Annotated in this window: 58 protein-coding genes and 1 other RNA gene (2 of these 59 only partly in view); 28 read left to right on the top strand and 31 right to left on the bottom strand. The window is 28.2% G+C overall.

Annotated features, from left to right (window positions below; genetic code table 11):
* Together Q0617_RS04765 and Q0617_RS04770 are read right to left on the bottom strand one after the other, a co-directional pair.
* Window positions 1-120: the 5' portion of a (2Fe-2S)-binding protein gene (locus Q0617_RS04765; RefSeq protein WP_298751052.1), read on the bottom strand. 111 nt of this gene lie to the left of the window's left edge; the window shows 120 of its 231 coding nt (coding positions 1-120); it begins with the start codon at window positions 118-120; its stop codon lies off the left edge, out of view.
* Entirely contained in the window at window positions 121-876 is a 756-nt protein-coding gene (locus tag Q0617_RS04770; protein WP_298751054.1) for a DnaJ domain-containing protein, read from the bottom strand.
* An 82-nt stretch (window positions 877-958) separates the two neighbouring features.
* Between Q0617_RS04770 and tatB the strand changes: the two genes are divergently transcribed.
* Genes tatB through Q0617_RS04800 form a run of 6 tightly spaced genes read left to right on the top strand, consistent with a single transcriptional unit; the run spans window position 959 to window position 5,932 of the window.
* Complete coding sequence (gene tatB, locus Q0617_RS04775; RefSeq protein ID WP_298751057.1) at window positions 959-1,408, top strand: Sec-independent protein translocase protein TatB; 450 nt, start codon at window positions 959-961, stop codon at window positions 1,406-1,408.
* Window positions 1,408-2,139: a twin-arginine translocase subunit TatC gene (gene tatC, locus Q0617_RS04780; protein ID WP_298751059.1), complete on the top strand. Its 732-nt coding sequence runs from the start codon at window positions 1,408-1,410 to the stop codon at window positions 2,137-2,139. Before tatB ends, tatC begins: the two co-directional genes overlap by 1 nt.
* On the top strand, window positions 2,126-3,160 hold the full coding sequence (queA, locus tag Q0617_RS04785; RefSeq protein ID WP_298751062.1) for a tRNA preQ1(34) S-adenosylmethionine ribosyltransferase-isomerase QueA: 1,035 nt from the start codon (window positions 2,126-2,128) through the stop codon (window positions 3,158-3,160). The genes tatC and queA overlap by 14 nt, the downstream gene beginning before the upstream one ends.
* Before the next feature lie 46 nt (window positions 3,161-3,206).
* Entirely contained in the window at window positions 3,207-3,959 is a 753-nt protein-coding gene (locus tag Q0617_RS04790) for a 3'-5' exonuclease (protein ID WP_298751064.1), read from the top strand.
* Complete coding sequence (locus tag Q0617_RS04795) at window positions 3,949-4,623, top strand: response regulator (RefSeq protein WP_298751066.1); 675 nt, start codon at window positions 3,949-3,951, stop codon at window positions 4,621-4,623. The genes Q0617_RS04790 and Q0617_RS04795 overlap by 11 nt, the downstream gene beginning before the upstream one ends.
* A complete protein-coding gene (locus Q0617_RS04800) occupies window positions 4,616-5,932 on the top strand; it encodes an ATP-binding protein (RefSeq protein WP_298751068.1) in 1,317 nt (438 codons plus the stop codon). The genes Q0617_RS04795 and Q0617_RS04800 overlap by 8 nt, the downstream gene beginning before the upstream one ends.
* A gap of 1 nt (window position 5,933) precedes the next feature.
* On the opposite strand, the gene ccoG is transcribed toward Q0617_RS04800, so the two are convergent.
* From ccoG to Q0617_RS04840, 8 genes are all read right to left on the bottom strand, one after another.
* Window positions 5,934-7,241 (bottom strand): cytochrome c oxidase accessory protein CcoG, encoded by a 1,308-nt coding sequence (gene ccoG / locus Q0617_RS04805; RefSeq protein WP_298751070.1) that lies wholly within the window; start codon window positions 7,239-7,241, stop codon window positions 5,934-5,936.
* 83 nt (window positions 7,242-7,324) lie between these two features.
* A complete protein-coding gene (locus Q0617_RS04810; RefSeq protein WP_298751072.1) occupies window positions 7,325-8,383 on the bottom strand; it encodes a response regulator in 1,059 nt (352 codons plus the stop codon).
* A 395-nt stretch (window positions 8,384-8,778) separates the two neighbouring features.
* Window positions 8,779-9,744, bottom strand: a complete 966-nt coding sequence (locus Q0617_RS04815; protein ID WP_298751074.1) for a hypothetical protein — start codon at window positions 9,742-9,744, stop codon at window positions 8,779-8,781.
* A 115-nt stretch (window positions 9,745-9,859) separates the two neighbouring features.
* Window positions 9,860-11,095: a ComEC/Rec2 family competence protein gene (locus Q0617_RS04820; protein WP_298751076.1), complete on the bottom strand. Its 1,236-nt coding sequence runs from the start codon at window positions 11,093-11,095 to the stop codon at window positions 9,860-9,862.
* A 48-nt stretch (window positions 11,096-11,143) separates the two neighbouring features.
* Window positions 11,144-13,237 (bottom strand): 5-histidylcysteine sulfoxide synthase, encoded by a 2,094-nt coding sequence (gene ovoA / locus Q0617_RS04825; protein WP_298751077.1) that lies wholly within the window; start codon window positions 13,235-13,237, stop codon window positions 11,144-11,146.
* An 86-nt stretch (window positions 13,238-13,323) separates the two neighbouring features.
* The gene (locus tag Q0617_RS04830; RefSeq protein WP_298751080.1) at window positions 13,324-14,394 is read right to left on the bottom strand and encodes an ADP-ribosylglycohydrolase family protein; all 1,071 of its coding nucleotides are present in this window, start codon (window positions 14,392-14,394) and stop codon (window positions 13,324-13,326) included.
* 71 nt (window positions 14,395-14,465) lie between these two features.
* Complete coding sequence (rraA, locus tag Q0617_RS04835; protein WP_298751082.1) at window positions 14,466-14,945, bottom strand: ribonuclease E activity regulator RraA; 480 nt, start codon at window positions 14,943-14,945, stop codon at window positions 14,466-14,468.
* A gap of 71 nt (window positions 14,946-15,016) precedes the next feature.
* Window positions 15,017-15,709, bottom strand: coding sequence for an alpha/beta hydrolase (locus tag Q0617_RS04840; protein WP_298751084.1), 693 nt, complete (start codon window positions 15,707-15,709; stop codon window positions 15,017-15,019).
* Between the two features lie 99 nt (window positions 15,710-15,808).
* On the opposite strand from Q0617_RS04840, the gene glmS reads away from it, so the two are divergent.
* The 7 genes from glmS to Q0617_RS04875 all read left to right on the top strand — a co-directional run bounded on the left by glmS (window position 15,809) and on the right by Q0617_RS04875 (window position 23,534).
* Window positions 15,809-16,219, top strand: a complete 411-nt coding sequence (gene glmS / locus Q0617_RS04845) for a methylaspartate mutase subunit S (protein WP_298751085.1) — start codon at window positions 15,809-15,811, stop codon at window positions 16,217-16,219.
* Window positions 16,216-17,580, top strand: a complete 1,365-nt coding sequence (locus Q0617_RS04850) for a methylaspartate mutase (protein WP_298751087.1) — start codon at window positions 16,216-16,218, stop codon at window positions 17,578-17,580. Before glmS ends, Q0617_RS04850 begins: the two co-directional genes overlap by 4 nt.
* The gene (locus tag Q0617_RS04855) at window positions 17,577-18,767 is read left to right on the top strand and encodes a glutamate mutase L (protein WP_298751089.1); all 1,191 of its coding nucleotides are present in this window, start codon (window positions 17,577-17,579) and stop codon (window positions 18,765-18,767) included. Before Q0617_RS04850 ends, Q0617_RS04855 begins: the two co-directional genes overlap by 4 nt.
* A 10-nt stretch (window positions 18,768-18,777) precedes the next feature.
* Window positions 18,778-20,352: an AMP-binding protein gene (locus tag Q0617_RS04860; RefSeq protein ID WP_298751092.1), complete on the top strand. Its 1,575-nt coding sequence runs from the start codon at window positions 18,778-18,780 to the stop codon at window positions 20,350-20,352.
* 102 nt (window positions 20,353-20,454) lie between these two features.
* Window positions 20,455-20,730, top strand: a complete 276-nt coding sequence (locus Q0617_RS04865; protein WP_298751094.1) for a c-type cytochrome — start codon at window positions 20,455-20,457, stop codon at window positions 20,728-20,730.
* 147 nt (window positions 20,731-20,877) lie between these two features.
* Window positions 20,878-21,153, top strand: coding sequence for a c-type cytochrome (locus Q0617_RS04870; protein WP_298751097.1), 276 nt, complete (start codon window positions 20,878-20,880; stop codon window positions 21,151-21,153).
* Window positions 21,154-21,239: 86 nt separating this feature from the next.
* Complete coding sequence (locus tag Q0617_RS04875) at window positions 21,240-23,534, top strand: EAL domain-containing protein (RefSeq protein ID WP_298751098.1); 2,295 nt, start codon at window positions 21,240-21,242, stop codon at window positions 23,532-23,534.
* Here the strand turns inward: Q0617_RS04875 and Q0617_RS04880 are convergent.
* Window positions 23,520-24,362 (bottom strand): GGDEF domain-containing protein, encoded by an 843-nt coding sequence (locus tag Q0617_RS04880; RefSeq protein ID WP_298751100.1) that lies wholly within the window; start codon window positions 24,360-24,362, stop codon window positions 23,520-23,522. The two genes, Q0617_RS04875 and Q0617_RS04880, sit on opposite strands and share 15 nt — an antisense overlap.
* Window positions 24,363-24,483: 121 nt before the next feature.
* Here Q0617_RS04880 and Q0617_RS04885 point away from each other — a divergent pair, with 121 nt between their 5' ends.
* The gene (locus tag Q0617_RS04885; RefSeq protein WP_298751102.1) at window positions 24,484-25,791 is read left to right on the top strand and encodes an SH3 domain-containing C40 family peptidase; all 1,308 of its coding nucleotides are present in this window, start codon (window positions 24,484-24,486) and stop codon (window positions 25,789-25,791) included.
* Window positions 25,792-25,795: 4 nt separating this feature from the next.
* On the opposite strand, the gene Q0617_RS04890 is transcribed toward Q0617_RS04885, so the two are convergent.
* The 3 genes from Q0617_RS04890 to rsmH are packed head-to-tail and all read right to left on the bottom strand — an operon-like array spanning window position 25,796 to window position 30,025.
* A complete protein-coding gene (locus Q0617_RS04890) occupies window positions 25,796-28,882 on the bottom strand; it encodes an efflux RND transporter permease subunit (protein ID WP_298751104.1) in 3,087 nt (1,028 codons plus the stop codon).
* On the bottom strand, window positions 28,879-29,130 hold the full coding sequence (locus Q0617_RS04895) for a hypothetical protein (RefSeq protein WP_298751106.1): 252 nt from the start codon (window positions 29,128-29,130) through the stop codon (window positions 28,879-28,881). Before Q0617_RS04895 ends, Q0617_RS04890 begins: the two co-directional genes overlap by 4 nt.
* Window positions 29,123-30,025 carry a 16S rRNA (cytosine(1402)-N(4))-methyltransferase RsmH gene (gene rsmH, locus Q0617_RS04900; RefSeq protein WP_298751108.1) on the bottom strand — a complete coding sequence of 301 codons (903 nt, stop codon included), beginning with the start codon at window positions 30,023-30,025 and terminating at the stop codon, window positions 29,123-29,125. The genes Q0617_RS04895 and rsmH overlap by 8 nt, the downstream gene beginning before the upstream one ends.
* A 60-nt stretch (window positions 30,026-30,085) precedes the next feature.
* On the opposite strand from rsmH, the gene Q0617_RS04905 reads away from it, so the two are divergent.
* Window positions 30,086-30,667, top strand: coding sequence for a class II aldolase and adducin N-terminal domain-containing protein (locus Q0617_RS04905; protein WP_298751110.1), 582 nt, complete (start codon window positions 30,086-30,088; stop codon window positions 30,665-30,667).
* Window positions 30,668-30,788: 121 nt separating this feature from the next.
* Window positions 30,789-31,067: an HU family DNA-binding protein gene (locus tag Q0617_RS04910; protein WP_298751113.1), complete on the top strand. Its 279-nt coding sequence runs from the start codon at window positions 30,789-30,791 to the stop codon at window positions 31,065-31,067.
* Window positions 31,068-31,127: 60 nt separating this feature from the next.
* Here the strand turns inward: Q0617_RS04910 and Q0617_RS04915 are convergent, their stop codons facing one another.
* The 6 genes from Q0617_RS04915 to Q0617_RS04940 all read right to left on the bottom strand — a co-directional run bounded on the left by Q0617_RS04915 (window position 31,128) and on the right by Q0617_RS04940 (window position 34,484).
* The gene (locus Q0617_RS04915; RefSeq protein ID WP_298751114.1) at window positions 31,128-31,691 is read right to left on the bottom strand and encodes a glycine zipper 2TM domain-containing protein; all 564 of its coding nucleotides are present in this window, start codon (window positions 31,689-31,691) and stop codon (window positions 31,128-31,130) included.
* Between the two features lie 40 nt (window positions 31,692-31,731).
* Window positions 31,732-32,037: a c-type cytochrome gene (locus Q0617_RS04920; RefSeq protein ID WP_298751116.1), complete on the bottom strand. Its 306-nt coding sequence runs from the start codon at window positions 32,035-32,037 to the stop codon at window positions 31,732-31,734.
* 72 nt (window positions 32,038-32,109) lie between these two features.
* A complete protein-coding gene (locus Q0617_RS04925) occupies window positions 32,110-32,442 on the bottom strand; it encodes a hypothetical protein (protein ID WP_298751118.1) in 333 nt (110 codons plus the stop codon).
* A complete protein-coding gene (locus Q0617_RS04930) occupies window positions 32,436-33,620 on the bottom strand; it encodes a HAMP domain-containing sensor histidine kinase (protein ID WP_298751120.1) in 1,185 nt (394 codons plus the stop codon). Before Q0617_RS04930 ends, Q0617_RS04925 begins: the two co-directional genes overlap by 7 nt.
* Complete coding sequence (locus Q0617_RS04935; RefSeq protein WP_298751121.1) at window positions 33,583-34,254, bottom strand: response regulator transcription factor; 672 nt, start codon at window positions 34,252-34,254, stop codon at window positions 33,583-33,585. The genes Q0617_RS04930 and Q0617_RS04935 overlap by 38 nt, the downstream gene beginning before the upstream one ends.
* A 2-nt stretch (window positions 34,255-34,256) precedes the next feature.
* Window positions 34,257-34,484, bottom strand: a complete 228-nt coding sequence (locus Q0617_RS04940; protein ID WP_298751123.1) for a DUF1104 domain-containing protein — start codon at window positions 34,482-34,484, stop codon at window positions 34,257-34,259.
* 197 nt (window positions 34,485-34,681) lie between these two features.
* Between Q0617_RS04940 and Q0617_RS04945 the strand changes: the two genes are divergently transcribed.
* Both Q0617_RS04945 and Q0617_RS04950 read left to right on the top strand, forming a co-directional pair.
* The gene (locus Q0617_RS04945) at window positions 34,682-35,455 is read left to right on the top strand and encodes a hypothetical protein (protein WP_298751125.1); all 774 of its coding nucleotides are present in this window, start codon (window positions 34,682-34,684) and stop codon (window positions 35,453-35,455) included.
* 37 nt (window positions 35,456-35,492) lie between these two features.
* Window positions 35,493-35,783, top strand: a complete 291-nt coding sequence (locus Q0617_RS04950) for a hypothetical protein (protein WP_298751128.1) — start codon at window positions 35,493-35,495, stop codon at window positions 35,781-35,783.
* Between the two features lie 74 nt (window positions 35,784-35,857).
* On the opposite strand, the gene rnpB is transcribed toward Q0617_RS04950, so the two are convergent.
* Together rnpB and lolA are read right to left on the bottom strand one after the other, a co-directional pair.
* An RNA gene (gene rnpB, locus Q0617_RS04955) (RNase P RNA component class A) lies at window positions 35,858-36,179 on the bottom strand.
* 28 nt (window positions 36,180-36,207) lie between these two features.
* Window positions 36,208-36,735 (bottom strand): LolA-like outer membrane lipoprotein chaperone, encoded by a 528-nt coding sequence (gene lolA / locus Q0617_RS04960; protein WP_298751130.1) that lies wholly within the window; start codon window positions 36,733-36,735, stop codon window positions 36,208-36,210.
* 57 nt (window positions 36,736-36,792) lie between these two features.
* Between lolA and secA the strand changes: the two genes are divergently transcribed.
* Entirely contained in the window at window positions 36,793-39,405 is a 2,613-nt protein-coding gene (gene secA, locus Q0617_RS04965; protein ID WP_298751132.1) for a preprotein translocase subunit SecA, read from the top strand.
* Window position 39,406: 1 nt separating this feature from the next.
* Window positions 39,407-40,615, top strand: coding sequence for an ABC transporter permease (locus Q0617_RS04970; protein ID WP_298751135.1), 1,209 nt, complete (start codon window positions 39,407-39,409; stop codon window positions 40,613-40,615).
* Window positions 40,616-40,619: 4 nt separating this feature from the next.
* On the opposite strand, the gene Q0617_RS04975 is transcribed toward Q0617_RS04970, so the two are convergent.
* A complete protein-coding gene (locus Q0617_RS04975; protein ID WP_298751137.1) occupies window positions 40,620-43,412 on the bottom strand; it encodes an AsmA-like C-terminal domain-containing protein in 2,793 nt (930 codons plus the stop codon).
* Window positions 43,413-43,416: 4 nt separating this feature from the next.
* On the opposite strand from Q0617_RS04975, the gene mltG reads away from it, so the two are divergent.
* From mltG to Q0617_RS05005, 6 genes are all read left to right on the top strand, one after another.
* A complete protein-coding gene (mltG, locus tag Q0617_RS04980) occupies window positions 43,417-44,502 on the top strand; it encodes an endolytic transglycosylase MltG (protein WP_366517899.1) in 1,086 nt (361 codons plus the stop codon).
* Window positions 44,503-44,622: 120 nt separating this feature from the next.
* Window positions 44,623-46,815 (top strand): NADP-dependent isocitrate dehydrogenase, encoded by a 2,193-nt coding sequence (locus tag Q0617_RS04985; RefSeq protein WP_298751141.1) that lies wholly within the window; start codon window positions 44,623-44,625, stop codon window positions 46,813-46,815.
* A 74-nt stretch (window positions 46,816-46,889) separates the two neighbouring features.
* Complete coding sequence (gene mdh, locus Q0617_RS04990; protein WP_298751143.1) at window positions 46,890-47,837, top strand: malate dehydrogenase; 948 nt, start codon at window positions 46,890-46,892, stop codon at window positions 47,835-47,837.
* Between the two features lie 10 nt (window positions 47,838-47,847).
* Window positions 47,848-48,144, top strand: a complete 297-nt coding sequence (locus Q0617_RS04995) for a heavy-metal-associated domain-containing protein (protein ID WP_298751145.1) — start codon at window positions 47,848-47,850, stop codon at window positions 48,142-48,144.
* 180 nt (window positions 48,145-48,324) lie between these two features.
* A complete protein-coding gene (locus Q0617_RS05000) occupies window positions 48,325-49,149 on the top strand; it encodes a DUF4393 domain-containing protein (RefSeq protein ID WP_298751146.1) in 825 nt (274 codons plus the stop codon).
* An 82-nt stretch (window positions 49,150-49,231) separates the two neighbouring features.
* On the top strand, window positions 49,232-49,612 hold the full coding sequence (locus tag Q0617_RS05005) for an STAS/SEC14 domain-containing protein (RefSeq protein WP_298751148.1): 381 nt from the start codon (window positions 49,232-49,234) through the stop codon (window positions 49,610-49,612).
* Window positions 49,613-49,640: 28 nt separating this feature from the next.
* Here Q0617_RS05005 and Q0617_RS05010 read toward each other — a convergent pair whose 3' ends face one another.
* From Q0617_RS05010 to Q0617_RS05030, 5 genes are all read right to left on the bottom strand, one after another.
* Window positions 49,641-50,702, bottom strand: coding sequence for an ADP-ribosylglycohydrolase family protein (locus tag Q0617_RS05010; protein ID WP_298751150.1), 1,062 nt, complete (start codon window positions 50,700-50,702; stop codon window positions 49,641-49,643).
* Between the two features lie 83 nt (window positions 50,703-50,785).
* The gene (locus tag Q0617_RS05015) at window positions 50,786-51,361 is read right to left on the bottom strand and encodes a Fe-Mn family superoxide dismutase (RefSeq protein WP_298751152.1); all 576 of its coding nucleotides are present in this window, start codon (window positions 51,359-51,361) and stop codon (window positions 50,786-50,788) included.
* Window positions 51,362-51,507: 146 nt separating this feature from the next.
* The gene (locus tag Q0617_RS05020) at window positions 51,508-52,098 is read right to left on the bottom strand and encodes a hypothetical protein (protein ID WP_298751154.1); all 591 of its coding nucleotides are present in this window, start codon (window positions 52,096-52,098) and stop codon (window positions 51,508-51,510) included.
* A gap of 68 nt (window positions 52,099-52,166) precedes the next feature.
* Window positions 52,167-53,333, bottom strand: coding sequence for an FAD-dependent oxidoreductase (locus Q0617_RS05025; protein WP_298751156.1), 1,167 nt, complete (start codon window positions 53,331-53,333; stop codon window positions 52,167-52,169).
* Window positions 53,330-53,659: a hypothetical protein gene (locus tag Q0617_RS05030; protein ID WP_298751158.1), complete on the bottom strand. Its 330-nt coding sequence runs from the start codon at window positions 53,657-53,659 to the stop codon at window positions 53,330-53,332. Before Q0617_RS05030 ends, Q0617_RS05025 begins: the two co-directional genes overlap by 4 nt.
* Window positions 53,660-53,792: 133 nt before the next feature.
* Between Q0617_RS05030 and Q0617_RS05035 the strand changes: the two genes are divergently transcribed.
* Both Q0617_RS05035 and Q0617_RS05040 read left to right on the top strand, forming a co-directional pair.
* Window positions 53,793-54,671, top strand: a complete 879-nt coding sequence (locus Q0617_RS05035; RefSeq protein WP_298751159.1) for a DnaJ C-terminal domain-containing protein — start codon at window positions 53,793-53,795, stop codon at window positions 54,669-54,671.
* A gap of 11 nt (window positions 54,672-54,682) precedes the next feature.
* The gene (locus tag Q0617_RS05040) at window positions 54,683-55,063 is read left to right on the top strand and encodes a helix-turn-helix transcriptional regulator (RefSeq protein WP_298751161.1); all 381 of its coding nucleotides are present in this window, start codon (window positions 54,683-54,685) and stop codon (window positions 55,061-55,063) included.
* Between the two features lie 15 nt (window positions 55,064-55,078).
* On the opposite strand, the gene ftsZ is transcribed toward Q0617_RS05040, so the two are convergent.
* The 3 genes in view from ftsZ to Q0617_RS05055 are tightly spaced (at most 3 nt apart) and all read right to left on the bottom strand, a layout consistent with a single transcriptional unit that may run on beyond the window.
* Window positions 55,079-56,212 carry a cell division protein FtsZ gene (gene ftsZ / locus Q0617_RS05045; RefSeq protein ID WP_298751163.1) on the bottom strand — a complete coding sequence of 378 codons (1,134 nt, stop codon included), beginning with the start codon at window positions 56,210-56,212 and terminating at the stop codon, window positions 55,079-55,081.
* Window positions 56,212-57,600: a cell division protein FtsA gene (gene ftsA / locus Q0617_RS05050; protein WP_298751166.1), complete on the bottom strand. Its 1,389-nt coding sequence runs from the start codon at window positions 57,598-57,600 to the stop codon at window positions 56,212-56,214. Before ftsA ends, ftsZ begins: the two co-directional genes overlap by 1 nt.
* A gap of 3 nt (window positions 57,601-57,603) precedes the next feature.
* Window positions 57,604-57,671: the final stretch of a peptidylprolyl isomerase gene (locus Q0617_RS05055; protein WP_298751168.1), read on the bottom strand. The gene runs 1,396 nt beyond the window's last position; only the last 68 of its 1,464 coding nucleotides appear in the window; its start codon lies off the right edge, out of view — the gene reads right to left on this strand; the stop codon is at window positions 57,604-57,606.

Genomic DNA, 57,671 nt, shown 5'->3' on the forward strand with positions numbered 1-57,671 from the left:
TTTATCTTGTAAATCTCCTAGACTTTTTACACCATAATTTAATACAGCATTTTCTATATCATTTACTGTAATTTTTAAACAATTACAAACTTCATAATCTTTATCAAAACTTTCTAACAATTATATTTTCCTACTCTTTTTTATCAATTCATATGCTTCGTTTATCTCTTGTAGTTTTTTTGTTGCTTCATCAATGATATTTTGTGTAGCACCCTGCCCTGAGATAATATCTGGATGATGTTTTTTAACTAGTTTTCTATAATTATTTTTAATAGTTTTATCATCATCATCTTTATTTGATTCTAAAATCTCATATGCTTGTTCAAGTGTTGTCTCATGATTTTGAGCTTGAGAAGCATAAAAGTTTTTAAAAGCATTAACCATTTGATTAAAGTCATTAGTCTTTATCTCTAAGGCATTTGCTATATCTTCACAAATCATTTGCTCAGCTTCACTAAAACTTTTGTCAATAAATGCTAAATTTAGAAGATATTCTAATATTTTTACTCTTTTGTGGTACTCTCTTTTTGTAAGTTTAAGAAGCTTTTGTGAAAGCTCTAAGGTATTATCAAAACTTTTTTTCTCGTTTGTATATATACTTTTTAACTTCTCTCTTATCTCTTCACTATTTTCAAAGTGACTTGATATATCATTAAAGGTATGTTTTAGCATCTCTGCTTCTAATTCACAAACTGCCCCATCAGCTTTTGCAACTTTTGCCATAAGTGCAACCAAAAGCCCTGCTTCATGATGAAGTAAATCGCCTTGGAAATTCTCTTTTATATTAAGTTTAATATTTTCAAATTTTTCTGTTTTATAACCTCTTGCTATAAAATATAAAACTACACCAATAAAAAGTAAAACTAATAATTTCATTTAACACCTTTTTAAATAATTAGATAGATTTTATCAAAAATAAGGTAAAATCTTTCCTTTAATAAACAAATGGAGACATTATATGTTTGGAATGGGATTTATGGAAATCATGCTTATTGCGATAATCGCAATTATTGCGCTAGGACCTGAAAAGTTACCTGATGCAATGGTATCAGTTGCACGATTTTTTAAAAAATTTAAAAGTGGTCTTGAAGATGCAAAATCTACTTTAGACAATGAACTAAATATCTCTGATATGAAAGCAGAAGCAAATAAATTTAAAAATCAAATAGAAGATGCAAAATCATCAGTTACTGGATTTGATGAATTTAACCTAGGTGTTAATGATATTTTAAATGATGATAAAAAAGATGATAAAAAGAAAGCAGAAAAAGTGTCATTCAAAACAAAAAAAGAACCAAAAGAAAAAACAGAAGAAGTTAAAGAAGTTAAAGAAGAAGTAGCCCAGGCAACTTCTAATGCTAGCGATAAGTTTAAAGTTAAAAAAGAGTCTAAAGAGGATAATGCCTAATGTTAGAAGATTTAAAACCTCATATTGCAGACCTTAGAAAAAGGCTTATGGTTTCAATAGCTGCTTTAGTAGTAGCATTTTTTGCTTGTTTTTTCTTTTATGAACCTATTTTAGAATGGATGATGTTACCAGCAAAAGCTATTCTTCCTGCTGGTTCATCAATGGTTGCAATTGAAATTCAAGAGACATTTTTCACAGCTTTAAAAGTTGCATTTTTTTCTGGATTTATAGTCTCCTTACCTGTTATATTTTGGCAACTATGGTTATTCTTAGCTCCTGGACTATATGAACATGAGAAAAAACTTGTTTTTCCATTTGTATTTTTTGCTACATTAATGTTCCTTATTGGTTCAAGTTTTGCTTACTATATAGTTGTTCCTTACGGATTTGATTTTTTGATTAATTTTGGTTCGACTGTAGTTACTGTATTTCCAAGTATTGGTAAATATGTTGGATTTTTTACAAAACTATTATTTGGTTTTGGTGTGGCATTTGAGTTACCTGTTATCACTTTTTTCCTAGCAAAAATTGGATTAGTTGATGATAGAATGTTAAAAGACTTTTTTAAATATGCAATTGTATTAATTTTTATACTTGCATCACTTTTAACGCCACCTGATGTTTTAACACAATTTTTAATGGCTGGTCCACTTATATTTCTTTATATTGTTTCTATTTATATTGCAAAAGTATTTAACCCTGCGGATACATCATTAGATGATGAAGAATAATTTGGACCCCCTCAAAACATCTAGCTATGATTACTTTTTACCTAAAGAACTCATAGCTAGTAAACCTTTGTACCCTGCTGATAGTGCCCGTCTTTTAGTCTATGATAGAAATAGCAATACCATAACTCATACTACATATAAACATCTTCTTGATTTTTTGCCAGAAGATTTAAATATATTTTTAAATGATACAAAAGTAATTAAAGCAAGAATCTACGGACAAAAAGATAGTGGTGGGAAAACAGAACTACTATTTAATAAACCACTCTTTATGAATAGATATCAAGTCATGATAAAAGGCAAAGTTCAAAAGGGGAGTAAACTCTTCTTTGATGATAATTTAATAGCTGAAGTTTTAGAGTTAAATGAAGATGGTACGAGAGTTGTAAAATTCTTTCAAGATGAAAAACAACTAGAGTTTGAAGCATTAATTGAGATATTAAATAAAATTGGGCATTTACCACTTCCTCACTATATGAACAGAGAAGATGAAAAAGAGGATGAAAAAGATTATCAAACTCTCTTTGCTAAAAATTATGGTGCGGTTGCAGCACCAACAGCATCACTGCACTTTACAGATGAACTTTTAGAAGAGCTAGATAATAGTTACAATATTAACTACTTAACACTTCATGTGGGAGCTGGTACTTTTAAACCAGTAGATGCAGAAGATATTTTAGAACATCCAATGCATAGTGAATACTTTGAAATTTCAAGGGAAAGCTTAGAAGATTTAAAACAAGATAAAAAAATACTAGCAGTTGGAACAACAGTTACTAGAACAATAGAGTACTTTGCTAGAACAAATAAGATTCAAGGTGAATGTGATTTGTTTTTAAATCCAGCAAATAAGCCAATAAAAGTAGACCATCTACTTACAAACTTTCACTTACCAAAATCAACTCTTATCATGCTTATAGCATCTTTTGTTGGTTTAGAGAAGACTTTAGAGATATATGAAACTGCTGTAAAAGAGAAATATAGATTTTTCTCTTATGGTGATGGAATGCTAATAATATAAAAGAAAAAGGTCCCTTAAAATTGGGACAAATTTAAAGGAGATAAAAATGCCAAAATACGTACTATTTGACACAGAAACAACAGGAAACCAAGAAGAAGATAGAATCATACAAGTAGGAGCTATGATTGTAGATGCTAAAGCTCCAATTGAAGTTTATGATGAGTTATGTTTTTCTGATGTTGAGATAAAACTTGAAGCAATGGAAGTTCATAATATAACACCTGATATGATTATAGGTAAGCCAGAAGCAACACAAACAAAGTTTTACCAAAAATTACAAGAGTATAATAATTCATCAAACTATTTAATAGCACATAATATAAACTTTGATTTAAGTATGATAAAAAAAGAGGGTTTTGAATCACAATATCAGTTATTAGATACCTTAAGATGTTCACAACACTTATTTCCTGAACTTCCATACCATAGACTACAATACCTAAGATATGCACTTGATATCTATATGGATGAAGAGGAAGAAGCAGCAAAACACAATATAACTATCAAAGCCCATGATGCCATTGGAGATGTTTTGGTTATGAAACTATTTTTATCACAACTAGTTGCAAAATGTAGAACTGTTTATCCTGATTATAATCCTATGGAAAAGTTAGTTGAGCTTACAAAAACTCCTGTTTTCATACAAACATTTAAATTTGGGAAATATAAAGGAAGAGATACGACTGATGTTGTAAAAGAAGATCCTAGTTATATTATGTGGATGATGAAAAACATGGACATGGATGAAAATCTAAAATATACACTAGAAAAATTAACATCAAAAGTAAATGACTACTAACAAACATATCAAAATCCTCTATGTAGAGGATGATGAGATAACTAGGGAAAATGGAATTGAGTATCTAGAAAACTATTTTGAACATATTTATGAATCAAAAGATGGTCTAGATGCTCTAAAGAAGTTTGAACAAATCAATCCTGATATTATTATTACAGATATACAAATGCCAAAAATTGATGGCCTAGAGTTTATAAAAAGAGTTCGTCAAAAAAATAAAGAAGTGCAAATTATTGTTTTAACAGCATACTCCCATAAAGAGTATTTATTAAAAGCTATCGAACTTCAACTAATAAAATATCTAATGAAACCAATCAAAGAGTATGAACTAAAAGCTGCCCTTGAACTTTGCATAAATAATTTAGAATATAATAAAACAAATGTAATACAGCTAAATGAGAACTCTTTTTTTGATAAATACAATCACACTCTTTTTGTAAATAATGAACTTATAAAATTAAGAACAAAAGAGACTGACTTATTGACTCTACTTTTGAACAACAAAGATAGATTTGTGACATATGAAGAGATAGAAAACTATGTTTGGAAAGATTTCCCTATGACAAAAGATGCTTTAAAAACTTTAATTAAATATTTAAAACAAAAAATCTCAAAAGATATTATCTCAAATCAAAATGGTGTTGGATATAAAATAAATGTATGATTTAACTGCTGCATTATCATATGGAATAACATTTGGAATTTTAATTATGACAGTAGTATATACTTTTATACGATATATTTATTCAAAAGAGCTTTTTTATCTAAGCTATTTTTTTATGCAATTTTTTTCATTGCTATATATAGTTTTATATAGTGAACTTTTTTATAAAACAGTTTTTTTACAAGATTTATCACTCTTTCTTGCCACAATATTTGCTATTGTTTTTGCTATAAGATTTTATGAGGGCAAATTTCTTCCTGAAATTACAAATAATACAGAACTAATTATAAATACCTTACTACTTATTTTTATAATACTAACAGCCTTTTATCACTATATTTTATTTGAATATCTACCTTATACCATCATATATGCAATACTTTTTATATCAATCATATTTAATTTAAAACAAGGGTTTAAAGCCTCTTCTATCTATGTTATTGGGTGGTCTTTGATTTGTCTTATTTTATATATTCTAGACTTTAAAACTTATTTTAAAACACATACAAATCTAGACTTAGTTTTAATTGCTTTTGCAATAGAAGCTATTTTGTTTACTATTTCTGTAGCATATAAATATAATCTTTTAAAAAAAGAGAATGTAGAGATAGAATCAATGCTTCTACAGCAATCAAAACTTGCCCAAAGTGGAGAGATGATTGCAAATATAACCCACCAGTTTAGACAACCTTTAAATAATCTATCTTATATATTAATCAATATAAAAAAGAAATATGAAAATAATCTTTTAGAAAAAGAATACTTTGATAAAAAGACTTCCCAAGCAAATGAGCAAATAGAGTTTTTATCAAATACTATTGAAAACTTTAGGAATTTTTACACAAATAACAAAGATAAAGAGGATTTTGAGATAAAAGAAGTAATTGAAAATTCACTTACTATCTTGCATGCAGATATAAAAAAAACAGAAGTAGATTTAAAATCAACTTTTAACACAAATGAACAAGTTAGAGTTCATGGCATAAAAAATGAATTAGCTCAAGTCATAGTAGCAATTATTTCAAATGCACTTGATGCAATAAAAGATATTGAAAATCCTAAAATAATTATTGAAATTGACTCCAATAATGCAGATGTAACCTTATCAATAAAAGATAATGCAAATGGAATAAAACCTAAAATCTTAAATAAAATTTTTGAACCATACTTTTCAACAAAAGCTGATGGAACAGGACTTGGGTTATATCTATCTAAAATGATTATTGAGAAGAGTTTCCAAGGGAGTATTGACGTAGAAAGTAGCCAAGAAGGAACTACTTTTTACATCAAAATTGAAAAAACAATCTAAACTATTTTTTGGGATAAAAGAAACGTATTTCTCTTTTTACTTGTATGTTTTTATTCTCTTTAGCATAAAATAAAAGAGTAACTTTTGGATTTACTAGTTTGTTCTTTGTTGCCAAAATCATTACAGTTTTTCTTTTTTCTTTTGGATTTAAACTAAATGGTTTAAATCTTTTAATTGTTATATCTTTATTTAAAACTTCCATATCAAAGGTATATTTTTTATCAGCACTATTATGAATAGTCAATAAATAGTTATTTACAACCCTTCCTTCATCATCTATTTTATATAATTCTGTATTTTTATTTATATTTACTAAAAAGGGCTCTTTTTCTGACATGAAATAAGCTGTAAAAAGTACACAAATAACAAGTGAAACTATATATACAAGATTTTTAGGATTTAAAAACTTTTCTATTTTTTCTAATAAAACACTGTTTGTACTTCCCCAATAAATCAAAGACTTTTTGCCAAGTTTTCCCATAACAGAACTACAAGCATCTGAACACTCTAGGCAGTTTATACATTCAACTTGTAAACCTTTTCTTATATCTATATGCGTAGGACAAACTTTCACACAAGCTTCACAAGTAGTACACTCTTCATTTCCAGACCACTGTTTTACATTAAAAATACTTTTTTCATTGTTTGGGTAAATCATTCCACCTCTATTGTGATTATAAACAACTTGTTTTGTATTGTTATCATATAGAACTGATTGGATTCTTGAGTATGGACATACATATGTACAAAAATGCTCTTTCATAAACACAATGTCATATACTAAAAAGGTCACAATACTAAATATAAACATTACTAATATAAGGTGTTCTTGTGGTCTTTTCATGTATTCAAAAAAGTCTTCAGGAGGTACAAAATAAAACATAAAATTAATAGCTATTATAAAAGATAAAATTATCCATAAAATCAAGCCAATATATTTTTTAATTTTATTAGATGTTTTACTATAATCAATATCTTTTTGCTTATTTTTGATTCTTCGCAATTTTAATAAAAAAGTTTCTATTAAGTCTCTGTAAACTACTCTAAATATAGTCTGAGGACATGCCCAACCACACCAAACTCTTCCAAACATTGAAGTCATTGCAAATATACCAATAAATAAAAACATCAATAAAAATGGCATGATAAATAGTTCGTTCATATTGTATACATTTCCAAGAAAATGAAAGTCATAACTTACAAATGATAACAGTAGCATATGATTACCATCTATTTTAATGAAAGGCGTTACCATTATAAAAATAGTAAGTATAAGATAGGTAAGATATCTTTTTTTAGAATAACTCATAATTGTTCCTTTTAATTTTTAAAAGTATAAAAATTAAAAGTGTCAATTTGGTGGTAAATTAAATAATCATCGATTAAAAATATTTACCCGCATAAAACCGATGCTTGGAACTCATCAAATCTTTGTTCTTGAATTTTTAGTTTTTCAAGTAATTTATTATTTCTCTTTTTAGCTTCATATAACTCAAAAACAATCCCTTGTGCACTATTTACACTATCATCAACTTGTTTTTGTAGCTTGGCTGAAAGTGAAGCATAATGTTCTTTCTCTTTTCTTAACTCAGAGTTTGTCTTAAAGTTTTCACTTTTTAATGACATAATATGTTTTTTAAGTGATAGTATCTCTTTTTCATATCTTGTTGTTAAAGTAGAAAACTCAATATATTTTTTAACTTTACCGTTATTGTGGAAAATAGGAAGTATTGTAGAATAGGTGTTGTAAAACTCTCCATCTTTTGTCATCTTTTTACAAAGACCAACCCAAGTTTTACCTTTAGTAAGTAGTTCTTTTATTTCAAAATCGGAAATATCGCTATGATGAAAGATTACTTTATCATTGAAATCTTTTCCAATTATTTCATCTAATCCAAAACCAGAATTTATCAAAAACAGATCATTTGCTGATTCTATTTTAAAGTTTAAATCTAACTCACAAATAATATTATTTGAATCCAATATAGACATAAACTGTCTTAGCTCATTGTTTTTGATTGCAAGCTCTTTTTCATCTTCAATTTTTTTGATTGTATCTGACATTATTTTTAATGTAGTATTCAATTGCATAGGCTTTGCAATATAATTTGTAAGATTAAATTTTATCGCTTTTAATAAAAGATTTATCTCACTAAAGCTTGTAGTAATTAAAATGGGAAGGTTCCAATCTAATTCTCTTATTTTAGATAAGATTTTAATACCACCTAAATCTGGCATATCTACATCTAATAAAACAATATCAATTTCTACTTGATTATTTGCAAATACTTTTTGAGCTTCATCAATATTTTGACAAACCAACACTTTTTTAAAAAAACCTGCAAATATTGAAGAAGCGTTTTCTCTAATATTGTCATCTGCTTCTATATATAAAATAGTTGCTTTTGATAAATAATTTTTATCAAATGTACATTCTAAAGGCTGAGACATAACTAAATCCTTTATTTTAAAAATAATAATTTTATTATAGCATTTTTTATACTTAAAATAAAACTTAAACTATATATAGATAAATATTAAAGATTATTAATAGTAAATTTAAAAAAAAGATAGTAGTAAAAGATGATTTCCATCTATCTTTACAAATGGTGTTACCATTATAAAAATGGTAAGAAGAAGATAAGTAAGATATCTTTTTTAGAATAGTTCATAAGTTTCCCTTTTAATTTTTAAAAGTATAAAAATTTAAAAGTGGCAATTTGGTAGTATTTAATAAAATAGGTTTTATATAAATTTATAGAACTATTTAGCTACTATACTATGCACTTTTTATATCCTTTTTCAATGAATTAGATTTATTATTTAAAGTATCACTATCTAAAAATTTATTCTTTTCTGCTACTTTTTTCATATTCTCTTTGAATAATATCCTGTATATTATATTTTTGCTCACTTATAAAAAATGTTTCTTTATCTAACTTATTACCATAATATTCTCTTAACAAATCCCTTATTTTTGAAGCAGAATCATTAGAAACACTCACATCTCTTTCCACTTTTTCATCAACTGTTTTTGATTTGTACTCTGTTTTTTCAACTTTTTCATCAACAGATTTTGATTTATAGTCTGTATTTTCGTCACTTTTTATATTATTTAAGGGATTAGCTTTATTGTTTGAAGTATAGCTATTTAAAATGCCATCTCTTTCTGATACTCTTTTTTCATATTCTCTTTGGATACTATCTTGTATAACAAATCTTTTTTCCATAACAAGAAATCTTTCTTTATCTAAAGACTCTTCAAAATATTCTCTTTTATCATTAAAATATTCCCTTCCTGTATTATAAGTAGAAAAAAGATATTCAGCTGTTATTTTTTTTTCATAAGCCCAAGGTTTAGGTTCAGATTCACCTAAAAGTTCTCCTGTTTCAGGATCAACCAGCCGAATATCTTTTATATTATCCCACGACTTTACAGTAAAATCAAAAAAACTACTCACATGCCATTCTGCTTTTTCATCAATAGATTTTGAATTATAATCTATCTGTTCATCATTATGTTTTAACTCAAAATCAAATAAAACTTGATTTAGTATTTCATCTTCAGAAGTATTTGCTTTAGTAAATAAGGACAATGCTTTAGCATTTTCATTTGGCATATCTTCTTTAGGATAGAGTCTATTAATATCTTCAGCTGTTAAGTTTTTATATTCATCATAACTTATATCTTTAGGTGATACATCTTTTGCTAATAGACTACTAAATAAAGACTCACTACTATTTTCAACATTACTATTACTAGTTTGAGTTTTATTTGTAGAGTTAACATTATTACTTGCTTCTACTTGCATAATCTCTCCTTTTTATTATATATTTAATATTTTATAATAATTTTTATGTTATTTAATAATAATTTTATGGAAGTTTAATGCATATTATTGTGTTTTTATCTATTTTAAAGAATTGTTATACAAAAAGATAGTAATTAAAACTAAGAAGTAGAACATTTAAAACTATAAATGCCTCTTTTCGTACAATTGCAAGTAAAGAAACTACAATATAACTTACAAAAAACCAAAGTGGTGTTATAACTTCAAAAATTTCAAATTTTAGACCAATAGCATAATTTAAAAAACTATCTAACATACCTCCATATCCAATTAGATGTAAAAACAGTTCAATAGGATAAAAGATAGTAAAAAATATTGTGATAAGTGGAGAAAACAATTGTACAAAAGATGTTGTTCCAAAAAAATAATGCACTATTGGGTTAAAGCTAGCAAAAATCCAGATATTGAAAAATAGAAATAAAAATATCTTATTAAGATTTTGAAAGTATTTTATAAATAAGAATATATAAAATACTCCAATTATTGAGAACCCAAAAGAGATAGAAAATATATACGATGGAAAAAGTACAATTATAAATACAAAAGTAAATAATAGAGTCTCAAAAGAGACAAGCTTTATATTAGCTCTAAGTATAAATACTCCTAAAAACATCATAACAAAGGCTCTTAAAAGAGAGGGAACTAAGTTTGTAAAGATTAAATATAAAAACAAGATACTTAAAGTAATAATCAAAATATCAAATTTTTTGTTTCTATAGGGAAAATATCTATTATGAAAATAGTTATATGGGAAATATAGTATTGAATAAATTATAAAGGACAAAACACCAAGATGGAAGCCTGAAATAGCTATTAAGTGAGATATGGAATAAGTAGCAAAAACATCTCTTAATCTATCATTTGTAGGGATTGCTAAAAATATCGCTTCATATATTTCACTAATATCTTTATCTATATGTTGAGACTTAATTTTATAACTTAAATCTTTTTTGATACTACTTTTATATACTTTAAAAATATTAAAACTTTTAGTGTAAAAACCTTTTAGATACTCTATAAAAGAGACTTTTGATGTAAGTATTGAGATATCTACAAAATCTAGTTTCTCTAAATTTAAGGCTTTAGAAGTGGATGAAAAGAAAGTAAAATTCTCACCTTGGAATTTATAGATATCAAAATCTTCTTTTTCGTATTTATTAAAAACTTGGGCTTGAAGTTTATATATGGAATTTGCAGTAAAAATTTTATAGTTGTTATATTGAAAAAGTAGTGAAATAAAAAGAATGAGTATTAAAATAATACTAAAGAAAAGTAACTCTTTTTTGTCATTTATAAAATTTAATTTTTGCATTATTTATTCTACTAAATAATGTTTTAAATTATTTAGTAGAATATGTTTCTATTTAATTTTTTTCCAAATACTCATTTGAGATATTGTATGTTGATGTTTTCTTGCTGTCTCTTTTATCACAAAAGGAACATCAATAGTATCAAGAAGTTCGAATCTATCACTAAGGTTTTCTTTTAATGTATCTAAAGTTTTTACCTCTTTATTATCTCTAACATATCCACCTAACCAGTTTTGTTTTGGAGTATAGGCTTCAAGCCAAGTATATGGACTTAATAGTACTAAAAGACCATCTTTATTTACTCTATTTGGTATATCATCTAAGAATTTTTGAGGATAATATAACCTATCAATCAAGTTTGAACAAAAAATCAAATCATATGCTGTATAGATATCTTTTAAATTACAAGCATCACCTTGCATAAAGGTAACTCTCTCTTTGATTTCTTCCAAATCAAAATCTTTTAGGGCTACTGTTTTCTCTTCATATAACTCACCTTCTGTTGCTACTTTGAAAGTTAGACTATCATATTTTTTAAGTTTTATTCCTACACTAATAAAGTTAGCACTAAAGTCTATTCCTAATACCTCATCAAATATTTTTCCAAGCTCAAAAGAACTTCTTCCCACACTACAACCTAAATCAAGTGCTTTATCTTTTTTGATATTTTCTAAATAAGGTTTTAACACTTCAACAGAAGTTTTTGGGAAGTTCTTAACACAAAAACTCTCTTCTCCATAATGAAACTCACAATACTGAGAAATCTGTTCATCTGTTTCATATACATTATCGTTTAACCTAGTTCTGTACTCATTTTCACTTTTAACATATCTAAATCCAGCATGTTGGAAAAAATGCTTTCTAAAGGCATATCTTGCACTTCTTAATGTCTCATTTCCTAAACTAATAAATGATCCACCTTTCATTAAAGCATGTCTATCATCAAAAGTAGGAGTTGTAAAGTCATCATATACAGGATGTGTTTCAAATCCATCAAGCGGATACATAGGAGTTATACTCCACTGCCATACATTTCCAATAACATCATAAAACTCACCCATAGGATATTTATCCACTGGTGTTTGATTAAAATACTTTAATCCTATGTTTGCCTCACACTCTTGTGCTTTTACATAATCATTTAATCTATAAAACTCATCTTCACTTGGAAGTCTAACTTCATAACCTAATTCTTCACTCTTATACTTACAAAAAGCTTCTGCTTCATATACGTTTATATCAACAGGATAATTTAAAGGTAACTCTACTACTCTATTTATCTCTCTTAAATAGTATTTATCTTCTTTTTTTATCCAAAATACTGGCATCTTACTTTGTGTAAAGTCTAACCACTTCAATCCATCTTTACTAAAGTAATGTAGTTTGTTATAACCACCCTCTTTTACAAACTCTAAGAACTCACCATTTGATACTAAATACTTACTAGCTTTAAACTCTTTAATATCTGCCTTATGGAAAGCAAACTCATTATCCCATCCATAATACTCTGGTTTATTGTGTTCTTTTTCAAGTAATACTTCTCCACTCTCTACTGCTACTAATTCATTTTGAGGATATGTTTGACTTCCTTCATTATTATAAGTAAATAGTTCATCATCTTTAAAGTATTTTATATCTAGTTCTCTAAGTAGTACAGATGAAGTCTCTATATGTATATTCTCATGTTCTATTCCCATAAGTATAACCCACATAGGAGAATTCCAATTAATAGGAATAGCAAACTCAATAGTATCAATAAGCTCTAATACTAGTGCTTTCACCTCATCCCTATATGCTTTTGTCTCTTCATATGTTGGCCATTGATAATTCTCATCATTTAAATCATCCCAACTCATCTCATCAACACCTATTGCAAATAAGGCTTCATAAGTTTTATTAACTCTTTTACTTGTAATATTTGATACATTTAGTTTATTCATAAAAAAAGTAGCTGTATGTCCAAAATAAAATATTAGGGGATGTCTTAACCTATTTGGTTGCTCTAATATATGCTTTTTATCTTCTAATAAATCAAAGAGCTTTTCATCTAATTCATATGTTTGTAAAAAATATTGTTTTATCTCTTCTCTTTTTTCTTCTACTGTTCCGTTATTTAAATCTATAGTCTTCCAGTTATAATTCATAATTACCTCTATATTTATATCTTGTTATTCTATTTGTATTTAATATATGTTTGTATATATTAAAAGTCATTTCATCTTTTAAAAAATTACGCTTCTATAATATCTGAAAGTTTTTTAGCTAATTCTAAAATCTCATCTTTTTCATTCAATCCATCTATAAATCTTTGTGGAATATTTTTTAATCCAACCTGTGCTCCAACTAGTGCACCTGTCAATATTGATCTAGCTTGATTTTGTCCACCACCATTTAAAGAGTGTAATATTGCACTCTCAAAATCATCATTAAATCTTGCTGCTAAATAATAACTTGCTGGCAATATATGATATATAGCACATGGCATTCCATATACTAATGATACTTTCCAGGCAGGTTCTATTTTTATATCTTTATCATTTGCTGCTTTTGCCATAAATGAAGGAGATAAAAGAGCATCAGGGGAAGCAAATAATCCTATAGTTGAAGGGTCTTTTACTCCATTTTTTGGTGGTTTAAAATCATCTGTAGTAACTGCATAAAAAGGTAATTCACCTTTTTTAACTAATTTCATTAATTTAGTAGATATATTCTCATCTAACTTTTCCCCTTGAATCAACTGTGATAAAACGGCACCATAGGCAACACTCATAGACCCAACTATATCATCAACTTGAGTAATAAATGTATTATGGGAAATACTTTTTGATAGTTTTTTTTGATTGAGGGCATATCTAACTGCAAGGGCAAGTGTTCTCTCTATTGCTTCAGTTGTATCTGCATGACTTCCAACTTTATCCCATGGAAGTTTTTCCTCTACTCTTTGGGTATATACTTTCCTAATAGATTGAGAAGTATAACCCCCTGGTCCATTGTGTGCTGTTCCATCCATTTTTGTAAATAAATCTTCATCAAGTTTTTTACAAAAATCTTCTTGATTGTATTCCCCATTTTCAACAAGAGATTTAATCATAAGCTTTAATATATATCCAGCTTGAGATTGATTCCCTTTTTTTTCATGTTCGTGGTATCTTCCCTTTTTAGGGTCTGTATATGTTGTAATCCACTCACCATAATCTTTATGTTGTTCATCTAAATCATAATACCAATGTGGGCCTAACGCAATTGCGTCACCTATAAATGCCCCTACTATTGCACCTTGTGCTCTATCTTGAATATTCATAATTTCCACCTTTTTAATACTAACTAGTAGCTTATTAACTGATTATACTACTAACTAATATTGATGTCAACCTAAAATAAACTCTCTTTTGATAATATTATTCCATCCCTATCTGCATATACAATATCACCCTCACAAAAATTTACTCCACCAAAAGATATATCGATACCTCTTTCTCCTTGAGTTTCAGGAATATACTTTCTACTGCAAGTTCCTCTTGCATATAGGGCAACTGGTATATCTTTTATCTGAAAGGTATCTCTTACATACCCATTAACTATAATTCCCTCATAATTGTTATTAGCAGCAAACTTCATAAGATTTTCACCGACAACTGCAAAATATTCATCTGATACATCAACTACAACAATTTTACCTTTTCCAGACTCATCCCTGAGTAGTTTAATAAGTTCACTATTATTTCTATCAAGCTTAACAGTAACAACTTCACCATAAACTTTTTCTTTTCCACCATAGTTTTTAAATTCATTATCTAGTAAATAAGTTTTGTCAGGGTGTTGGTCACATAAGTCTGCTGTAAAAAAATCCATTTAGTTTTCCTTTTTTTATTAAGTTTAATATTATCTCAAAACAGTATTAAATTATACTTATCCATATACAATTAAAACCAATCTTTAATCTTAATTGATAACTCTTTTTGTCTTTCAAGTGGTAGCATATGTGTTTTTGCCTCAATTTGCGTAAAGTCAATATTCTTTGCTTTTTTAGAAAACTCTTCCATAAACTCTCTACTTACCATCCTATCTTCCCAAGCATAAAAAAATGATAGTTTTAAATTACTATTTATTAGTTTATCACATAAGTCTTCTCTTATTATTGTTGCCATAAATTGAGAATAAAAAGCCTCTTCACCTATATCAACATACATCTGTAAGAGTAAATCAATCAACTCATCATCATTTTGATTATGTGGTTCAACTAAACTTATGGCTTTTTTTCTACTAAGTCCCTTGAAGCCAAATTTTTTTGTAAACTCAATAGCTTCTCTTCTTTTTTGGGACTCTTTTGCACTTAAGTTTGCTGGAGTACAAGCAACAGCAAGTATTTTATTGACTCTATTTGGATACTTCAATCCAAAATAACAAGCAATATAACCACCTAAGGAAAAACCCAATAGATTAATCACTTGGTCATCGATTCTTTTATCTATAACTTCAACAATCTTATCAAAACTATCTTCTAAAGGAATTTCAAGATGAATAAACTCATAACTATCATCAAAAAGAGGTATTAACCTACTCCACAATTTTTCATTATTCATAAAACCTGGTATTAAATATATTTTTGTTTTCATTAAATCACTTCATCTTTTTACCCTATTCTATCTAATAAAAGTTTTACATACTTTTAGATATCCTTATGCCCTTTATAAAATGAACAAATAGGCAATTAAATGAAAGTAGTAACAGGCGTTGTAGGAAACGATATACACGTTGTAGCAAATAGACTAATTGATCTTTCATTACAAGCAAGAGGATTTGAAGTGTTTAACCTTGGGGTTAATACTTATCTTGAAGAGTTCTTTGATGCTGTAGTAGAAACCAATGCAGATGTACTATTAATCTCTTCTCTAAATGGCGAAGCAGAAGGCTGGTGTAGAGAAGTAAAGATACTTAAATCAAAATATAAAAACTTAGATAATGTAGTTTTTATGATTGGTGGAAACTTAGTAGTTGGAACTGGTGATGCTTCAACTATTGTGCCAAAATTTAAAAACTATGGTTTTGATTTGGTATTTCATCAAGTGGATTTAAATACTGGTTTAGATGAATTAGAAAAATATTTAAAAACGAGAGAATCATGAGTTTATTACAAGAAGAACGAGAGATAATTTTAAGTAATGAATATGTAGAGCATTTTGACTTTGCTGAGGTTGAAGAGTTTGTTAAAAATGCCTCAAAAGACCTATTTATTTCACATAACTTTAGAACAAAAAACAAAATGCTAGTACAACCACGTGGTGGTTTTCCAACATATAACAAAATGTATGCACTGTATGAGTTTTTTGTAGATGCAAATGTTGATGTATTACCTTGTACTATTGATTCAAATACAAGATTAAATGACTATGCAACAGCTAAGAAGATGCTAAGACTCTCTGAAGAGAGTGAAGTTGATATGCTAAATGGTTATCCACTAGTTAACCATGGATATAGAACTACTAGAAAGATGATTACTCATTTTAACAAACCAGTATCACTTAGACATGGAACTCCTGATGCTAGACTATTAATTGAAACAGCAATTGCTTCAGGTATTTTTGAGATAGAAGGTGGTCCTATTACTTATCTTTTACCCTACTCTAAAAACTTTCCATTAGATAAAGCTTTTTTATATTGGAAATATGTTGAAAGAGTTTGTGCTAAATACTCAACATTAAATGAACCAATAAATAGAGAATCATTTGGACCACTAACTGCAACACTAGTTCCTCCATGTATTACTATTGTAATTCAACTTCTTGAGATGCTTTTATCACTTGAAGAAGGGGTTAAATCATTCTCTGTGTCTTTTTCACAAAGTGGAAGTATGAATCAAGATATCGTAACTGGTGCAGTTATAAGAAAACTTGCTAAATATTATGCAAAAGAAATTAATTGTGGAGATGCTGAGGTTCATTTAGTATATCACCAATGGATGGGTGCTTTTCCTATGGATCAAAACTTTGCATCACAACTTATCTCTATGTCAACTGCCATTGCAGCTATGGTTGGAGCTGATAAGATTATCACTAAAACAAAACAAGAGGCTTCAGGAATTCCTACAAAAGAAGCAAATGCTGAAACAGTTGCAAACACACAATATCTTCTTAGAATTCTAAATGGTCTTCCAAATGTGGTTGATACAGAAGAAGAAGAGAATTTAACAGCAGAAGTTAAAGCTATCATGGAAGCTGTGTTTAATGATAGTGCTGACACTTTATGGAGAAAAGTATTTAATAGTATCAAAAATGGAATAATAGATGTACCTTTTTCTCCTCACATTATAAACCATAATGAAATGATTACAATAAGAGATGCAAATAAAAATATCAGAATCATAAAAAGAGGAAGTGTTCCAATTCCTGACAAATGTTTTGAATATGAAAAATCAAAATGTGACCTTAAAAAAGACACTACATCTATAGTAAATGATATTATCCACGATATAGGAATTATGCAATGAGCCAATTAAATAACAAACTACTAATTGATGTAGGAAGTACTTATTTTAAAGTTAGTTCTGCCCAAGGTGTTGAACAGCACTTTAGAGATTTTAATAAAGATATTTATGATGATTTAACTTACAAATGTGGTGATACAATTAAAACTTATGAAAAAGATAATGTTTATATTTGTTCATCTGCAAATGGAGGTTTAAGTACTCTTATTATTGGTGTTACAAACTCTTTTTCACTTAAATATGCTACAAATATTGCCTTTAACTCTGGAATTAATATTATTGATACTGTTTTATACCAAGATATAGAGACCTCTTCAATTCCAAGTGATTTAATAGATGTTGTTATTGTAGTTGGTGGAATAGATTCTGTTTCAAACATCTTTGGAAAAGAGTTATTTGATTATTTAGAAAAAATCAAGTATTCAAATATTGTATATGTGGGAAGTTCAAAAGATAGTGATAATCTTCAAAAACATATAGAAAATCTAGTTGTTTTACCAAATGTAATTGATGATAAACTTCATATTGTAGAAGAGCATTTAAAAGAGTATTTAACAAACCTTTATCAAGCTGATATTATGGGTAAAGAAGATATCAAACACCTTTATGAGATAACATCAAATCAAATATACTCTACTCCATATATAGTTAATAAAACTTTACCATATATTGATACAAAATTTTCAGTTGTGGACCCTTATATTCTTATAGATATTGGAGGAGCTACAACTGATATTCACTACTCTAAAGATTTAGTTGATGATAATTTAGTTACAACAAATGAATATGATAGACTTGTATTTAAAAAACTTGGTGTTTTTAAATCAAAAGAATCATTAATATTTAGTGCCAAAAACAATGAGTTTGTTTATGAACTACTATCACACTTAAAAGTTACAGAAAATATCTTTGATGAACAAAGTGAAAAAGCTTTGAGAATATTAATGCAACTTGCGATATTCTTAGTTTTATGTAAAGTATCACACTATAGAAAAGCCTATGTAAACTTAAAGCTATTATCACTTAATAGTTTAGTTTTAACAGGTGGTATAACAAAAGTTTTATCACAAGAAGAGATTGAAGATATCATCTCATTTTTTTATAAAAAAATTCTAAACTCAAACCATAATCCAAGTGTTGTAATGGATACAAATTACGACATTTGGACTCTTGGTTTAACTCAATATTAAAGGATAAAAGATGTCTATAAATTGTATTAGAAGATTAATTGAAGATGCTGCAATCTCACATCCAAATAAAAATGCTTTAGTCCTAAATGAAAAAAGCCTTACATATAGTGATTTACTTACAAAAGTAAATCAAGTAGCTTTTTATCTAAATGAGTTAGATTTACCAAAAGGAAGTAGAATTGGTATCTATTCAAATAAAGGTATTGAGCAAGTAATTGCCATACTTTCTATTTTATCTACAGATTATGTACTTGTTCCTCTTACAAAGTTACTTAAACCAGAACAAGTGGAATATATAATTAAAGATTGTGATATTAAGTGTATTATTACAGATAAATTAAAACTTGAATCAATAGAAGAGATTAAATTTGATGGTCATATTATCTCTTATGAAACAACGCATAAAGATATACCATCATTTGAAGAGATTTTCAAATACTATAATAAACCATATACATGTCAAATAAATGGTCATGATAATGCAGTTATTACTTACTCATTTGGAATAACAGGAACCCCAAAAGGTATAGTTATCTCACATAGAAACTTAATAGACAGTGCAAGAGTTGTATCTCACTATTTAAGTTTAGAAGAGGATGATGTAATATCTGGAATTTTATTATTTAACTTAGATTATGGTTTAAATCAAATTTTTTGTTCTTTATATAAAAGAGCAACTTTAGCACTACATAGATTTATACTTGCAAGTGACTTTTTCAATCACTTAATTAATGATAATGTTACTGTTATTCCTCTTATGCCTATAAATATCACTCAAATGTTTGATGAAGACTCACACAGACTTCCAAGTGCTGAATTACTAGCTAATGTTAGAATTATCACTTCATCAGGTGGTAATGTGACTCCTAAAATGTTAACTGACGTACAAAAATATTTTACAAGTGCTAAGTTTTTCTCAATGCATGGCTTAACAGAAGCATTTAGATCAACTTACTTAGACCCAAGCCAAATAAACATAAGACCAACTTCAATTGGAAAATCAATTCCTGATGTTGAACTATATGTTATAGATGAAGAAGGAAAAGAGTGTGAACCAAGAGTTGTAGGTGAACTAATTCACAGAGGTGGATATATTTATAAAGGCTTTTGGAATGCTCCTTTAGAAACAGAACAAAGATTCAAATCAATTGATATATTAAAAAATGTAATCAATCTTGAAGGACAGCTAAGGGATGAAGTTGTTGTAAAAACTGGAGATTATGTTTATAAAGATGAAGAGGGATATATCTATTTTGTATCAAGACACGATGATATGATTAAAACAAGAGGATTTAGAGTAAGTCCTTTTGAAGTTGAATCAGTTGTTATAAATAATATACCTCAAATAGAACAGTGTGCAGTATTTTCAATAGATAATCCAGATATTGAAGAAGAGATTGTTTTAGTATATAGTGCAAGAAGTGAATTATCTGCAAAAGAGATAACTTTTGAACTAAAAAAACATCTAGCTTCATATATGATTCCATCTAAAATTGTATATAAGAAATCTTTACCACTAATTCCTAGTGATAAAAATAAAGTCAACAAACAAGAACTAAAAAAAGAGATTTTAGAAACTATCTAATATAGCAATTGCTATATTAGATATCTCACTTTTGACATAAATCAAAGCATAAATTATATTTTTAGATTAAAATTCTTATACAATTTTAAAAAAAGGAATTTTATGAAAAAAATCTTACTTCTTACAACAATCTTAGCATGTGTATCATTTGCTAGTCCATATACAAAATGTGCTGGTTGCCATGGTGCAAATGGTGAAAAAGCGGCGTTAGGTAAATCAAAAATAATAAAAGATATGTCAAAAGCTGATATTGTTGCTTCACTAAAAGGTTATAAAGATGGAACTTATGGTGGTCCAATGAAAGGTCTTATGAAAGGTCAAGTGATGACTTTAAGTGATGCTGACATTAATGCTATTGCAGAACAAATAGGTAAATAATTAAAATAAGAAGAATATCTTCTTATTTTAATAATGTTACCCTTCTCCTCATTTTAGCTCTATTGAATAAATTCTTAAATTAAATAATAAACTTAAAAGTTAAAGTATTATAATATTTTAATGTTCAATTAACATTAAAGGCAAACAATGAAAAAAATTATACTTTTAACTTCAATTCTAGCATGTGCTGCATTTGCAGCTCCATATGATAAATGTGTTGCATGTCATGGGGCAAATGGGGAAAAAGCTGCTATGGGTAAATCTAAAGTACTTAGTGATATGAGTAAAGCGGATATCGTATCTTCTTTAAAAGGTTATCAAGATGGAACTTATGGTGGACCAATGAAAGGTCTTATGAAAGGTCAAGTTACAGGATTAAGTGACGCTGACATTAATGCTATCGCAGAAAAAGTAGGGAAATAGTCTCTCTTTTAAATAAAGTTGATACCTTTTTAAAGGTTTTTCTTGTAATATATTAACAAGAAAATATTCCTAAAAGGGTATCTATTTTGAAATTAAGCTACAAATCTAAATTTTTATTTTTCCATTTATTATCTATCACTATTCTAGTAAGTTTTATCTATATTTTTAACAACTATACAAATGAATCAAATATCCATAATATCACAAATGAAACCCATGAAATAATTTTTCAAAATAAAAATAAATATATACTTGACTATATAAATAATTACAAAAACTCATTAGATGTACTTTCAAGAAATAGACTATTTACAGACTATATAAACAACAAACATGATGAGGAGAATAGTACTCAACTATTCCTCGCTGTACTAAACACTTTGCCATCAACTTTTCAAATAAGATATCTTGATTTAAATGGTAATGAAAAAATAAAGATTAATAAAAATCTTTTTTCAAAAGATACACCTTCAATAATAACCCCAGAAAATAAATTAGAAAATAAAGCATATCGTGACTATTTTAAAACATTTATAGAGTTGAAAAATGGAGAATATGGAGTCTCTAACATAGATTTAAATATAGAAAATGGAAAAATCACAGAACCTAAAATGGCAACAATTAGGGTTGCTAAAGCCATTTTTGATAAAAACAACAATAAAAAAGGCTTTATTGTTATAAATATCTTTTTAGACAACTTCCTAAATAAGTTAAGAGAGAGTGAACTATTCAACATCTTTTTAGTCAATAACAAAGGGCAATTTATTATTGATGATTCTAAAGAACTGGCTATTTACTCAGATAAGTTTAATACTCATTTATTAGAAGATAGAGTTGGAAAAATAACTGCAAAACTTATTTTATCTAAAGAAGAGTATACTAGTGAGACAAAATATGCAAAAAAACTCGACACTTTCAACTCGCAAGAAAATTTAACTTTACTATTTCAATCAAAATTTACTAAAATCGAAGAAAATGCAGAAAATAAAAAATTGCAATTGATGTATATTCTTATATTTATTTCAGTTTTAGCTTTACCTCTTGTTGTACACTTTGCAAGTACTCCTGAAAAACTTGAAGAAAAAATAATTAAACAATTTATTACAGATGGTTTAACAAAGCTGCCTAACTTGGAACATCTTTTAAATGATTTAAAAGAAAAAGAGTTTAAAGACTCTCTAATTGTTCTATTAAATATAACAAATGATAAAAATATCCAAAATATATATGGATTTAATGTCTCAAAAGAACTACTAAAAGAGTGTGCACACTTTTTTACTGAATTTATAAAAAAAGATACTAGATTTTTAAAAGTCTATAAAATAAAACATAATGTCTTTGCCTTTAAATATCTATATAAAGATAAAAATGTATTAAATAAATCATTAAACAAACTTCAAAACTTATTAGAAAAAAAAGAGTTTCTTATTCTTGATAAATATGAGATAAATATTGATACAGCAATTGGAGTTAGTGGAATAGATAGGCTAAATAATGATATAAATGAGTTAAAAGAAGCAGAAATAGCCCTAGATGAAGCATTAGACTTAAATCATGATATTTCTATTTACAATAGTTCTCATATTGAAAATCTTGAAAAACACAAATCAAACCTAGATAAAATAAAAGTAATAAAAGATTCTATTTTAAATAATGATAATGTACTTATTGCATTTCAACCTATATATAATAACTTTCAAGGAAAAGTTGAAAAGTATGAGGTTCTTGTAAGGTTAAAGTATGGAGATAAAATATTCTATCCAGATGAGTTTTTACAAATTGCTAAAAAAATAAAAAAATATAAAGCTTTAACAAAAGTTATTATCAAAAAATCTTTTGAATTTTTTGCTGATAAGGATTTTGAATTTTCAATAAACTTAAGCATGGAAGATATTCTTGATGATGAGATTAGAAAATATCTTTTTGATGAGATTGTTAATCATAATGTTCAAAATAAACTCGTAATTGAGCTTGTTGAAACAGAAGCTATAAATAACTATGATGCTTTTACAAACTTTATAAAAGAGATTAAAAGACTTAATTGTAAAATTGCAATTGATGATTTTGGAAGTGGTTATTCAAATTATGATTATATTATTAAGCTTTCTGATTACATAGACTACCTTAAAATTGATGGAACATTAATTACTGATATTGATACAAATAAAAAAACACAGCTTCTTGTAGGTACTTTAAAATTCTTATGTGATAGTTTAAAAATAAGAACAATTGCAGAGTATGTAGAAAATAAAGAGATATTTGAATTTATTAAAGCTATGAATATAAGTTATTCACAAGGGTACTATATAGGAAAACCTGAGTTTGAATTAACAGTAAATGAAAATATAGAAGAAGGGAAAAAAGATTTAAACTACTTCTAGTCTATCTCTTCCTTTTATTTTTGCTTCATAAACTTTATCATCTGCCATTTTTATAAAATGTTCTACTGACTGTGTTTTATCATAAAAAGAGACTCCCATAGATACAGTAATAGATATCTCTTTTAAAGGATGAAAAATCTTTTGTGATTTTATCTCTTCTCTTAAAATATTAAGTTTTTTAATTAACTCATCTTTTTTCTCAAAACAAAGAATTATAAACTCTTCTCCTCCATATCGATAAGCTTCGCCATTTAGATTATAAACATGTGATTGTATCTTACTTGCCAAAAATTTTAAAACCTTATCTCCCACATCATGTCCAAAATTATCGTTGATTCCTTTAAATCTATCCGCATCAATAAAGACTGCACAAAGCATACTTGAATGTTTTTGCTTTGTAAAAATCTCTAAATCCTCTTCCATTTTTCTTCTATTGTATAAAGATGTTAAGGGATCTTTATTCATCATATCTTTTAAAAGCTCTTTCTCTTTTAAAAGCTCTTCAATTAGATTGTCTTTAAAGTTTTCTATACTGTTAATATTTTTTTGCTCTAAGATTTTTCCTAACTTAAATTCGAACTTATTTAGCTTTGCATTGTAATCTATATCTTTGCACTCTATTTTTATAGAGGGTTTTTCTTCTCCTAAGCCATTAGTTAAAATAAGACTGTCAACTTTTTTTATATCATATCTTATTTTATCCTCTACAATTTTTATATCTAAAAGTTCACTTCTCCAGTATTTATTAATATCCTTTGATAAAACTCTTTGTTTCATGTTTAAGATATCTTCAAAAATCTCTTTTCCAATAGAAATTGTAATTGTCACTTAAGTTTAACCTTTAAAACAGTTTTTAACATAATATAGTATAACAATTTACAAAGACATAAACATCTATTTAAAATGCATTATGTTAGAATCAATAAATTTAAGATTTTATAGGATTTTTATGAAAAAAGTATATTTTATATTTACTATTCTTTTTAGCACTTTTTTATTTTTTGGCTGTGCATCAAAGCAATTAGATACAGAAGTAAATGATTTAAAAATCTATAAACAAGATGCAAAAGAGTACACCTCTACAATGCCAACTTTCAATAAAAACATACAAGAGAAACTAAATAAAGAGTTTGATGAGAGATATTTCAAACCTTGGCATAAAGAAAAATTTAAAGCTAGTATAAAAGATGTAACTTGGCAATTTAAATATAAAAATGACAAAGTTTACGGAGATAATAATAGAGTTATTTCAAAAAAGTGGTTTGAAGAACAAATAAATAACTCAAATTTTGAAAAGTATAATACCTTCTTAAGAAAAGCAATAACAGTTAAAAACTCAAATTTACGGGTTTTTCCAACAAATAGTAAGATTTTTTATAATCCAAGTGTTGCAGGAGAAGGTTTCCCTTTTGATTATAATCAAAACACTGGTATAAAAATAAACTCCCCTATTTTGATCTCACACTTCTCTAAAGATAGAGCTTGGGCATATGTGCTTTCATCTTTTGCAAAAGGCTGGATAGAGGTAAATGACTTAGCTTATGTTGATAATAAAATTATAAACTTTTTTGAAAATCAAAACTATTATGTTGCCATAAAAGACAATTTCCCAATATATAAAAAAGGTATATTTTTAGAATATATAAAACTAGGAACCATATTTCCTGTTAAAAACAATAAAGCAATTACAGTGGGAAGATATGCAAACAACCATGGATATATAAGAGTTGTAGAAATTCCAAGCCTTTATATATCAAAAAAACCTATAGAGCTTAGTGAGAATAATGTATCAAATATAATAAATGAGTTACTAAAAGAGCCTTATGGGTGGGGAGAAGCTTTAAGTCATAGGGATTGTTCTGCATTGACAAAAGATTACTTTGCACCATTTGGCATAAATCTAAAAAGAAACTCTTATGGTCAAACTTTAGATTATAGATATCTTGATATAAGTAGTTTAACAAATAAAAAGAAAAAAGAGTTTATTTTAGAAAATGCCATTCCTTTTTTAACCCTAGCCTATATGAAGGGACATATTATGATTTATATTGGTCAAAAAAACAATGAACCACTATTTTTTCATAATGTTTGGGGAGTAAAAACAAAAGACTTTTTTGGAAATGATGGTAGAAAAATCGTAGGGAAAGCTGTAATTACAACCCTAAATATGGGTGAAGAGGTAGAGGGCTTTGATGATAAAAGAAGTTTAGCCTCAAGATTGCTTGGAATTATAAATGTTACTCAAAAAAAAGAGTAACATTTTATACTTTTCTTAAATAAATAAGCCTATATAACATAGGTACATAATATAGATTTAAAACAGTTGCCCATAATATCCCAAACCCCAAAGAAACAGCCATTGGCTGTAAAATAAGAGCTTGACCAGAAGCGAAAAACATTAAAGTAAATAAACCTAGAATAGTCGTAACTGAAGTTAGTAATATAGGTCTTAGTCTCAAAAGTGCAAAACTTACAAGTTCATCTAAAGATTTTGCTTTTTTAATAAAGTCCATCATAATAATTCCATCATTTACAATAACCCCTGCAAGACCAACTATTCCTATTAAACTTGGCATTGTAATATTAAGTCCTAAAACAAAGTGACCTACAAAAACACCTAAAACTGATAAAGGTATTGTTGATAAAATAATTAAAGATTTTACCAAAGAATCAAACATCCACACTAAAGCAATAAAGATTAGAACAACAGCTATTAATGCTGCTTCTCCCATCTCTTTTTGAACTTTTTCATTCTCTTGTTGCTCACCTTTTATATCAATTGTAACTTTTTGTCTATATTTTTCAATAGTAGGATTTAACATCTCAAAAACTTCAGCTGATGTAGCTCCTCCACCAATTGAACCTGTGATAGATACTATTCTTTCACCATTTTCTTTAAATATCTGAGAATAAGCATTTTTTCTTACAATATCAACTACTTCTTTTAGTAAAACCTTTTCATTTGTATTTGGAACTATTAGTTCAAAGTTATCCAAACTACTTAATAAATCTTTATTTTTACTTTGGAAAACTATATCAACAATTCCAGTATTATCAAACATCTTTGAATATGACCCTTTAAAATAAAAAGGTCTAATAGAAGAGAGTATGTAGTTTTCTGTAAATCCTAAATTTTCTCCATAAGAATTTACTTTAAATTTAAGTTCAATATTCCCCATAATATAATCATCAGCTACATTAGATACCCCTTTTATATCTTTAAGTGCTACTTTTATATTATCAACAGCATCTTTTACACTAACGTTACTTCCACTAATTGATAACTCTAAATCGTTTTTAACAATCCCAGCTTTTGGAACAAAAACTTTTAACTCTTCAAACTCACCAGAACTTATAAATGGTTTTATAAGTTCTCTAAGTTCATTCTCAACTTTTTGGGCAGGTTTTGTTCTTATCATATTTGTATCATCATATTTTGGTGATAAATATGGGTTTATATATTTATCAAAGAGATTTTGTGGTGCTTTTTCATGAAGATTAACAAAGATTTGAAAATAGAACTCCTCATTTTGAGGCTGATTTTTACCATCTAGTTTTAATCCAATAACAGAAGATATAGAGTCAACATCTTTTTCAAAGTCATACTCTTTTAAAATCTTTTGTTCTATTTTTGAAACTAACTCTTCGGTTTGTTCTATTTTTTTACCAACACCAACAGAACCATTTATATATACCTGTGTAGTATCAAACTCAGGCAAGAATTGAAATCTTGAGCCCATGGCAATAAAAACTGTTAACATAATGATTGAAATAACCATTGCAAATAATGAGATGTATCTCTTTTCTAATAGAAAAGATAAAATCTTTTTATAAAACTTTTTATTCCAATCCCAAATTTTATCTGCTTTCTTTTTTTTATCATGAACATTAAAAAGCTGTTTTGAATGTAAGGGTAAAAAGAAAAAAGCTTCAACCAAAGATGAAATAAGTAAAATAGTAATCATAATAGGAAGCACTTTCATAAACTTCCCTACTTCTCCTGTCATAAGTAAAATAGGTAAAAAAGCAAATATTGTTGTAGCAGTTGCTGTTAAAACAGCTGGATAGACTTCAACTGCCCCATCAATAGCTGCAGTTAATCTATCTTTACCCATCTCCATATGTCTATATATATTTTCACCTACAACAATAGCTTCATCAACAAGCATTCCTAAAGCAATCAGTGCACCTAGTAAGGAAAGCATATTTAAACTATATCCCATAGCCTGCGCACTAATAAGTCCTATCATAAAGGAAGTAGGAATTCCTATTGCAATTACAGCAGCAATTCTTACATTAATAAAGAAAAATAGTGCTATAAAAAGTAAACAAAGTCCAAAAAGTATATTTGATACAACAGTATTTAATCTATTCTTTATCCAAACAGAAGTGTCTGTATGGGTTGCAAAATTTAAATCAGGATATTTTTTTTCATACTCTTTTAGCATGGTTTTTATATTTTTAACTAATTCAATAGCATCGCCCGTTTCACTTTTATTTACTCCAACAGAAACATCTTTATTTCCATTAAAATGTGAGATACTATTTACATCAGCTAATTTATAAGTAATATTTGCAATATCTTTTAGATAAATTTTCTGGTTTGAGAGCTTTAAAATTGTATTTTGGATATTTTTAATCTCTTTTTCACCATTAAAAGTACTTAGATAATAGTGCCTTGTACTATCTTTTATAATACCTGCAGGAAAAATCGAACTTAAGCCTTCTACAGTGGTAATTACTTCTTGTAAATTAAGTCCATAGGCTAAGATTTTTCTTTCATCAAATTTTATAAGTAACTCTTTGTCACTATCTCCCCAAATAGAGATATTGCTTAAGTCTCCCATTTTAGAAAGTGATGCTTTTAATTCATTTGCCACGTCAAGTAGTTGAGTTTTTGGTTTATCTTCCCCATAAACTACAACTGTAATAAGTGGTATTGCATGAACAAGCTCTTTTACTGTTGGTTCATCCATATCTGAGGGAAAATTTGTTTTTGTTTTTGTAATTATATCTTTTACATCATCAATAATATCTTCTGCTTTAAAACCTCTTTTTAGCTTTATATTTATAGTAAAATATCCATTTTTTATTACAGAAGTAATATCAGAAGCTTCATCTAAAGATGTTAATTCATCTTCTAAATCTTCAACTGCCATTTTATCAAGTAAATCCGAACTAGCTCCAACATAAGAGCCATTTATTACAACAGAATCCAAAACAGCAGGAGGAAATATCTCTTTTGGAATTTTGTTATATGCAAATACTGCTAGAATTAATAAAAAAAGTAAAAGAAGATGATTTAAAATTGGTTTTCTAAGTCCAAACTCTATTATATACTTAATCATTTATTTTCCAAGCTATTTATCAAAAGAGAATCTATAATTTGGTTTTTAAACTTCATATCTTCAAGTTGTTGCTGTAAGAACCTATTCTCTTCTTTTAGTGAGATATAGTTGGCATACAATTTATTGATATCTTTACTAATATAATAGATATTATTAGCTAAATATATTTTTGGGAAAAACAGTACTAATGATATAGTAAGTGTTGATAAAACAATTACAATTGAATTTTTTGCATTTAATCTAATCAAATTTAAAAACCCTCAATTTTGAACTTCTACTTCGTGGATTAGTTTTTATCTCTTCATTTGTTGGAATTATAGGCTTTTTCGTAATAATTTTCCCTAAAGCATTGTCATTACCACAAGTACATCTCATAACATCACTTGGACAAATACAGTTTTTACTCCATTTTTTAAAATAGTTTTTCACAATTCTATCTTCTAGGGAGTGAAAAGAGATAATTGCTACCAAACAATTTGTAGGTCTGTTTTGTTCAATTGAATCAAAAAGTCTTTCTAATACACCTAACTCATCATTAACTTCTATTCTAATACCTTGAAAAGGTAGCGTAGCAGGATGAAGTTTTCCTTTATGCATATTTTTAGATATAAAAGTAGATAACTCTTTTGCACTAGAAAATGGTCTATTATTCACTACTAATGAAGCAACTTTTTTATACTCTTTTACCTCTCCACACTCCTTAAAGACTCGCTCTAATTCACTTTGAGAATAGTTATTTACTACAAATGCTGCATCCAATGTTTGTTCTTGATTCATTCTCATATCTAAAGAATCACTATCAAAACCAAAACCTCTCTCTTGTTTGTCTAGTTGCAAAGAAGAGACTCCAATATCTGCTAATATCCCTTGAATATCAAACTCTTTGAAACTCTTTAAAACTGTTTCAAAGTTTCCTTTATTGAAAGTAACCCTATTTAAAAAAGGTTCTAATCTCTTTTTAGAAAACTCTAAAGCTTCACTATCTTGGTCATTACATATTAACTTTACATTTGAATTTTGTTTTAATAGCCCTTCTGAGTGACCTGCATAACCTAAAGTACAATCTAGTATATACCCATTGTTGATATTTTCGAAGACTTCTAGTGTCTCTTTGTATAATACAGGTATATGTGGGATATTCATTAAAAGGGTCCTTATAATTTTTTATATATAATATCCAAAACAATATTTAAGGTATTTAAAATGATTGATCAAAATCACATAGAGCAACTAGGTAAGCTATCTTTGACACTATTTAGAAAAAACTTTTTTGGTATCTACCATGGAGCAATATCTTCAAAACTTGACCATAATAGTTTTATGATCAATACCTCAGATGCAATTTTTGATGAAATGAGTGAAAAGTCTTTTTGTGAATTGAGTATGACAAATAGAGATTATAGATGGAAAATAGCAAGTATAGAAGCACATATCCATGCAACCATATATAATAATATCCATGAAGCCAAATATATTGCCTTTGGAGTTCCTATATATACAACAGCATATACCTTTGACCATGATGAAATTGTTTTTGATGATTATTTTGGTAAAACAACCTTTGGTAAGATAAAAGTAATTGACCCAGGAAATTTTTCTACTTGGTATGATAGAAATGCACTAGAGATTACAAAATATCTAAAAGAGACTAATACTCATGTCATGGTAATAAAAGGAATTGGAGTATATGTATACGATAGAGACATAAATGAGCTTGTAAAAAAAGTAGCAATTATTGAGAATAGCTGTAGATTATTAAGCATAAAATCAAGTTTTAGAGACTAAAAAATCATTTTTTTGCAAATAAACCTCTATTTGTGGGAAAAAAGCTAATACTTTTAGCTATTTTAAAGTTTAAATAGTATAAAGTTTTGGTAACTTTAAATCTTAAACAAGGAGTTCTTCAATGAACAAAGCTGAATTTATCGACGCAGTAGCTGCAAAAGCAGGATTATCTAAAAAAGACGCAAAATGTGCAGTTGATTCTGTATTAGAAACTATTACTGAGACTTTAGTAAAAAAAGAAACTGTTAGTTTCATCGGGTTTGGTACATTTTCTACAGCAGCTAGAGCTGCAAGAACTGCAAAAGTTCCAGGTACAGATAAAACTGTTAACGTTCCAGCTACTACTGTAGCTAAATTTAAAGTTGGTAAAGCTTTAAAAGAAGCTGTTGCTGCAAAATAATTTTATAAATTATTACTTTTAACTAAAAAAAAGGTAGGCTAAATTAGCCTACCTTTTTTTTTAGAAATTTATTTTTGTTTCGACTCTTACGTAGTTCTCTTTATAATTTGTAAACTTCCTATACTCTTTTCCGTTGTAAGTAAAATAGTTATCATATCCTTTTAAAATATTTTTTCTTACTACTTTTTTATTATAATTGTCACATACATTCTTTCTTTTTGTTTCATAATAATATTCATTTGTATTATCTTGAACTCTTTCATAATTTCTCATGCTATTTGCAACTGTTGCACCTAAAAGTCCACCTATAACTTTAGCAGCTACTTTCCCATTGCCTCGTCCTATTTGATTTCCAATAATCACACCAGTTGTTGCACCAATAATAGTATCTACTCCAACTATATTTTCATTTCTATATGAAGATGTTCTGTTTTTGGGTGTTCTAACAGTATACTCTTCATAACAATTGTTTGTATGTCTATGTGGAATAATCTCTTCTACTGTTTCATAAATTGGTTTTGAATAGTCTACTTTTACAAGTTCAGAAAATCTATCACCTTGAGCTAAAAGAGAGGTTGATAATATTATTAATCCTAAAAATAATAGTTTAATTGGCTTTTTCATAACTGCCTCCTTATTAAGTAATAGCTTTTTTAAGCTACTACTATTTAAATGTTGCTATATAAGTTGCCAAAGCATCTATTTTTTGATCATCTAATCTTGAAACTTGACCTTTCATAACACCTTTCATAGCACCACCATATGATCCATCTTTATAACCTTTTAAAGATGTTACTATCTTCTCTTTATCCCAGCCTTTAATTATCTGTGATTTCCCAAGAGCTGCTTTTTCCCCATTTTGTCCATGACATGAAGCACAAGCTTTATAAAGAGTTTCTCCTTCACTTGCCATAAGTGTTGTTAAACCTAAGATTGAACTTACTACTAAGATTTTTGTTAAAGTTTGCATTTTAACTCCTTTTAATGTTTTGATAAAAGAAGTATAAAAAATAAAAGTGGAAGGATTGTGAATTTTAGAAGATTATTTTAATTTACCAAATACTTTATATATTTCCCAATATTCATCTAAAGCTTTTTGTAAATCTTTGTCACTTAATGTAGTTGCTTTTTTTACTCCAAATCTGCTTATAAAAGCATCTGGCATGATTGTTGTATCTTTGTTAGGATTTTTAAGATAGTTTGTCATAGCTTCATTTACAGCTTTTTGCGAGCTATATTTTAATAAGTATCTATAAAAGTATTTGTCAATGGAAACGGGTAGTCTATTATGACAAGAAACACAATTGCTTTTATAAACACTTGCCCAAGAAAATGAAACAAAAATTAAAACAAAAAAAAGTAGTTTTTTTACCATGTAAGCTCCATTTGAGTTCCAACTCCTATTTCTGATTTTATTTTTATGTCTATATTGTACTCTTTACTTATAATATAAACTATATTTAGCCCTATTCCAAAACCACCAACACTCTTATCAAATCGTGCATATCTTTCAAACATAGATGGTATTTTATCTTTAGGTATACCTTTTCCACTATCTTTTATGATTAATTTTTTATTTTCAAGGGTGATTTCAATGGTTCCAGCTATTTTATTATATTTTATTGCATTTGATAAAAGATTATCTATTACTTTGCTTATCTTTTTTTCATCACTAAAAATTCTTACGCCAGAATTTATACTTTTTATAAAAGTTATCTTTTTTACATCGGCTAAAGTTTTAAAGTACTCAATTCTATTTAAAACAATTTTTGATAAATCTAAATCTTCATTTTGTGAAATGATTTTATTATTTAGTGCCAAATATGTCAAATCTTGATAAATATTTGATACTGTTTTAGCTCCTGTATCAATTCGTTTTAACTTTTTTTGCAATTTTTCATCTTCTAATTTCTCTATATCAATCATCTCAATATTTGTAATAATTGCGCTAATTGGCGTATTTAGTTCATGGGTTGTATCTTTTATAAATCTATCTAATAGATGAAGAGAATCACGCATTGGCTTTAAAAACAGTTTCAATAAAAAATATCCCAAAATAAACATAAAAGAAAAACCAAAAACTAAAAAGATAGTAATTTTATTTACAACTTCATTTATCCAAGCTTTATCTTCTGGTATCTCAAGAAGTACATATTTTGCACCCAAATAGTATGATTCAGGCTCTTTTATATAGTGTATGTAGCTATTTGTAGTATAAGTTATCTCATCAAGTTTTACTTTAGCAGGTGCTAGTGTTGAAAATATAAGATTTCTATTGCTATCATAAATTGCCGAATTAAATCTTTCATCCCGTGGATAATATTTATATTTATCAAAGTTAATATGCAAATCTTTTAATCTTATTATTAAATCATTTGAATACTCTTGTAGTATTAATCTTTTATTTTGAAGCATTAAATCTTTTTTGAAGTTATAATATAAAAATGAAATAAATAATAAAATTACAATACAAAGTACACTATATAGCGTTAAAAAGCCCCAAAGAGTCTTTTTTTCACTCTGTGGTAAATCTATATCCAAGCTTTTTAACACTTATGATTCTCTCTTTCCCAAATATTTTTCTCATATTCTTTATATAAGTTCTTAGTGAAAAATCACTACTCTCTTCATCATAATCCCAAACATACTCATAAATTTGCTCATGGGATAAGATTTGGTCTTGGTTTTGTAAAAAGAGTTTTAATAGTTTTGTCTCTTTGTTGTTTATTTTTATTTGTTCATCATTTTTAAAAAGTAAATTAGTACTTGCATCAAAATAAATATCATCTACTATATTTACTTTTGTATCAACACTATGAAAATACCCTCTTTTTAGTATAGATTCTATTCTAATAAGCAACTCTTTTAGTTCAAAAGGTTTTCTTATATAATCATCACAACCTAAATTAAAACCTTTTTCAAAAGAGTCCATAGAGTTTAGAGAAGTGATAAATATCACAGGAGTATTTATATTATCAATTCTTAGATTTTCTAAAAGTTCAAAACCATTTAGAGAAGGAACATTTACATCCAATAACAATAAATCAAATTTTTCTTCATAGATTTTTGCATATGCATCTTCTCCATCATATAAAGATACAACTTCAAAATCACTCTCTTGTAAATATTCAACTACTGTTTCATTTAATGTAATATCATCTTCTAAAAGTAAAATTTTTCTCTTCATATTTATCTTTTTTCTTTTGATTTTTGCATATTTTTATGGTATTGATTTCTCTCTTTTTGACTCATGGTAGAGACTCTAGATTTTAGCTCTTTTTCAAATTTAGCTCTGTTTTCTTTTTTAACAAAACCAATAATTTCTATCAATTCTTGAGTTGACATTTCAGAAAAATCAACAGCAAAAAGAGGTACCATAAAAACTAAAAGGATACATATACTTAACAATTTTTTCATAATTTATTCTCTTGATATTTTTAATTTATCATACCATAAATATTGTGGAATAATAGTAAAACAATAGCATTTTAGCTTTCTTAACATAAGATTAAATTTATATATTTTCATAATTTGTCATTATTTAATATATAAAAATTAAAGTTTATATTGTATATAATACAACTTTTAGATAATGTTTCAAAAAAGGCCCAAATATGATTCAAGTAGGAAAACTTTTTCAAAAAGTCCAATACTATGTTAGAGATTTAGAGTGTGAATACAAATCAATTCATGAGATTGAAGAGGTTGTTGATGAGTTTCTTTCAAACTATATGATGACCACAGCAGATTTATATAGTGTCTTTTCAAATAACAGAGATTCGTCTACAAATTTACATGTATTATTCAATGATGGTTCAATGCCAAAAAATTCAATCCATCCCGATTTTAAACATCCAATTTTTGATATTACATATGAAGAATTAAAAGACTCAAAAACTAAAGCTAATAAAGTTAACTCTTTGATGTTTATTGAAGAGTTTCAAAATAGAAATGAAGTTGATTTAGCAAAAACCTTTGATGAAATAATTGGTTGTGATGGAGAAGAACTATTTATATCCTTAAAAGAAGAGAAGTTTGATATGTATAATCCAAGTTCAGCGAATTTTGATCATAGAGCTAATTTAATTACTAAAAAAGATGTAATTATTGATGTATGTAACTTATTTGATATTACATATAAACACTTATATGAACAATTAAATCCAAATATTATAAAACATGTATGTAAGGATTTAAATATCACATATAAAGCTCTAGCAAAAGAGATTGGCTACAAACCTGATACCATAAATAAAGCAGCCTCATTGGGAAAAGTTTCAGAACAACTTCTAAAAGCTATAAATATGTACCTCGAAAATCTACGTTTAAAAGAGTTTTTAAAAGATTTTGATGTTATGAAATCTACACTAAAGAAGATTTTAGATTGATTATAATAAAATCCAAAGAAAAAAAGAAAGATAATTAATGATTAAAAATATTTTCCTAGCAACACTTACACTTACTCTCTTTACAGGTTGTATTTTCGGTGATGCTGATAAAGCAGAGTGGACTTCATATATTTACCCAGATAAAGCAAACACAAAAAGAAGTCTTATTTCTCCAGCTAAATTTCCTACATTGGAGATATGTAGAGAAGTTTCATTGGGTGTTTTAAAAGAAAAAGACTTAGAAAAAAATGGTACTTATAAATGTGGTAAAAACTGCAGTTACCATGAAGGTATGAAATTAGATATCTGTGAAGAGATGAAAAAATAATATAAATTTTGGTCACGTTAAAGACACAACTTAAAATATAAGTAAGTATAAATCCCTTTGTTAAGGGTTTTATACTTAAAGGCACAACTATAAGCCGCGTTTTGTATTTGACAATAATTTATCTAGTTGTTAAATTACTTAAACAATCCTGCGAAGAGAAAAACTGTGAAGTAAATACCGTCTCTTCTTGCTGCGGGTTGGGTTTACATAGCTGTTAAGATTACTCAAAACACTGGTAAGCTCTTACCTTACCGTTTCACCCTTACCATAAATGGCGGTTTACTTTCTGTTGCACTATCCCTTAGGTTTCCCTAGCCATCCTTTAGATGGAACCCTACTTCACTGCAGCCCGGACTTTCCTCTTGAATTACTTCAAGCTATTGTCTGTTGTACCTTTAAGAGTCGAATTCTAACTAAAAAATAATTACTTTCTTATTATGTCGTAATAATCTGGTGGCAAAAATTTAAATATTTCCTCATCCACTTCTATATTTTGTTTTGTATCAAAAAAAGTTATTATAACCCTATTTTCCAAGGCATCTTTATACTCAATTCTTTGAATTTTATTATCTTTTGTAAAAAGATTATATTCTACATCATATATATTTGTAAGATATTCATTTTTTGATATTTTTTTAGCATTTTTTATTAGACTTAATATATCTATTTCATTTTGTAGTTGAGTCAATATTGCTTGTTCTAACTCAGGTTCATCAATTATTGCAAAGTTATTTATTATATAAACATTTTTTAAAATTGGTTCTTTATACTGCCATAAAATGTAATGTGGCTCTTTTAACACTAAGTGACCTTTATATAAAATCTCTTTTTGTGATGGGTTTATGATTTTTTGTTCAAAATTTGCATCAAATGACTTAATATTATTCAACATTGAAGCTTGAGAAAATGCAGATAAAACAAACATTCCAATAAAAACCAATTTATAAAACATAATTTAACCTTCTTTTTTATATAATCATCGGATTATAACGGAAAAGGACTATATTTCATGTTAAATATTTTTTCAAAAATTTTTGGTACTAAAAATGATAAAGAAGTAAAAAGATATAAAAAAAGAGCTGATGAGATAACTTTGCTTGAGGCAAAATATGAAGCAATGAGTGATGATGAATTAAAAGCAGCATTTGAAGCTTTTAAAAATGATGTTCAAAACGAATCAGTAAAACTAAATGATATTTTAAATGATATTTTTGCAATAACAAGAGAAGTTAGTAAAAGAACTCTAAACATGAGACACTATGATGTTCAACTTGTGGGTGGTATGGTTTTACATGATGGAAGAATAGCCGAGATGAAAACGGGTGAAGGTAAAACTTTAGTTGCCACTCTTCCTGTTGTATTAAATGCCATGACTGGAAAAGGTGTACATGTAGTTACAGTAAATGACTATCTGGCTAGCAGAGATGCTTCTGAACTAGCTCCTTTATATAATTTCCTTGGATTTAGTGTTGGTGCTATTTTAGGTGGTATTAGAGATGAAGAAGAGAGAAAAGCTCAATATGCTTGTGATATTACCTATGGTACAAACAATGAATTTGGATTTGACTACCTAAGAGATAATATGAACTATGATTTAGAAGAGTGTGTTCAAAGACAACATCACTTTGTAATCGTAGATGAAGTGGATTCAATTCTAATTGATGAAGCAAGAACTCCACTTATCATATCTGGTCCTTCAAATAGAAAAAGTTCTGACTATGCCAAAGCTAATGAGATTGCTCAAAAACTTGAACGTGGTGAAAAAATAGAACCTAAAAAAGCTGATGAGCAAGCTATTACAACTGGCGATTTTATTGTTGATGAAAAAAGCAAATCTGTTCTTATGACTGAACAAGGTGTAAAAAAAGCTGAAGAGTTATTTGAAGTAGAAAACCTTTATTTACTTGAAAATGCTACATTATCACATACTTTAGACCAAGCACTTAAAGCTCACTATGTATTTGAAATTGATGTTGACTATGTAGTAAAAGATAATGAAGTAATCATTGTAGATGAGTTTACAGGAAGATTAAGTGAAGGTAGAAGATTTTCTGAGGGTTTACACCAAGCTTTAGAAGCTAAAGAGAAGGTGTCTATTCAAGATGAATCACAAACCTTAGCAGATATTACATTCCAAAATTACTTTAGAATGTACGATAAACTTGCTGGTATGACAGGAACTGCTCAAACAGAAGCAACAGAGTTTGCAGAGATTTATAACCTTGATGTTGTATCTATTCCTACAAATGTGCCAGTACAAAGAATTGATAAAAATGACCTTATCTATAAAAGTGAAAGAGAAAAATTCAATGCAGTTTGTGACAAAATTGCCGAACTACATAAAAAAGGTCAACCAGTACTTGTAGGTACTGCCTCTATTGAAAAATCAGAAAAACTACATGAAATATTAAAACAAAAAAAGATACCTCACACAGTTTTAAATGCAAAACAACATGAAAAAGAGGGAAAAATTATTGCTGATGCTGGACAAAAAGGTGCAGTAACTATTGCTACTAATATGGCAGGACGGGGAGTTGATATTAAATTAACTAAAGAAATACTTGACCTTGGTGGTTTAGCAATTATTGGTACAGAAAGACATGAGAGTAGAAGAATTGATAATCAGCTAAGAGGTAGAGCTGGACGTCAAGGAGATATGGGTGTTTCTCAATTTTATTTATCATTAGAAGATAACCTTTTAAGAATATTTGGAAGTGATAAGATAAAAGGTATTATGGAAAGATTGGGTATTGAAGAAGGTGAACATATTGAATCAAAAATGGTAACACGTGCAGTAGAAAATGCTCAGAAAAAAGTTGAAACAATGCACTTTGAGAGTAGAAAACACCTATTAGAGTATGATGATGTTGCAAATAAACAAAGAAAAGTAATCTATGGTTTTAGAAATAATTTATTAGACCCAAGTTTTAAAATAGATGAAAAGCTTGATGAAAATAGAGCTGAATATGTATCAAATCTACTAATGCATGCAAATATTATAAATGGTATGCCTGCTGAAGACTTTGATTATGACTTCATTATAAATAAAGTAAAAGAAGAACTAAATTTAGAGATTACTTTAGAAAATATTCAGTCAGAATCATATGAAGAGTTAGAAGAGAAAGTACTTAAAATCATAAAAGAAGTATATGAAAATAAAATGAGTATGGCTGCACCTGAGCAAAAAGCAGAGATAGAGCGAATACTTTACCTACAAATCCTTGATAATGCTTGGAGAGAGCACTTATACTCTATGGATACACTTAAAACTGGTATAGGACTACGTGGTTATAATCAAAAAGATCCATTAGTTGAGTACAAAAAAGAGTCTTATAATATGTTCTTAGAACTTATTGCAAATATTAAAAATGAAATAATTAAAATATTATTTACAGTTCAATTAAGAGATTCACAAGAAGAAGAGAAAGAGAAAGAGGCAATTGAAGCTATGAGAGCAAAGATGGCAGAAGCTTCAGAAAATATCTCAACTAATTTTGAAGATGAACCTAAAGCAGAAAAAAGAATAGCAAGAAATGATCCATGTCCTTGTGGAAGTGGTAAAAAATACAAACAATGTTGTGGAGTAAGTGGTCCTAAAAGAGGATTAGTAGCAGGCAAATAATTTGAATAATCAACTTATTAACTTTATTGTAAAAAAATATTTAAAATTTGACAAAAAAAATCCATTTATCTCAATAAGTGCTATTTTAGCATTTATTGGTGTTGCAGTTGGAGTTATGGTTCTTATCATCACCATGGCAATTATGAATGGTACTGCAAAAGAGTTTGAAAATAAACTCTTTACTATGAACTATCCCCTATCTATTTATTCAAAGTTTGATAATGGCATAAATCACAGTTTACTTGAAGAACTTGAGAAAAAGTTTCCAAAGCTAAAGTTTTCTCCATATATCTCTTCTCAAGCAATTATTCAACATGATGAAAAAATGTCAGGTGGACTTTTATTTGGCGTTGATTTTAAAAGAGAAGCTGAAATAAACTCTATTTATAAAAAAGCTGTAAAAGATAAAGTTCTAAACAAATATGACCTCATAACAGGTATGGGAATTTCTGATAAACTATTTTTATATGATAATAGCAAGGTAACTATGTACTTCACAGCCTTAAACCCAAGTGGTTTTACCATGATGCCCAAAATGAAAAGATTTAACTACAGTGGCTCTTTTAGGTCAGGACTTAACGCTTATGATAACTCATATATGTATACCTCAGTTGAAGCATTACGAACTATTTTAAGAAAAAGTGATGATTATTATGATGGTATTCATATTTATTCAGATGATGCTTTCAATGATATAAATTTGATTCAAAAAGAACTTAGTGATTATCCAAATATTGGCATTGTTGGTTGGTGGCAACAAAATGGTAATTTCTTCTCTGCCATGGCATTAGAAAAGAAAGCTCTTTTTATAGTACTTATGTTAATTATTTTAGTAGCATCACTTAATATTATCTCATCTTTGCTTATGACAGTAATGAGTAGAAGAAAAGAAATTGCCCTACTTTTATCAATGGGTGCAACAAAAAAAGAGATTAAAAAGATATTTTTAAAACTTGGTATAGTAATTGGTTTTTCAGGTATAGCACTTGGTATTTTTCTAGGTTTTTTTGGAATGTTTTTACTTGATAACTTTAATATAATCTCTCTTCCAGCTGATGTTTATGGTACAAGTAAACTTCCTCTTGAACTAGATATGATTGATTTCATATCAATTTTAATTGGTTCTATTATGATTGTATTATTATCATCTTATTACCCTGCAGCAAAAGCTACTAAAATAGATGTTATTGATGTACTAAGAAACGAATAATATCTTATTTCTCAAATAGCTTTAATGGTGAAGTTATCACTCTTTTGAAGAAATTGACAGGAGCAGATATTGAGTCTTTTGCTAATTGTGTCTCTATTTTAGGATTATTTAAATCCCCTGTTATTTTAACTTTGGTAGAGACTCTTTTCTCATCCCCTAAAAACAGATAGTTCAATCCTGGTATAAAATTAACTATCTTTGTATAATCTTTCATAAATATTAAATCAACATTAGCATTTACATATGACTCTTTTAAATTTAAAGTTGCATAACCCTCAAAATCAACTGAATTACCAATCATATGGATTTTAATTAAGTTTAGAATTCTATTTTCAAAATCATAAGTAAAGTCAATATAGCCTTCATTTACAGCATAACCATTTAAGTTAAAGCCTCCATTTGTAACCATTCCAAAAACTGCAGGAATAGCTAGTAGTGGATTAATCAAAGCAGGAGAGGTATTTACTAAAGTAATAAGATTATTTAGAATAGTTAAATTTAGAAGTCTATTTTTATTAAAAAGCATTTTACCACTTATTAAATCACCTTTACCACTAGCTTCAAGTGAAAAAGTACCACCTTTTATTATCTCTTTATCAAAAAAGGTATTTACAAAAAGTTCATTTATATCTGTTGCTCTCAAATTTATATTTTTATGTGAGTCTTTTATATACTTTATTTTTCCATCAAGATATACTAAATCAAATATAGTATTTTTATCATTTGATGAGATAATATAATCATCAGATAAAACTTTATACTTGTCATTGATAATAAGATTAGAATTTTTCCCTTTAATCTTTATTTTTTTGTATTTGTTTACATCATCGTTATTTGTATTATAAATTAAATCTAATTCATTTAGTTCTAAATATATTTCATCACTATTTTTCAGGCTTAAGTCTAATTTTTTATCTTTTGATACAACTTTTACCAAATCTTTTTTCAAATAGCCTTTAATATCTAATTTATCTAGCTTTTTATCACCCTCTTTTATAGGAATATCCAGTTTACCAAAAGTCCCATCAAAAAAGATGTCATCTTTTACAATATCAATATTTGAATCAATTGAGTAAAAACTATTATCTTTTAGTAATATATTTGAATCAATCAATCTAACACTTAAATCTTGGATTAGACTATTTTTATTTTCACTCTTTGTCATATCTATATCATAGGAGTTTATAATTATTTTTATTTTATCTTTGATAATATCTATTACAAGGTCATTTGAAGCTGTATTTATAGATGTTTTATCTTTATTTATCAATCCAAAAAGCTTTAAGGTATCAACATCTTTATCATCTTTTTTTAAAGGTAAATCTAGTTCAAATAAGTTTGCCATAAAGCTAATCTCATTATCATCCAATAATTTAATACTCAAATCACCTTTTTTAATATTAATATCACTTAAAAGTTTTGAATAAGGGTACAGTTTTTCTAAATTTGCAATATTTATATCTGTACTATCTTTTTGAAATAAGATTTGGGTTTCTAGTTCGTCAATATTTAATTTAGCATTATCTTTAAAGTCTATTGTAAAATCAATCTTTTTGTCTTCAATCTTAACAATCTCTTGATTATCACTTTTGATTAAAAATTTATTTAATAAAGCATTTCCCTTAGAATCTAAAGTTTTAGTATCTATTTTTAGATTTACCTTTGCATTTATCATATCCTTATGGACAAAGTCTGTATTTTTGATAATTACATCAGTATTAATCAATTCTACATCTCCATCTTTAGAGTAAAATTCAAAATCATTTATCTTAAAAGTAGAATCTTTAGCTTTAAACACACCAAAGGTTTTCATAGGAGAATCATAAGGTATATAAAGATGTACATCAGCCTGAGTTTTGCCAGATATCTGTTTTAAAGGAAGATTTATCTTATAGGCTTTTAATATCTCTAAAACATTATCATCTAAAAGATGATTAGCCTTAAGTGTTACATCAACGTGTCCATACTTTAAACTTGTCATATCTTTTATATCAACAAAACTTCCATCTATACTTATACCTTTGTAGATTGGCTCTTTTAGTTTTATAAGTAAATTATCATTTTTATACTCTAGGTTTATAAGTGGCGTGTTTACCACATCTAAGTCTTTATTAAATTTTACTGTTGCATCAAGAACCCTAGCATAACCACTAATACTGTTTAAAATAGGAGTAAGACTATTTAAATCAACTTTTCCATACAAATAGTCTAAATAAAGCTTGCCTTGGATATTGTCATACATCCAAGACTCTGCAATTTTGTCTAAAGAAATATAGTTTTTTAAAAACTTTATATTTTCTAATTCTCCTGAATTTATAAAAAAATCCAACTCTTCTTTATTTGATTGTATATTTAACTCACCACTAGCTAAATTTTTATAAAAGTATCTTCCTAAAAAAACTAAAATATTTTTATGCAAATCAATATTCATATTTCCTAAAAGCAAAAGATTTATATCTTTTAAATAAATCGAATAAATATCTAACTTTAAAGAATCCCCCTCTTCTGAGTACTCTGAGGCAATATTCACATACTTGTTATCTATATAAATATAATCATCTTCTAGTTGTATTTTAAATTTATTATCTGCGATTTCCATAGTCTCAATATCAATATTTTGGAAAAAACTCAAAACCATAGGGGCTTTGTTTAAAAGAGATTTTATATCTTCAAAAGAGTTATTAACTTTGGTTTTTTTATCTTTTATTACAATTTCATCTATTTGTAAAATAAGCTTTTTATCAATTTTTAAATAGAATTTCGAAACTGAAAAATCACCAAGAGAGAATGAATCCAATTTGATGCCATTAATTAAGAAAAAAACTAAAAAAGCTACTAGCGATAAAAAGAATAAAATAAATGCAATGATTTTTTTTAGTAACATTATTGAAGTAATCCTCGTTTTAAGTATTATTATACTTTTTTATATAACTATCCCTTTGTCATCATCAAAAGTAATTTTTATACCTAAAGGGAGTACAAATTATATTATAACATACCTAAATAAATCAGGTTATGACTTAAATATAATTGATAAAGTAATAATTAAAATTAAAGGCTATCCTCAAAGTGGTTGGATCGATTTAAAAACAACAAAGATGACAAAAGCAGACTTTATCAACAAACTTCTTACTTCAAAAGCTGCACTTAAAAGTGTTACTTTAATCCCAGGAGAGACTGCTTACTTCTTTTTAAAAGATATTTCTGAAAAATTTAATCTCTCATTTACAAAACTTCAAAACTCTTATAATAAATATGCCTATAGACTTGATGGTAATATATTAGCAGAGACATATAATCTGCCAATGGGTATGGATGAAGATCATATTATTTTTTATCTAATCTCTTATACAAATAAAAGATATGAAGAGTTTTCAAATAAAATATTTGGGCATTATATAAAAAAGAGTTGGTACACCTATGTAACTATGGCTTCAATTATTCAAAAAGAAGCTGCTGACACAGAAGAGATGCCAATAGTTTCAAGTGTAATTCAAAATAGACTTAAAAGAAAAATGCCACTTCAAATGGATGGTACTCTAAACTATGGAGTCTATTCACATACAAAAGTAACACCTAAAATGATAAGAGAAGATATCACTTCATATAATACTTATAAGTATTCAGAGTTACCTAAAAATCCAGTTTGTGCAGTTAGTTTAGATGCCATTAAAGCAGCAATATTTCCAGCAAAAACAGAGTATCTTTATTTTTTTAGAAATAAAGCAACAGGTAAACACTCTTTTACAAAGACCTATAAAGAGCATATTAACAATATAAATAGAAAAAGAACTACTAGTAAACCCAAAGAGACAAAAGTTTTCCCTAAAAAAAGTGATACTAAAACAACCAAAGACGTGAAATCACTCTGGAAAGCTGTTAAGTAATTGTGAAGTATTGAAACAGCAAAATTAAACTGTTTCTTTATTGATACTTATTTGAAATATTATGAATAAAATCATGCTAATATGTCCTACACGAAAACTTTAACTAACCAAGGAACAAAAATGTCAAAAATCATTTACACAAAAGTTGATGAAGCTCCTGCTTTAGCTACTTACTCATTTTTACCAATCATCAAGGCTTTTACAAAAAGCTCTGGTATAGAAATGGTAACAAAAGATATCTCATTAGCTGGAAGAATTCTTGCAAACTTTCCTGAGAACTTAACTGCTGACCAAAAAATTGGTGATCACTTAGCTGAACTTGGTGAATTAACTCAAGATCCAAATGCAAATATTGTTAAACTACCAAACATCTCTGCATCTATTCCTCAGTTAAAAGCTGCAATTGCTGAATTACAATCAAAAGGTTACAATGTACCTAATTATGATGAATCAGCTGAAATAACTGCTAGATATTCTAAAATCTTAGGATCTGCTGTTAACCCAGTACTTAGAGAAGGTAATTCAGATAGAAGAGCACCAAGTGCTGTTAAAAACTATGCAAAAAACAACCCTCATAGAATGGGGGAATGGACAAAAGATTCAAAAACTGATGTTGCTCACATGGATAATGGAGACTTTTATGGTTCTGAAGTTTCTAAAACTTTTGATGAAGCAAATGATTTAAAAATCTCTTTCTTTGATAAAAATGGTGCTGAGACAGTATTAAAAGCTTCAACTGCTGTACTTGCTGGTGAAATCATTGATGCAACTGTTATGAGTGCAAAAGCTTTACAAGAGTTTTATGCAAAAGCAATCGCAGAAGCTAAAGAGAAAGATGTATTATTATCTTTACACCTAAAAGCGACAATGATGAAAGTTTCTGATCCAATTATGTTTGGATTTGCAGTTAAAGTATTCTTCAAAGATTTAATTGCTAAACATGGTGAGTTATTTGACTCATTAGGTGTAAACTTCAACAATGGATTAGGAGATTTATACTCTAAGTTAGACAAAGTAGATGCAGATAAAAAAGCAGAAATTGAAGCTGATATTGCTAAAGTTTATGCAGCTCAACCAAGACTTGCAATGGTAAACTCTGCAAAAGGGATTACTAACTTACATGTACCATCTGATGTTATTATTGATGCATCTATGCCTGCTATGCTTAAAGGTGGTGGTAAAATGTGGAATGCTGATGATAAAGAAGAAGATACTATTGCTATGATTCCAGATAGATGTTATGCGCAAGCTTTTAAAGCAGTTATTGATGATTGTAAAGAAAATGGAAAATTAGATGTAACAACTATTGGAACTGTACCAAATGTTGGTCTTATGGCACAAAAAGCAGAAGAGTATGGTTCTCATGATAAAACATTCCAAGCTCCTGCAAATGGACAAATGAAAGTTCTTGATAAAGATGGAAATGCAGTATTTACTTTTGATGTTGAAGAAGGTGATATTTTCAGAATGTGTCAAGCTAAAGATGCTCCAATTCAAGATTGGATTAAATTAGCAGTTTCTAGAGCTAGATTATCAAATACTCCTGCAATTTTCTGGTTAGATGAAAATAGAGGTCATGATGCAGAGATGATTAAAAAAGTTAATAAATATTTACCAGACCATGATACAAGTGGATTAGATATCTCTATTATGGCTCCACTTGAAGCTACAAAAGTTTCTTTAAAAAGAATGAGAGAAGGTAAAGATACTATTTCTGTAACTGGAAATGTATTAAGAGATTATAATACTGACCTTTTCCCAATCTTAGAGCTTGGAACATCTGCTAAAATGTTATCAATCGTACCATTAATGCAAGGTGGTGGACTGTTTGAAACTGGTGCTGGTGGTTCTGCTCCTAAACATGTACAACAATTCACTGAAGAGTCTTACTTAAGATGGGATTCATTAGGTGAGTTTATGGCTTTAGCAGCTTCTTTTGAGCATTTAGGTAATACTCAAAATAATGCAAAAGCAAAAGTTCTTGCTGATACTTTAGATAAAGCAACAGGAACTTTCCTTTTAGAAGACAAATCTCCATCAAGAAAATTAGGTGGTGTTGATAATAGAGGTTCTCACTTCTATCTTGCTATGTATTGGGCTCAAGAATTAGCAGCGCAAACTGAAGATGCAGAACTTGCAGCTGAATTTGCTCCAATAGCAAAATCAATGACTGAAAATGAAGATAAAATCATGGCTGAATTAGTTGAAGCTCATGGAAAAGCTTCTGATATTGGTGGATATTATTTACCAAATGAAGAAAAAGCAAATGAAGCATTAAGACCAAGTGCTACATTAAATGCAATTATTGGGTAACTTTTAATAGCTATTATTTTAAAGGTAGGTGTAAAAACCTACCTTTTTTTATTTACGAATTTTAAAGGAAAGATATGAAAAACAAAAAAGTTGGAATCATAGGAGTTGGTAATGTGGGTTCAACACTTGCTTATACTCTAGCGTCTAAAGGAATTTGTGAAAAGATAGTTTTAAAGGATATAAGAGAAAATGTCGTAAAAGCAATGGCTTTAGATATTTCGCAAGCTGCAAATGCAGCTAGCTCTGACACTTTAGTATTTGCAGCAAAAGATGCAAAGGACTTAAAAGGTTGTGATGTTATTGTTATAACTGCTGGATTACCAAGAAAACCTGGTATGAGTAGAGATGATTTACTTCTTACAAATGCAAAAATTATGAAAATAGTAGTAAAAGAGATAGAAGAACAAGCTCCAAATGCAATTATAGTAGTGGTATCAAACCCCTTAGATGTAATGGTTTACACAGCACTCAAAGTCTCAAACTTCCCAAAAAATCAAATAGTAGGAATGGCAGGTATTTTAGATAGTGCAAGAATGAGCCACTTTATTTTAGAAAAGTTAGGTTATGGTGCTGGACAAATAGATGCTTCTGTTATGGGTGGTCATGGTGATGATATGGTTCCCCTGCCAAACTTCTCAACAGTTGCAGGTGTTCCCCTTGATGCTGTTTTAAGTAAAGAAGATATAAAAGATATTGTAGAAAAAACAAAAAATGGTGGAGCTCAAATAGTAAAATACCTAGAAACTGGTTCAGCATACTATGCTCCTGCTCACTCTACTTCCCTTATGGTAGAAGCAATTTTATATGATAAAAAAGAGGTTTATCCCTGTGCTGTTTTATTAGAAGGTGAATATGGATACGAAAATATAGTTTCAGGAGTTCCAATTATGCTAGGAAGTTCAGGGGTTGAAAAAATTATAGAGCTCAAATTAACAGCTGAACAAAAAAAACTATTTAAAAAGTCTGTATCTTCTGTTAAGGAATTAGTTGATACACTAAATAAAAACAATTTTTTTGAATAAGGAGTAACTTATGACAAAAACATATGAAGTAAACAACGTAAAATGCGGTGGATGTGCAAATACACTAATCACTGCCCTAGAAAAAGATTATGGAAAAGTAGAAGTTGACTTAGAAGTAATTCCACGAAAAATCACTTTAGACATCGATGAAAGCCAAGAAGAGGCTTTAAAAGTAAAACTTAGAGGATTGGGTTATCCACTAGTAACAGATGAGCTCAGTGGCTTTGAAAAAGCTACTACGACAGCAAAAAGTTTTGTGAGTTGTGCTGTTGGTAAGTTTAATGTAGCTACTTCAAAAACTGAGTAGTTCATTATCTTTTAAAACCTCTCTACGTCAGTAAAAAATTTCTAATCCTCATTTACCCTTAGTAAACTCCGGTTAGAAATTTTTGACTTCCTTGATATCTTCAAAAATCTAACAAACTCTTTCAGTTTTTATATTACTAATATATTTTATTATATAATCTTTAAAATAGAAGGAATTAAAATGAATGAAATTGATGAAGGAATTGATTCAACAAAGAAAATTACTGAAGTAGTAGGTGAACTTATTAAACATGCAGGAGATACTCCAGAAATCAAAGAATCAGGTAAAAACCTAGGTCAAGCTGCATTAACAATAACAAAAACAATTAATAATGCATTATTACCTTTAGCTGCAATAAATTACTCTTTTGATAAAGCTAAAAAATACTTTTCCGAAAAATTTGAAAAAGACATGGAAAAAAAAGCATCAAAAATTTTAGAAGAAGATTTAGTTGAACCAAAAGCTTCAATTGCTGGTCCTACACTACAAGGACTTGCTTTTTCTCATGAAGAAAATAATCTAAAAGAAATGTACTTATCATTATTAACAACAGCTATGAATAAAAAAGAAGCTGATAATGCCCACCCAGCTTATGTAGAAATTATAAAACAATTAACTTCTAGTGAGGCAAATTTATTAAAATTAATTTTAAACTATTCAGGATATTTACCAATATGTCAAATAATAGAACGTAATACAAAGAATAATAGTGAACAAATTATTAAAAACCATATAACAAATGTTAAAGGAACAGAAAAAGACATAAAGAAAATACCAGCATCAATAGAAAACTTTATTAGATTGGGTTTAATTAAAATAAGTTATTCTCAACATTTAGTAGACTTAAAATCATATATATGGATTGAATCACTACCAATATACAAAGAAATTGTTGCATCTAATATAGATTCTCACTTAAATATCACATACAAAAAAGGATACATTGCACAAACTGACTTGGGAATTGAATTTTCAAAAGCTGTAGGTTTATCAGAAATTAAATAAGATTAAAAAGGGCAAAAACTTCACCTATTACAAAAATTGGAGTAAACTTGTAAAAGTAGAACTTTTATAAAAGGAATACACCATGAAAACTCAAAAACACGAACTTACCGTTGGTATACAAAAAGTTGATAGTAGTTTTTTACTTACTATAAAAGCAGTAGGTACTCTTACCCATGAAGATTATGAGACAATAACACCTATGATTGATTCTGCTATTGAAGGTATTACAAATCCTAAAATTATAGCTATTGTTGATTGTACTGAGCTTGATGGTTGGGAACTTGAAGCTGCTTGGGATGATTTGAAACTTGGACTTAAACATGGGAATGAGTTTGAAAAAATTGCCATAATCAATAGTAAAACTTGGATAAAAGTAGGTTCTAAAATAGCATCTTGGTTTATTCAAGGAGAAGTTAAAAACTTTGAAAATGAAATAGAAGCCTTTGAGTGGCTAAATATATAAGATACAGAGAAATATTATTCTCTGTATTTTACTGTAGAAGTGGTAGTTTATTTAACAACTCTTCACAATAGTCCCATTGTTCCAAGCTCTCTTTCCACTCTTTTGGAATAGCATTTATACCAAAATAAGCACCAAGTACCATACCAATCATAATACCTCTAGATGCATTATCTCCACCAACCATAGCATTTGCTTGAAGTGCCTTCTTAAGACCATCTTCTTTATTGGCATATTTTAAGATAAAGTAAATACTTCCAGGCATAGTTCCTTCAGTTGGACTAGCTTTTCCTACTTTTATAGGTTCACTTCTTCCCACATCCCAAAGTCTTGCCATAGAAGTAAGTGCTAAGTCATCGCTAAACTGTTCTTTTGATAAATCAGATTCAGGATTTGATTCCTCTTCATATTTTGCAATTGCTTGATTAACTTTATCTTGATAAAAACCACCCATAAGTTTTCCAACTTCTTCGATGGCAACTCTTGGTTTAGTTCCATTGATAACTTTGTTTGTAACTCTTGCAAAAAACTCTGCTCCACCTAGGGCATGAGCTTCTTTGTGAGTAAACATAGCTTTTTTTGCCACATCAACTAACACTTCTTCATCTTCATAATATGCATGAGCTGCAACATGTCTTATGGCTGTTGCATTTGAATATCCACCTAGGTCTTCAGCTTTTACACCTCTTTTAGCTTGGGCATAAGTTTCTCTACTCATAGTACAAATCCAAGAACCCCAACTATGTTCTAGTCTGTTCATCCAATGTGGAATAATAGCTTGTACATTAAAATCTTGTGGGGGATTTGCAGTTTTTGCTAAGTGCTCTAATATAAGAATATTATAATCCCCATAATCAGTAGTTCCACCAGCTTTTTTTCCTGGATGATAATTTTGTTCACCCCACCCTATTCCATGGGTCATTCCACCCATCATTTCACCGGGACTCATAAATTTTTCTATGGGTTTTTGCCCATATGCATTATATATTTTTTTTGCATCATATTCATAATGACTACCTAAACATAAAGCATCAGCAACAATAGATGCAAAAAAAGCACCTCTTATTGAGTCTTGTTTTGTTATATTGTTCATTTTTTGCCTATTTGATTTTTGATAGATATTAAAAAAGGGTCATAAAAAATATGACCCTTTAAATAGATTGATTAAGATTCTTACTATTTAAGATTTTGAGCTACAAAATCCCAATTAACTAGTTTCCAAAAGTTTTCTAAGTATTTTGGTCTTGCGTTTCTAGTATCAATGTAATATGCGTGTTCCCACACATCACAGGTAAGAAGTGGTGTTAAACCATCAGTTAATGGAGTTCCTGCATTTGCAGTGCTTATAATTGATAATTTACCACTTGAATCTTTTACTAGCCAAGCCCATCCTGAACCAAAATGAGTTACTGCTTTATTTGTAAATTGAGTTTTAAACTCTTCAACTGATCCAAATGCTTCAACTAAAGCAGCTTCTACATCACTAGAGATAGTAGAACCACCTGGAGTTAAACCATTCCAGAAAAAGTCATGATTAAATACTTGTGCAGAGTTATTAAAAAGCCCACCTTCAGAACCTTTTACAATTTCTTCTAAAGAAGCATCTTCAAACTTTGTTCCTTCTATCAAATTATTTAAGTTATTTACATATGTTTGATGGTGTTTTCCATAGTGGAATTCTAAAGTCTCTTTTGACATTAGAGGTTGTAATGCATCCATTTCGTAAGGTAGTTTCATTAATTCGTGTTTCATTTTAAATCCTTTAAAAAATATTAATATTAAAATGATACTGCTATAGAATTAAAAAACAATAATAAGATTAAATTAGTTTTTTATTTAAGAGTGAATTAGTCTTATTTAAGAATTGTAAAAAATAAAGGGTCAAGTGACCCTCTATATTAATTTAATAAGTCAACTAGTGGCTTTAAAGAAGCTTTTTTCTCTTCTTCATTCATAGAACCATCCATTGCTTCTTCTTTTACTTTTCCATTATAAATATTTGTAATACTACCATTTTCATCAATAATGTACGCAAAATAACTTGTTTTTGTAGTATCATCTAAATTTAAAGAATCAACCATAGAACCATCAACATCAAAAATCATAGGAATAGTTGGGTCATCATTCAACTCTTCAAGTTTCCCAGAAACTACCCATTTTTTGATAAACCAAGGTGCTTTTGAAATATTTGCAACCAAAACATATGGTAACTCTATTTCAAAATATTTTTTTAAGTCTTTTACGATTATTAAAGAATCATGATTACCTACAACCACTAAAGTCTTTTGACCAGTTTTAAATACCTCACTTGAAGATACAGGATTTTCTTTTCCTACAAGCTCCAAAGATGCAGGAACTCCACTTAAACTTAATTCAGTACTTCTATTAACATCATTTTTTACATCTTTTGGTTTTTCGGCTGTTAGGTAAACAAGTAGTCCAAAACCAACAATACCTAAAAATACTAATTTTAAAATATTTTTTAACAATTTTTATCCTTTTAATAAAATTGTAGGAGTTTAACTTTTTAATATAAATACAATATTAATAAACATTATCACTTATTTCTTCTAACCCATTTTTTAAATAATCTATCAACAGTAATTTCATCATCTAAAGTATCTTTTTTCTTTATAAAGTCAACAAGTTTTTTTGCTAAATAAGGAGACAAAACAAACCCTCTTCCTCCTACACCATTTAGTATAAAAAGATTATCATGTCTTATAAATCTATCACTTTTAACATGTGTACCATTTTTTAAGTATGGAAACATATTTAGAGTCTCTTTTGAATCAACTAAACTTCCTACTATTGGAAAATAATCAAAGCTACTAGCCCTTGCTCCAAAGTAAGTTTTTAATACTTTTACATCATTTAATGTTTTTATATTGTTAGCCTTTTCTAAAAGCTCTAATGTATCCTTTTTGTATAATTCATTTGTATAACCAATATTAGATAAATTACTTAAACTTGGATTTTCAAAAGCTTTAAAATCTTTTTCTAATTTACTCTCAAACCTATGATGTGTAGCCCCTATTGAAACTTTATATAAATCATTTGTAACTTTATTATATGAAGTAGAGATAGAACACTCTTTATGATAGTTAAAATCTATACAAGTTGTTGTAGAAATATCAATTCTTTGTCCCCATACAGCTCTTATGTTTATATATTCTTCATCAATTAGTTTAATATCAGAGCCAGTGGTTAAAATAAGATTTTTTGTCTTTATTTCATCATTTATAATCCAAGTTCCTTCTTTATATTTTATATGTTTCACTTCATAATTAAATATTTTATCTACATTAAGAGTGAGCTTTTTACATAGTTCATAAGAAAAAACTTGAGAGCCTATTTTAAAGAAAAATCCCCCTTCTTTCTCTTCCCATTCAAAGTCAAAATGTTTTTTATAAACATCAAACTTTAACCTATCATCTTCGTCTTTGGGAACTCTTAAAACACCTTTTTGCACAATAAGACTTTCATCTAAACTCTTATAAAAATCCACTGCGAAACTTAAAGACTTAGTCACTAGCTCTTTAAATTTGTTTGGTTTTCCAAGAAGTGGAGATAAAAAACCTCCTGCAACACCAGAAGCAAATTGTGCCACATCTTCAAACCTGTCTATTAAAAGTACTTTATCCTCTTTTAGAAAGTGTGATACACAAGAACCAGCAATTCCAGCTCCAATAACTACATAGTCATAATCTTTTGTTTTTTTCATGATTTTTTTAATAACCTAAAATTTGGTCTCCAATACCCTTTTCCGCCGTATAAACTAACGCATCTATATCCAGGTAATTTACTTCGGTAAAATTCAAGTCTCTCTTTTGTGGTTTTTCCAGTGTCACAATAAAATACAAATACTGTTTTATCTTTAGGAAACAGTGCCATTTCATAAGGGTTGTATTTTATACAGTTATCAGTATCAATAGGTTTTAATACCGTATCTACTAATAGAACATCAATGCCCTGTTTTTCAAGTTCATCTTTATAATTTAGGTACTCCTCTTGAGTCCATTCATCTTTTTCAAATATTTTTTCATTCATTTGATGATTTTAGTATATATTTACTTTTTTAGCAATTAATCTTATTTTTCGCTATTTTTTATAAAACCTTGATTGACTACGACTCAAGTTTGTGCTATAATAATATAAATATTATAACTTATATGGAGTTTTTATGGCAAAAAGTTTATACGAAACATTAGAGGTGAGTGATGGTGCCTCAACTGATGAAATAAAAAAAGCATACAGAAAATTAGCAAGAAAATATCATCCTGATGTAAATAAAGATAAAGATGCAGAAGAGAAATTTAAAGAGATAAATGCAGCATATGAAGTATTATCAGATAAAGAGAAAAAACAGCAATATGACCAGTATGGTGATTCTATGTTTGGTGGACAAAACTTTCATGACTTTGCAAGAGGTCAAGGTGGAAATGTAGATTTAGATGAAATCTTAAGACAGATGTTTGGAGGTTCTGGAGGCTTTGGTGGAAATGGTTTTGGAAACCAAGGCTTTGGAGGACAAGGTTTTGGTGGTTATAGTGAGCCAGATTTAGACATGAGCGCACAAATTACTATTGCCTTTGATATTTCTATACTTGGTGGAAAACAACAAGTCTCATTCAACAATGACTCTTTTGATATTAAAATCCCTGAAGGTATTAGAGATGGACAAAAAATCAGAGCAAAAGGTAAAGGTAAATCATACAATGGCAAAAGAGGTGATTTAATTATAAAAATAAATGTTGCTCCTAGTCCTGAATATACATTAGATGGAGATACTTTAACTAAATATTTTGATATACCTTTAAAAACAGCTCTTTTTGGTGGCAAAATAGAGATTAAAACTATTCATAAAACAATAACGCTAAAAGTACCAGAAAATACGAAACAATACCAAAGATTTAGAGTAAAAGAGCTAGGAATCTTAAATAGAAAAGTTGGAACAAAGGGTGATTTATATTTAAAAGCAAATATTGTATTACCTAAAGTTGCAGATTTAGATGAAGAAGTTGTTAATTTATTAAAAGAGAAATTACCAGAAACTATATAAAAGAGGACATTATGGATACAAACTCATACTCAGAACCCGTTTATTTGATTTCAGTAGTTGCACAAATTCTTGAAATACATCCACAAACACTAAGACAATATGAGAGAGAGGGTTTAATTACCCCCTCAAGAACAAATGGCAAAATCCGTTTATACTCTCAAAAAGATATTGACCATATAAAATATGTACTAAGACTTACAAGAGAGTTAGGAATAAACCTAGCTGGAGTTGATTTAATACTTCAATTAAATAAAAAAATAAATACCTTAGAAGAAGATGTTGAAAAGTATAAAACAAGATTAAGAGAGATTGATAAATTTGGAGTTGTACCCTCATCAAAAGCTTTAGTAATTAAAAAAAGCTCTTATGATATAGTGATTTTTGAAGAGTAGATAAGCTTTCTACTCTTATAAATGATATTGTACTACGTAATCTCTCATTAATGGAGGAACATCTAAATAGTTATCTTTATCTGTAACTATTGTTTGTTTTACACCATCATCAGTTGACTCTTGATCATTTTTTCTAGGTTCAGGTTTAGATTCAAACCCAGTAGCTACGATTGTAATCTTTACTTCATCTTTTTGTAAAGAGTCATCAGAAGTTGTACCAAATATAATCTCTGCATTTGAATCAATAGTATCATGTATTTTTTCCATAACATTATTAATAGCAAACATAGAAATTTGTGGGTGAATATTAAAATGAATCAAAATACCTTTTGCCCCACTTAGAGACATCTTATCAAGTAAAGGAGAGTTTGTAGCAACATCCAATGCTTTAATAGCAGCATCTTCACCTTTAGCTCGCCCTATTCCCATAAGTGCCATACCTTTATGCTGCATGATAGTCTTTACATCAGCAAAGTCAGTATTAATATCACTATTTCCAGGATTTAGAATAACTTCACTCATCCCATTTACAGCTTGATATAAAATATTATCGATAATTTTAAAGGCATCTTTCATACCAATATCTTTATCAACAATATCTAGTAACTTATCATTTGGAACAACAATAATAGAATCACTTACTTTTTTTATCTCTTCAAGACCTAGATTTGCTAATCCTGCTCTTTTTTTACCTTCCCAAGTAAATGGTTTAGTTACAACAGAAACTGTTAAAGCACCTATTTCCTTAGCAGCTTTTGCAATAATTGCAGCAGCTCCCGTTCCTGTACCTCCACCAAGTCCAGCAGCTATAAAAACAATATCTGCTCCTTCTAAAGTGTTTTTAATCTCTTCATAACTCTCTATTGCAGAATCTCTACCAACTTCTGGCTTCATCCCCGCACCAAGACCTTTGGTTAGCTTTACACCCAACTGTATTTTTTTAGGTGCTCTTGAGATATTTAAAACCTGTAAATCTGTATTTGCAGCAATCAAATCAATTCTTCGAGTACCCTCTTGAATCATGTGGTTGACCATGTTACAACCACCTCCACCAACACCAACTACAGTAATTTTTGCTACATTATCTGACAAAGTTTTATTTGGCATTTCTACTGTGATATCGTCCACTCTAAATAATCCATTATCCATTAAAACCACTCCGAAACTTTATTCCAAAATTTAGCCATACCTTTACCTTTATCAGTCTTTGATATTTTAGGTAACTGTGTAGTATCTTCAGGTTTAAGTTTTATATCCATATTTGCTTTTTGTTCAGCTTGCCTTATATTACGTTGAGCCTCTTTTAATTCTTCTTTTTGAATAATCTTTTGTTTTATTACTTTTCTTCTTAGTTTTTTATTTGAATCTAACTCGAAATTTCTATTTTTATCTAAAGAGTAAAAAAGAAGTCCTGAGATTGTTGACATAGTTGGATCATCAAAATTCATATATCCATTTTTGATATTTCTTGGATTTGCAACTTTTATAGGCTGATTTTCAAAAACTAAAGTAGCCAACTCTTTAATCCCTTTTAATCTACTCATTCCACCAGTTATAACAATACCCGCATCCAAATTATCAGCTATTCCACTTCTATTTAACTTCTGTTTTACTAATAATAAAGTCTCTTCAACTCTTGCATGAATGATATTTCTTATATCTACCAAAGAAATCTCTTCAGTTACTTGTTCATCACCAATTCTTGGGATTTTTATTTTTTTAATAGTTAGTTGATCATCTTCACTATTATTTGAAAGTAGGCTTCCATATTTTATTTTTATTAGTTCTGCTGCATTATGAGGTGTGTGAAGCATTACTGATAAATCATTTGTGATATGATTTGAACCAACTGGTATAAAATCAGTATATAACAAAGAACCACCTTTATAACATGCAAACTCTGTAGTTGTACTACCAATATTTATTACTAAGCTTCCAAATTTATTTTGTTGTTCATCTAAAACTGCAATTGCAGTTGCATAACTATTTAAAACAAAGTTAGTTATCTCAATATTTGATTCTTTAAAAGCAGATCTTAGGTTTGTCAATGCTGTTTTTTTTGCAGTTACAATATAAACAGATACTTCAAGTCTTGCACCATTCATATTTAAAGGATTATCAACATCTGCTGAATCATCAACTTTAAAGAATATAGGAATAACATGAACAATATCATACTCAGGAACAATTGTAGCATTGTATAAAGCCATTTGCATAACTTGATTTATCTCATGTTCTGTGATTATTCCATTTGGAACATTTACACTTCCCATACTTCTTATACCCTTAGTATAAGAACCAGATATGGCAACAACTGTTGATTCAATTGGTTCAGAAGTACTTCTTCTTGCTTTTAGGACAGCATTTTGTATAGATTTAGAAGCTAATTCAATATTTGTTATAAGCCCTTTATTAATTCCATCACTTGTTTCAATACCTGTACCTAAGATATTAATTTTATAGTCTAAATCATTTTTTGCAATAATTGCTGTAACGTCAGTAGAACCAATATCTATTGCTAGAAGAGTATTACCCAATTTTTACTCCTTGTGATCTAAAGATGAAGTAACTTCATATCTGTTTTCAAGATTCTTTACTAAGTTTGACA

The organism is uncultured Arcobacter sp., from assembly GCF_937982575.1.
In the GTDB taxonomy this organism is placed as follows: domain Bacteria; phylum Campylobacterota; class Campylobacteria; order Campylobacterales; family Arcobacteraceae; genus Arcobacter.

What these genes read in the sequence shown, in the direction of transcription:
- Q0617_RS04840 (WP_298751084.1), bottom strand. Translation starts at nt 15,709, where the DNA reads ATGAAAACAAAAATATATTTAATACCAGGTTTTATGAATAATGAAAAA.
- Q0617_RS05015 (WP_298751152.1), bottom strand. Translation starts at nt 51,361, where the DNA reads ATGAAACACGAATTAATGAAACTACCTTACGAAATGGATGCATTACAA.
- Q0617_RS04865 (WP_298751094.1), top strand. Translation starts at nt 20,455, where the DNA reads ATGAAAAAAATCTTACTTCTTACAACAATCTTAGCATGTGTATCATTT.
- Q0617_RS04800 (WP_298751068.1), top strand. Translation starts at nt 4,616, where the DNA reads ATGTATGATTTAACTGCTGCATTATCATATGGAATAACATTTGGAATT.
- ovoA (WP_298751077.1), bottom strand. Translation starts at nt 13,237, where the DNA reads ATGAATTATAACTGGAAGACTATAGATTTAAATAACGGAACAGTAGAA.
- rsmH (WP_298751108.1), bottom strand. Translation starts at nt 30,025, where the DNA reads ATGAATATCCCACATATACCTGTATTATACAAAGAGACACTAGAAGTC.
- Q0617_RS04910 (WP_298751113.1), top strand. Translation starts at nt 30,789, where the DNA reads ATGAACAAAGCTGAATTTATCGACGCAGTAGCTGCAAAAGCAGGATTA.
- Q0617_RS05000 (WP_298751146.1), top strand. Translation starts at nt 48,325, where the DNA reads ATGAATGAAATTGATGAAGGAATTGATTCAACAAAGAAAATTACTGAA.
- Q0617_RS05010 (WP_298751150.1), bottom strand. Translation starts at nt 50,702, where the DNA reads ATGAACAATATAACAAAACAAGACTCAATAAGAGGTGCTTTTTTTGCA.
- Q0617_RS04850 (WP_298751087.1), top strand. Translation starts at nt 16,216, where the DNA reads ATGAGTTTATTACAAGAAGAACGAGAGATAATTTTAAGTAATGAATAT.
- Q0617_RS04870 (WP_298751097.1), top strand. Translation starts at nt 20,878, where the DNA reads ATGAAAAAAATTATACTTTTAACTTCAATTCTAGCATGTGCTGCATTT.
- Q0617_RS04925 (WP_298751118.1), bottom strand. Translation starts at nt 32,442, where the DNA reads ATGGTAAAAAAACTACTTTTTTTTGTTTTAATTTTTGTTTCATTTTCT.
- mltG (WP_366517899.1), top strand. Translation starts at nt 43,417, where the DNA reads ATGCCATTAATTAAGAAAAAAACTAAAAAAGCTACTAGCGATAAAAAG.
- Q0617_RS04950 (WP_298751128.1), top strand. Translation starts at nt 35,493, where the DNA reads ATGATTAAAAATATTTTCCTAGCAACACTTACACTTACTCTCTTTACA.
- secA (WP_298751132.1), top strand. Translation starts at nt 36,793, where the DNA reads ATGTTAAATATTTTTTCAAAAATTTTTGGTACTAAAAATGATAAAGAA.
- Q0617_RS05040 (WP_298751161.1), top strand. Translation starts at nt 54,683, where the DNA reads ATGGATACAAACTCATACTCAGAACCCGTTTATTTGATTTCAGTAGTT.
- Q0617_RS04795 (WP_298751066.1), top strand. Translation starts at nt 3,949, where the DNA reads ATGACTACTAACAAACATATCAAAATCCTCTATGTAGAGGATGATGAG.
- Q0617_RS04820 (WP_298751076.1), bottom strand. Translation starts at nt 11,095, where the DNA reads ATGCAAAAATTAAATTTTATAAATGACAAAAAAGAGTTACTTTTCTTT.
- ftsZ (WP_298751163.1), bottom strand. Translation starts at nt 56,212, where the DNA reads ATGGATAATGGATTATTTAGAGTGGACGATATCACAGTAGAAATGCCA.
- Q0617_RS04940 (WP_298751123.1), bottom strand. Translation starts at nt 34,484, where the DNA reads ATGAAAAAATTGTTAAGTATATGTATCCTTTTAGTTTTTATGGTACCT.
- rraA (WP_298751082.1), bottom strand. Translation starts at nt 14,945, where the DNA reads ATGGATTTTTTTACAGCAGACTTATGTGACCAACACCCTGACAAAACT.
- tatC (WP_298751059.1), top strand. Translation starts at nt 1,408, where the DNA reads ATGTTAGAAGATTTAAAACCTCATATTGCAGACCTTAGAAAAAGGCTT.
- Q0617_RS04985 (WP_298751141.1), top strand. Translation starts at nt 44,623, where the DNA reads ATGTCAAAAATCATTTACACAAAAGTTGATGAAGCTCCTGCTTTAGCT.
- Q0617_RS04815 (WP_298751074.1), bottom strand. Translation starts at nt 9,744, where the DNA reads ATGCAAGTAGAAGCAAGTAATAATGTTAACTCTACAAATAAAACTCAA.
- Q0617_RS05005 (WP_298751148.1), top strand. Translation starts at nt 49,232, where the DNA reads ATGAAAACTCAAAAACACGAACTTACCGTTGGTATACAAAAAGTTGAT.
- Q0617_RS04885 (WP_298751102.1), top strand. Translation starts at nt 24,484, where the DNA reads ATGAAAAAAGTATATTTTATATTTACTATTCTTTTTAGCACTTTTTTA.
- Q0617_RS05025 (WP_298751156.1), bottom strand. Translation starts at nt 53,333, where the DNA reads ATGAAAAAAACAAAAGATTATGACTATGTAGTTATTGGAGCTGGAATT.
- Q0617_RS04920 (WP_298751116.1), bottom strand. Translation starts at nt 32,037, where the DNA reads ATGCAAACTTTAACAAAAATCTTAGTAGTAAGTTCAATCTTAGGTTTA.
- Q0617_RS04995 (WP_298751145.1), top strand. Translation starts at nt 47,848, where the DNA reads ATGACAAAAACATATGAAGTAAACAACGTAAAATGCGGTGGATGTGCA.
- mdh (WP_298751143.1), top strand. Translation starts at nt 46,890, where the DNA reads ATGAAAAACAAAAAAGTTGGAATCATAGGAGTTGGTAATGTGGGTTCA.
- Q0617_RS04855 (WP_298751089.1), top strand. Translation starts at nt 17,577, where the DNA reads ATGAGCCAATTAAATAACAAACTACTAATTGATGTAGGAAGTACTTAT.
- Q0617_RS04935 (WP_298751121.1), bottom strand. Translation starts at nt 34,254, where the DNA reads ATGAAGAGAAAAATTTTACTTTTAGAAGATGATATTACATTAAATGAA.
- ccoG (WP_298751070.1), bottom strand. Translation starts at nt 7,241, where the DNA reads ATGAGTTATTCTAAAAAAAGATATCTTACCTATCTTATACTTACTATT.
- Q0617_RS04915 (WP_298751114.1), bottom strand. Translation starts at nt 31,691, where the DNA reads ATGAAAAAGCCAATTAAACTATTATTTTTAGGATTAATAATATTATCA.
- queA (WP_298751062.1), top strand. Translation starts at nt 2,126, where the DNA reads ATGATGAAGAATAATTTGGACCCCCTCAAAACATCTAGCTATGATTAC.
- Q0617_RS04810 (WP_298751072.1), bottom strand. Translation starts at nt 8,383, where the DNA reads ATGTCTCAGCCTTTAGAATGTACATTTGATAAAAATTATTTATCAAAA.
- Q0617_RS04830 (WP_298751080.1), bottom strand. Translation starts at nt 14,394, where the DNA reads ATGAATATTCAAGATAGAGCACAAGGTGCAATAGTAGGGGCATTTATA.
- Q0617_RS04790 (WP_298751064.1), top strand. Translation starts at nt 3,207, where the DNA reads ATGCCAAAATACGTACTATTTGACACAGAAACAACAGGAAACCAAGAA.
- Q0617_RS04770 (WP_298751054.1), bottom strand. Translation starts at nt 876, where the DNA reads ATGAAATTATTAGTTTTACTTTTTATTGGTGTAGTTTTATATTTTATA.
- glmS (WP_298751085.1), top strand. Translation starts at nt 15,809, where the DNA reads ATGAAAGTAGTAACAGGCGTTGTAGGAAACGATATACACGTTGTAGCA.
- Q0617_RS05035 (WP_298751159.1), top strand. Translation starts at nt 53,793, where the DNA reads ATGGCAAAAAGTTTATACGAAACATTAGAGGTGAGTGATGGTGCCTCA.
- tatB (WP_298751057.1), top strand. Translation starts at nt 959, where the DNA reads ATGTTTGGAATGGGATTTATGGAAATCATGCTTATTGCGATAATCGCA.
- lolA (WP_298751130.1), bottom strand. Translation starts at nt 36,735, where the DNA reads ATGTTTTATAAATTGGTTTTTATTGGAATGTTTGTTTTATCTGCATTT.
- Q0617_RS04860 (WP_298751092.1), top strand. Translation starts at nt 18,778, where the DNA reads ATGTCTATAAATTGTATTAGAAGATTAATTGAAGATGCTGCAATCTCA.
- Q0617_RS04945 (WP_298751125.1), top strand. Translation starts at nt 34,682, where the DNA reads ATGATTCAAGTAGGAAAACTTTTTCAAAAAGTCCAATACTATGTTAGA.
- Q0617_RS04905 (WP_298751110.1), top strand. Translation starts at nt 30,086, where the DNA reads ATGATTGATCAAAATCACATAGAGCAACTAGGTAAGCTATCTTTGACA.
- Q0617_RS05030 (WP_298751158.1), bottom strand. Translation starts at nt 53,659, where the DNA reads ATGAATGAAAAAATATTTGAAAAAGATGAATGGACTCAAGAGGAGTAC.
- Q0617_RS04890 (WP_298751104.1), bottom strand. Translation starts at nt 28,882, where the DNA reads ATGATTAAGTATATAATAGAGTTTGGACTTAGAAAACCAATTTTAAAT.